Origin of the sequence: Thermopolyspora sp. NPDC052614, from assembly GCF_040678635.1 — a bacterium.
Lineage (GTDB): Bacteria > Actinomycetota > Actinomycetes > Streptosporangiales > Streptosporangiaceae > Thermopolyspora.
In genome coordinates this window covers 174353-224016 of record NZ_JBFATZ010000006.1, presented here as the reverse complement: position 1 = coordinate 224016, position 49664 = coordinate 174353, and the positions used below count along the sequence as shown (strand labels likewise).

The 49664-nt window shown below is 72.4% G+C and carries 51 protein-coding genes (1 of these 51 cut by a window edge); 28 read left to right on the top strand and 23 right to left on the bottom strand.

The genetic code is table 11. The features are described from left to right. The coding region (locus tag AB0K60_RS15580) for a hypothetical protein (protein ID WP_364054109.1) at positions 1-185 on the top strand (185 nt) is incomplete at its 5' end. Here the strand turns inward: AB0K60_RS15580 and AB0K60_RS15575 are convergent. Continuing rightward, a complete protein-coding gene (locus tag AB0K60_RS15575) occupies positions 163-918 on the bottom strand; it encodes an SDR family oxidoreductase (RefSeq protein WP_364054106.1) in 756 nt (251 codons plus the stop codon). The two genes, AB0K60_RS15580 and AB0K60_RS15575, sit on opposite strands and share 23 nt — an antisense overlap. 163 nt (positions 919-1081) lie before the next feature. Here AB0K60_RS15575 and AB0K60_RS15570 point away from each other — a divergent pair, with 163 nt between their 5' ends. Then, on the top strand, positions 1082-1936 hold the full coding sequence (locus AB0K60_RS15570; protein WP_364054103.1) for a helix-turn-helix domain-containing protein: 855 nt from the start codon (positions 1082-1084) through the stop codon (positions 1934-1936). 264 nt (positions 1937-2200) lie between these two features. Here the strand turns inward: AB0K60_RS15570 and AB0K60_RS15565 are convergent, their stop codons facing one another. Both AB0K60_RS15565 and AB0K60_RS15560 read right to left on the bottom strand, forming a co-directional pair. Beyond that, positions 2201-2557 carry an MmcQ/YjbR family DNA-binding protein gene (locus tag AB0K60_RS15565; protein WP_364054100.1) on the bottom strand — a complete coding sequence of 119 codons (357 nt, stop codon included), beginning with the start codon at positions 2555-2557 and terminating at the stop codon, positions 2201-2203. A gap of 59 nt (positions 2558-2616) precedes the next feature. Beyond that, positions 2617-3210 (bottom strand): NUDIX domain-containing protein, encoded by a 594-nt coding sequence (locus AB0K60_RS15560; RefSeq protein WP_364054097.1) that lies wholly within the window; start codon positions 3208-3210, stop codon positions 2617-2619. Positions 3211-3586: 376 nt separating this feature from the next. Between AB0K60_RS15560 and AB0K60_RS15555 the strand changes: the two genes are divergently transcribed. The 5 genes from AB0K60_RS15555 to AB0K60_RS15535 all read left to right on the top strand — a co-directional run bounded on the left by AB0K60_RS15555 (position 3587) and on the right by AB0K60_RS15535 (position 10238). Then, positions 3587-5851, top strand: a complete 2265-nt coding sequence (locus tag AB0K60_RS15555; protein ID WP_364054095.1) for a xanthine dehydrogenase family protein molybdopterin-binding subunit — start codon at positions 3587-3589, stop codon at positions 5849-5851. Continuing rightward, positions 5848-6312, top strand: a complete 465-nt coding sequence (locus AB0K60_RS15550; protein ID WP_364054092.1) for a (2Fe-2S)-binding protein — start codon at positions 5848-5850, stop codon at positions 6310-6312. The genes AB0K60_RS15555 and AB0K60_RS15550 overlap by 4 nt, the downstream gene beginning before the upstream one ends. A gap of 61 nt (positions 6313-6373) precedes the next feature. After that, positions 6374-7192, top strand: coding sequence for a xanthine dehydrogenase family protein subunit M (locus AB0K60_RS15545; RefSeq protein ID WP_364054089.1), 819 nt, complete (start codon positions 6374-6376; stop codon positions 7190-7192). A 132-nt stretch (positions 7193-7324) separates the two neighbouring features. After that, positions 7325-9394: a phosphate acetyltransferase gene (gene pta, locus AB0K60_RS15540; RefSeq protein ID WP_364054086.1), complete on the top strand. Its 2070-nt coding sequence runs from the start codon at positions 7325-7327 to the stop codon at positions 9392-9394. A 178-nt stretch (positions 9395-9572) separates the two neighbouring features. Further along, positions 9573-10238, top strand: a complete 666-nt coding sequence (locus AB0K60_RS15535) for a phosphoribosyltransferase (protein ID WP_364054083.1) — start codon at positions 9573-9575, stop codon at positions 10236-10238. Between the two features lie 72 nt (positions 10239-10310). Here AB0K60_RS15535 and AB0K60_RS15530 read toward each other — a convergent pair whose 3' ends face one another. After that, the gene (locus tag AB0K60_RS15530) at positions 10311-11633 is read right to left on the bottom strand and encodes a PLP-dependent aminotransferase family protein (protein ID WP_364054080.1); all 1323 of its coding nucleotides are present in this window, start codon (positions 11631-11633) and stop codon (positions 10311-10313) included. A gap of 103 nt (positions 11634-11736) precedes the next feature. Here AB0K60_RS15530 and AB0K60_RS15525 point away from each other — a divergent pair, with 103 nt between their 5' ends. From AB0K60_RS15525 to AB0K60_RS15510, 4 genes are all read left to right on the top strand, one after another. Next, the gene (locus AB0K60_RS15525; protein WP_364054077.1) at positions 11737-12555 is read left to right on the top strand and encodes an alpha/beta fold hydrolase; all 819 of its coding nucleotides are present in this window, start codon (positions 11737-11739) and stop codon (positions 12553-12555) included. 119 nt (positions 12556-12674) lie between these two features. Further along, positions 12675-13601, top strand: coding sequence for a lytic transglycosylase domain-containing protein (locus tag AB0K60_RS15520; RefSeq protein ID WP_364054073.1), 927 nt, complete (start codon positions 12675-12677; stop codon positions 13599-13601). Positions 13602-13819: 218 nt separating this feature from the next. Beyond that, positions 13820-14182, top strand: a complete 363-nt coding sequence (locus tag AB0K60_RS15515) for a spore germination protein GerW family protein (protein WP_364054070.1) — start codon at positions 13820-13822, stop codon at positions 14180-14182. Positions 14183-14216: 34 nt separating this feature from the next. Further along, the gene (locus AB0K60_RS15510) at positions 14217-14480 is read left to right on the top strand and encodes a PLD nuclease N-terminal domain-containing protein (RefSeq protein ID WP_364054067.1); all 264 of its coding nucleotides are present in this window, start codon (positions 14217-14219) and stop codon (positions 14478-14480) included. Positions 14481-14595: 115 nt separating this feature from the next. Here AB0K60_RS15510 and egtD read toward each other — a convergent pair whose 3' ends face one another. The 6 genes from egtD to AB0K60_RS15480 all read right to left on the bottom strand — a co-directional run bounded on the left by egtD (position 14596) and on the right by AB0K60_RS15480 (position 19923). Beyond that, positions 14596-15576: an L-histidine N(alpha)-methyltransferase gene (gene egtD / locus AB0K60_RS15505; RefSeq protein ID WP_364054064.1), complete on the bottom strand. Its 981-nt coding sequence runs from the start codon at positions 15574-15576 to the stop codon at positions 14596-14598. Between the two features lie 68 nt (positions 15577-15644). Next, complete coding sequence (gene egtC / locus AB0K60_RS15500) at positions 15645-16349, bottom strand: ergothioneine biosynthesis protein EgtC (protein WP_364054061.1); 705 nt, start codon at positions 16347-16349, stop codon at positions 15645-15647. Then, positions 16350-17675, bottom strand: coding sequence for an ergothioneine biosynthesis protein EgtB (gene egtB, locus AB0K60_RS15495; RefSeq protein WP_364054058.1), 1326 nt, complete (start codon positions 17673-17675; stop codon positions 16350-16352). It abuts the gene before it with no gap. 26 nt (positions 17676-17701) lie between these two features. Then, a complete protein-coding gene (egtA, locus tag AB0K60_RS15490; RefSeq protein ID WP_364054055.1) occupies positions 17702-18910 on the bottom strand; it encodes an ergothioneine biosynthesis glutamate--cysteine ligase EgtA in 1209 nt (402 codons plus the stop codon). A gap of 96 nt (positions 18911-19006) precedes the next feature. Then, complete coding sequence (locus tag AB0K60_RS15485) at positions 19007-19249, bottom strand: zf-HC2 domain-containing protein (RefSeq protein WP_364054052.1); 243 nt, start codon at positions 19247-19249, stop codon at positions 19007-19009. A 38-nt stretch (positions 19250-19287) separates the two neighbouring features. Continuing rightward, positions 19288-19923, bottom strand: a complete 636-nt coding sequence (locus AB0K60_RS15480) for a sigma-70 family RNA polymerase sigma factor (RefSeq protein WP_364054049.1) — start codon at positions 19921-19923, stop codon at positions 19288-19290. A gap of 416 nt (positions 19924-20339) precedes the next feature. Here AB0K60_RS15480 and AB0K60_RS15475 point away from each other — a divergent pair, with 416 nt between their 5' ends. The 4 genes from AB0K60_RS15475 to AB0K60_RS15460 are packed head-to-tail and all read left to right on the top strand — an operon-like array spanning position 20340 to position 23567. Continuing rightward, the gene (locus AB0K60_RS15475; protein ID WP_364054046.1) at positions 20340-20777 is read left to right on the top strand and encodes a phage holin family protein; all 438 of its coding nucleotides are present in this window, start codon (positions 20340-20342) and stop codon (positions 20775-20777) included. After that, entirely contained in the window at positions 20774-22147 is a 1374-nt protein-coding gene (locus tag AB0K60_RS15470) for a DUF3618 domain-containing protein (RefSeq protein WP_364054043.1), read from the top strand. Before AB0K60_RS15475 ends, AB0K60_RS15470 begins: the two co-directional genes overlap by 4 nt. Continuing rightward, positions 22144-22458: a DUF4235 domain-containing protein gene (locus tag AB0K60_RS15465; RefSeq protein ID WP_364054040.1), complete on the top strand. Its 315-nt coding sequence runs from the start codon at positions 22144-22146 to the stop codon at positions 22456-22458. The genes AB0K60_RS15470 and AB0K60_RS15465 overlap by 4 nt, the downstream gene beginning before the upstream one ends. A gap of 11 nt (positions 22459-22469) precedes the next feature. Continuing rightward, positions 22470-23567 carry a YihY/virulence factor BrkB family protein gene (locus AB0K60_RS15460; protein WP_364054037.1) on the top strand — a complete coding sequence of 366 codons (1098 nt, stop codon included), beginning with the start codon at positions 22470-22472 and terminating at the stop codon, positions 23565-23567. 137 nt (positions 23568-23704) lie between these two features. Here AB0K60_RS15460 and AB0K60_RS15455 read toward each other — a convergent pair whose 3' ends face one another. After that, entirely contained in the window at positions 23705-24715 is a 1011-nt protein-coding gene (locus AB0K60_RS15455; RefSeq protein ID WP_364054034.1) for a LacI family DNA-binding transcriptional regulator, read from the bottom strand. A 20-nt stretch (positions 24716-24735) separates the two neighbouring features. Between AB0K60_RS15455 and AB0K60_RS15450 the strand changes: the two genes are divergently transcribed. The 4 genes from AB0K60_RS15450 to AB0K60_RS15435 are packed head-to-tail and all read left to right on the top strand — an operon-like array spanning position 24736 to position 29019. Then, on the top strand, positions 24736-25929 hold the full coding sequence (locus AB0K60_RS15450) for a PLP-dependent aspartate aminotransferase family protein (protein WP_364054031.1): 1194 nt from the start codon (positions 24736-24738) through the stop codon (positions 25927-25929). Positions 25930-25960: 31 nt separating this feature from the next. Beyond that, the gene (locus tag AB0K60_RS15445) at positions 25961-27232 is read left to right on the top strand and encodes a sugar ABC transporter substrate-binding protein (RefSeq protein WP_364054028.1); all 1272 of its coding nucleotides are present in this window, start codon (positions 25961-25963) and stop codon (positions 27230-27232) included. A 51-nt stretch (positions 27233-27283) separates the two neighbouring features. Continuing rightward, complete coding sequence (locus AB0K60_RS15440) at positions 27284-28177, top strand: sugar ABC transporter permease (RefSeq protein ID WP_364054025.1); 894 nt, start codon at positions 27284-27286, stop codon at positions 28175-28177. Further along, positions 28174-29019 (top strand): carbohydrate ABC transporter permease, encoded by an 846-nt coding sequence (locus AB0K60_RS15435; RefSeq protein WP_364054022.1) that lies wholly within the window; start codon positions 28174-28176, stop codon positions 29017-29019. Before AB0K60_RS15440 ends, AB0K60_RS15435 begins: the two co-directional genes overlap by 4 nt. A 43-nt stretch (positions 29020-29062) precedes the next feature. Here the strand turns inward: AB0K60_RS15435 and AB0K60_RS15430 are convergent, their stop codons facing one another. Further along, positions 29063-29992 (bottom strand): ABC transporter substrate-binding protein, encoded by a 930-nt coding sequence (locus AB0K60_RS15430; RefSeq protein WP_364054019.1) that lies wholly within the window; start codon positions 29990-29992, stop codon positions 29063-29065. 517 nt (positions 29993-30509) lie between these two features. Here AB0K60_RS15430 and AB0K60_RS15425 point away from each other — a divergent pair. After that, a complete protein-coding gene (locus AB0K60_RS15425) occupies positions 30510-31166 on the top strand; it encodes a hemolysin III family protein (RefSeq protein WP_364054016.1) in 657 nt (218 codons plus the stop codon). 92 nt (positions 31167-31258) lie between these two features. Here the strand turns inward: AB0K60_RS15425 and AB0K60_RS15420 are convergent, their stop codons facing one another. Genes AB0K60_RS15420 through AB0K60_RS15410 form a run of 3 tightly spaced genes read right to left on the bottom strand, consistent with a single transcriptional unit; the run spans position 31259 to position 34809 of the window. Then, a complete protein-coding gene (locus tag AB0K60_RS15420; RefSeq protein ID WP_364054013.1) occupies positions 31259-32551 on the bottom strand; it encodes an MFS transporter in 1293 nt (430 codons plus the stop codon). Further along, positions 32548-33375 carry a transporter substrate-binding domain-containing protein gene (locus AB0K60_RS15415; protein WP_364054010.1) on the bottom strand — a complete coding sequence of 276 codons (828 nt, stop codon included), beginning with the start codon at positions 33373-33375 and terminating at the stop codon, positions 32548-32550. Before AB0K60_RS15415 ends, AB0K60_RS15420 begins: the two co-directional genes overlap by 4 nt. Before the next feature lie 18 nt (positions 33376-33393). Beyond that, positions 33394-34809 (bottom strand): hypothetical protein, encoded by a 1416-nt coding sequence (locus AB0K60_RS15410; protein ID WP_364054007.1) that lies wholly within the window; start codon positions 34807-34809, stop codon positions 33394-33396. Positions 34810-35213: 404 nt separating this feature from the next. On the opposite strand from AB0K60_RS15410, the gene AB0K60_RS15405 reads away from it, so the two are divergent. From AB0K60_RS15405 to AB0K60_RS15390, 4 genes are read left to right on the top strand one after another with little or no spacing between them, the layout of a single operon-like run. Further along, positions 35214-36014 (top strand): N-acyl homoserine lactonase family protein, encoded by an 801-nt coding sequence (locus AB0K60_RS15405; RefSeq protein ID WP_364054004.1) that lies wholly within the window; start codon positions 35214-35216, stop codon positions 36012-36014. Positions 36015-36025: 11 nt separating this feature from the next. Next, positions 36026-37309, top strand: a complete 1284-nt coding sequence (locus AB0K60_RS15400) for a hydroxyacid-oxoacid transhydrogenase (protein ID WP_364054002.1) — start codon at positions 36026-36028, stop codon at positions 37307-37309. Between the two features lie 10 nt (positions 37310-37319). Next, complete coding sequence (locus AB0K60_RS15395; protein ID WP_364054000.1) at positions 37320-37952, top strand: zinc ribbon domain-containing protein; 633 nt, start codon at positions 37320-37322, stop codon at positions 37950-37952. Positions 37953-38005: 53 nt separating this feature from the next. After that, on the top strand, positions 38006-40993 hold the full coding sequence (locus AB0K60_RS15390) for an FAD-binding and (Fe-S)-binding domain-containing protein (protein WP_364053997.1): 2988 nt from the start codon (positions 38006-38008) through the stop codon (positions 40991-40993). A 105-nt stretch (positions 40994-41098) separates the two neighbouring features. On the opposite strand, the gene AB0K60_RS15385 is transcribed toward AB0K60_RS15390, so the two are convergent. Genes AB0K60_RS15385 through AB0K60_RS15370 form a run of 4 tightly spaced genes read right to left on the bottom strand, consistent with a single transcriptional unit; the run spans position 41099 to position 43483 of the window. Next, the gene (locus AB0K60_RS15385) at positions 41099-41470 is read right to left on the bottom strand and encodes a hypothetical protein (RefSeq protein ID WP_364053994.1); all 372 of its coding nucleotides are present in this window, start codon (positions 41468-41470) and stop codon (positions 41099-41101) included. Then, on the bottom strand, positions 41437-42003 hold the full coding sequence (locus tag AB0K60_RS15380) for a roadblock/LC7 domain-containing protein (RefSeq protein ID WP_364053991.1): 567 nt from the start codon (positions 42001-42003) through the stop codon (positions 41437-41439). The genes AB0K60_RS15385 and AB0K60_RS15380 overlap by 34 nt, the downstream gene beginning before the upstream one ends. A gap of 26 nt (positions 42004-42029) precedes the next feature. After that, the gene (locus AB0K60_RS15375) at positions 42030-43052 is read right to left on the bottom strand and encodes a DUF4388 domain-containing protein (RefSeq protein ID WP_364053988.1); all 1023 of its coding nucleotides are present in this window, start codon (positions 43050-43052) and stop codon (positions 42030-42032) included. Between the two features lie 50 nt (positions 43053-43102). Further along, positions 43103-43483, bottom strand: a complete 381-nt coding sequence (locus AB0K60_RS15370) for a roadblock/LC7 domain-containing protein (RefSeq protein WP_364053985.1) — start codon at positions 43481-43483, stop codon at positions 43103-43105. 248 nt (positions 43484-43731) lie between these two features. Between AB0K60_RS15370 and AB0K60_RS15365 the strand changes: the two genes are divergently transcribed. After that, positions 43732-44496, top strand: coding sequence for an MBL fold metallo-hydrolase (locus AB0K60_RS15365; protein WP_364053982.1), 765 nt, complete (start codon positions 43732-43734; stop codon positions 44494-44496). Positions 44497-44552: 56 nt separating this feature from the next. Beyond that, positions 44553-45323, top strand: a complete 771-nt coding sequence (locus tag AB0K60_RS15360; protein ID WP_364053979.1) for a thioesterase family protein — start codon at positions 44553-44555, stop codon at positions 45321-45323. Positions 45324-45521: 198 nt separating this feature from the next. Here the strand turns inward: AB0K60_RS15360 and AB0K60_RS15355 are convergent, their stop codons facing one another. The 4 genes from AB0K60_RS15355 to AB0K60_RS15340 form a co-directional block, all read right to left on the bottom strand. Next, a complete protein-coding gene (locus tag AB0K60_RS15355) occupies positions 45522-46244 on the bottom strand; it encodes a ribonuclease HII (RefSeq protein WP_364053976.1) in 723 nt (240 codons plus the stop codon). Between the two features lie 293 nt (positions 46245-46537). Beyond that, the gene (locus AB0K60_RS15350; protein WP_364053973.1) at positions 46538-47413 is read right to left on the bottom strand and encodes a hypothetical protein; all 876 of its coding nucleotides are present in this window, start codon (positions 47411-47413) and stop codon (positions 46538-46540) included. Between the two features lie 438 nt (positions 47414-47851). Then, entirely contained in the window at positions 47852-48499 is a 648-nt protein-coding gene (locus tag AB0K60_RS15345; protein WP_364053970.1) for a hypothetical protein, read from the bottom strand. A 110-nt stretch (positions 48500-48609) separates the two neighbouring features. Continuing rightward, positions 48610-48885, bottom strand: coding sequence for a DUF1876 domain-containing protein (locus tag AB0K60_RS15340; protein WP_364053967.1), 276 nt, complete (start codon positions 48883-48885; stop codon positions 48610-48612). 302 nt (positions 48886-49187) lie between these two features. Here AB0K60_RS15340 and AB0K60_RS15335 point away from each other — a divergent pair, with 302 nt between their 5' ends. Further along, positions 49188-49403 (top strand): hypothetical protein, encoded by a 216-nt coding sequence (locus AB0K60_RS15335; protein WP_364053964.1) that lies wholly within the window; start codon positions 49188-49190, stop codon positions 49401-49403. A 60-nt stretch (positions 49404-49463) separates the two neighbouring features. Then, positions 49464-49664 carry the 5' end (the start) of a hypothetical protein gene (locus AB0K60_RS15330; protein ID WP_364053961.1) on the top strand. Its footprint extends 3657 nt past the window's final position, so 201 of the gene's 3858 nt are visible here — the first part of the coding sequence; its start codon is at positions 49464-49466; its stop codon lies beyond the right edge, outside the window.

The window sequence follows — 49664 nt, the reverse complement described above, 5'->3', positions numbered from 1 at the left end:
CGCTGCGCCAGCACGACCTGAAGCTGCGCGCCGACCGCGCCGTACAGGCTGCCGAACACCCGGCCGAGCAGGCCGGGCCGTGCGGTGCGCGGAATGATCGTGTTGACCGCGACGTCGGGGGCGGCGATCCCCAGTCCCTAGGGATTGCCCCGTGGGCGGGGGTCAGGAGCCGCCCGTCACCCTGATCACCTGGCCGGTGATGCCGGTGTTCGCGGCTGAGGCCAGGTAGACGACCGGGGTGGCGATCTCGGGGGCGTCCAGGAGCCGCCCGATGGGGGCCAAGGAGCCGTAATGGTCGCCCTCCGGGCCGATGATGTGGGCGTTGGTGTCGGTGCGGGTGAGGCCCGGCATGACCACGTTGGACAGGATGTCGCCGTCGCGGCCCAGGCTGAAGGCGGCCGAGCGGCTGAATCCGTGCAGGGCGGCCTTGGCGGCGGCGTAGTACTCCGAGCCCGCCATGCCGTCGGTGGCGATGCTCGACGAGATGTGGATCAGACGGCCCCAGCGGCGCTCCCGCATGGCCGGGGCGACCAGGCGGCTGAGCCGTACGGCGCCCTCGAGGTTGGCGCGCACGACGCGTAGCCACGCCTCGTCGGGGACGGCCTCGAAGGAGGCGTCCGGGTCGGGGGCCGTGGCGCCCCAGTGGACGGCGTTGTTGATCAGCACGTCGATCCGGCCGGTCCAGGCCAGGGCGGCGTCGACCAGGGCGTGCGCCGAGTCCGGGTCGTCGAGTGCGTACGCGGTGACCAGGGCGCGGTCGCCGATCTCCTTGGCGACGAGCTCGGCCACGTCGGGGGTGTGGTGGTAGGTGAGGACCACGTGCGCGCCTTCGGCGGCGAACGCCCGTGCTAGGTGGCGGCCGATGCCGCCGGAGGCTCCGGTGACGATGACGGTACGGCCGCGCAGTCCCAGATCCATCGGGTCTCCTTTTCGAGAGGTCGGGCGGGCGAGCGCCCGCGTCGGCCAAGTTGCCGGACCCGGCGCAGGGGAGGGAGACCGCGCGGAGACTGTCCCTGACAGGGCCACCCTGGGGCGCATCGGCGTATACCGCCAGAAAGACGCCGCTTTTAGACTTTGGCGGGTGAGCGACAACGAGCTGGGAGAGTTTCTGCGCGCCTGTCGGGAGTCGGTCACGCCGGCCGAGGTCGGGCTTCCCACGGCGCCACGCCGCCGGACGCCGGGACTGCGCCGGGCCGAACTGGCGACGCTGGCGGGGATCAGCGTGGAGTACCTGACGCGGCTGGAGCAGGGACGCGACCGTCACCCGTCGGGTCAGGTGCTCGGCGCGCTCGCCAACGCGATGCGGCTGTCGTACGAACAGCGCCTCGAACTGCGGCGGCTGAGCAAGAAGACCTCCGGCCTGACGTACTGCATGGAGGCCGAGCCCCCGGCACGCACCGTGCGGCCGACCGTCCGCGCGCTGCTGGACGGCTTCGAGCCCGGACCGGCCATCGTGGTCAACCGGCTCGGCGAGGTGCTCGCCCACACCGCCGGATACGCCCGCCTGGCCGGGCCCGTCGGCCTGCTGGACGGCGACCCGCCCAGCCTGGTGCGGTACCTGTTCACCGACCCCCGGGCGCGCACGACCTTCCCCGACTGGGACCACGTCGCCGACGAGCGGGTCGCCGCGCTGACGGTCGCGGCCTCGCGCGACGATCCGCACGTCGCCGCCCTTGCCGACGAGCTGGCGCTCACTGCGGGACCGGAGTTCAGCGCCCGCCTGAACCGCCCGGCCAGGCTCCCCGCGAGCAACGGCGTGCAGCGGATGACGCATCCCGAGGCGGGGGAGCTGCGCCTGTCCTTTGAGACGCTGGACCTGCCCGAGGCCGACGGCCAGCAGATCGTGGTGTACCTGCCCGCCGACCGCGCCACCGAGGCCGCCCTCGCCGAACTCGGCCGACCCGCCCCCGGCGCCCTGCGCGTGGTCAGGGGCTGACCGCCCGCCGACCACGGGCTCACAGCGGGTGGGTCGTCCGGCGGGAGCGTCGGGCACCCGTCGTCTAGCGAGAGCACCAGGCATCTGTCGTCGGGGTCCCGGCGCACGGCTGACCGCCCGCCACGGGCTCACGGCGGGCGGGTCATCCGGCGGGAGCGCCGGGCACCCGTCGTCGGGGACCGCCGCGCAGATCCGCGGTACGATCTCGTCGCGACGCGCCGGATCGGATAACCCGGATCGGATGGCTCAGTTAACTCGGCTAACTCAGCGGCCGATGCCTATTGCCGCCTCGTGGGCGTCGACGAGGTGTCTGGGTGCGGTCAGGCACCAGGCCTCGGTGACCAGCTCGGTCAGCTCGTCGGCGTCGATGCCGCCCAGGTGGACCACGACCCAGCCGAAGCGGCCCGCGGTGAACTGGATCTCGAACACCTCCGGCCGCTCGGCGACCAGGGCGAGCTGCTCCTCGATGGTCTGCTTCAGGCCGACGGTCTCGGTCTTCTCCCACAGGTAGGCGAAGCCCTTGTCGTGGACCTTGAACGAGATCCAGTCGCCGCCGAAGCCGCGCTCGACCTCGGGCAGCCCTTCCACGATGCGCAGGTACTCCTCGATGCTCACCGCCATGGCACCCACATCTACCAGCCGCGACCGACACTTCCGCACCCCGGTCGGAGGGGAGGCGGTCAGCCCGGCGGGGAGGGGGCGTCGAAGAGCCGGGCGGTACGGCTCAGCAGTTCGCGGACGTTCGGCTCGGTCGTGAGGGCGCGGGCCTCCTCGACCGGCAGCCACCGCAGCGGCGCGTCCGGCTTCTCCGGGACGGCGGCCTCGGGGGTGCGGGTGGCGAGCAGGAAGCGCAGGTCGGCGTGCTCGTGGGCGGGTTCGTGCGGCGCGGCGGGCACCGGCACCACCGCCACCTGGACGAGGCCGGGGTCCGGCCAGGGGGTCAGGTCGCGCAGGCCGGTCTCCTCGGCGCCCTCGCGCAGGGCGACGGCGAGCGGGTCGGTCTCGCCGGGATCGGCGTGCCCGCCGACCTGGATCCAGGCCCGCTGGCGGGCGTGCCAGCGCAGCAGCACGCGTGCCGTCGGGGGATGCACGATCAACGCGGACGCGGTCACGTGCAGCGGCTCCGAGCGCGCCCACGGGTCGGCGCCGGGCGGCAGGGCCCGGACGCGTTCGACGTCGGCGGCCTCGGCCGGGGTCCGCGGCCGGAAGCGGTCCAGGACTCGCGCGAGGTGCGTGCGGGCAGGGTCGGCCGGCCCGCTCATGTGCACGGACATGGCACAACGGTCATGCCGGAAACCCTAGTACCGGACGGCGGGGGGAGTGGTGCGGCCTTCCGCCAGGCGAGAGCGGCGTCGCGGTGGCACCCCTCCCGCCCGGCCCCGCGGCGGGGGGCGTTGTCGCAGGTGGGGAAGCCAAGAAGATTTTTCTCGCGATGCCGATGTCCCCGTTGGCGCAGCGGGGATGTACCCCGGGACCGGGTGTGGCCGGGGCGTGTGGGACTGGCGTGACGCACCTCTGGGCAGGTCAAATTGTGAACGCGATCGCCAACGATGGTTGACGTAAGCGCATATATGCCCTTTTCTTTGACATGCTTTAGATCGTGAGCAGAGTCCGGTTCGGACTACTCCAATGCCTTGGTGCGGAGGCTGAATGAGCGTGCTTGGTACCCGTGTGGTACGCACAGAGGATCCACGGCTGCTGACCGATGGCGCCACCTACGTGGACGACCTACGCGTCCCCGAGCTCGCGGGCGCCGCGTTCGTCACGTACGTGCGCAGCCCGCTGGCCCACGCCCGGATCACGGGCGTCGACGTCTCCGCCGCGGCCGAGGCGCCCGGCGTGCTCGCCGTGTTCACCGCCCGTGACCTCGACGACCTGCCGCCCCCGCCGGACGACAACCCGATGGCCGAGCCGCTGCTCGCCGTCGACGTCGTCCGGTACGTCGGCGAGCCGGTGGCGATGGTCGTCACCGAGACCCGCGCCCAGGGCGAGGACGCCATCGAGCTCGTCACCGTCGACTACGAGCCGCTCGACGCGGTCGTCGACGTCATGGACGCGATCAAGGACGAGACGCTGCTGTTCCCCGCCGCCGGGTCGAACGTGCTCGCCCCCAGCGGCCCGGAGGAGTTCGACGACGCCCCGTTCGAGGCCTGCGAGGTCGTGATCGAGCGCGTCTTCCGCAACCAGCGCGTCGCCCCCGTGCCGATGGAGGTCCGCGGCGCCGCCGCCACCTGGTCCGGCGATCGCCTCACGGTCTGGTCGAGCACCCAGAACGCCCAGATCACCAAGGGCATCCTGCTCGGCGCCCTCGGCCTGGAGCCCGACGCCGTGCGCGTCATCGCCCCCGACGTCGGCGGCGGCTTCGGCGCCAAGATCGGCATCGACCGCGACACCATCGGCGTCGCCTGGGCCGCCCGCAAACTCGGCCGCGGCGTGCGCTGGACGGAGAACCGCAGCGAGAGCCTGTCGGCGGCGCAGCACGGCCGCGCGCAGCGGCACGTGGTCAAGCTCGGCGGCAACCGCGACGGCAAGATCCTCGCCTACCGGATCGACTTCATCCAGGACGCCGGCGCCTTCCCGCGCGTCGGCCCGCTGCTGGCCACGTTCACCGGCCTGATGGCCCCGGCCGTGTACGAGATCCCCGAGGTGCAGGTGCGCTCCAAGGTGGTGCTCACCAACACCACCCCCGTCGGCGCCTACCGCGGCGCGGGCCGCCCCGAGGCCACCACCACGATCGAGCGGCTGATCGACATCTTCGCCGACGAGATCGGCATGGACCCGGCCGAGGTGCGCCGCCGCAACCTCATCCCGCCGGACAAGTTCCCGTACACCACCGCCCGCGGCCTGGTGTACGACAGCGGCGAGTACGTCAAGGCGCTCGACGCCGTCCTGGAGGCCGCCGGGTACGCCGAGCTGCGCGCCGAGCAGGAGCGCCGCCGCGCCGCGGGCGACCCGATGCTGCTCGGCATCGGCCTGTCCACGTACGTCGAGGTCACCGCCCTCGACGCGGCCAACGGCGAGTCCGGCCGCGTCGTCGTCGGCACCGACGGCAGCGCCACCGTCTACACCGGCAGCTCCACCCAGGGGCAGGGCCACGCCACCTCCTGGGCGATGATCGTCCAGGATCAGCTCGGCATCCCCCTGGACAAGATCACCGTCGTGCACGGCGACACCGACCACATCCCGGTCGGCGTCGGCACCTACGCCTCCCGCTCGCTGCAGCTCGGCGGCATGGCCGTGCACGAGTGCGCGATCCAGATCAAGGACCGGGCGCGCGAGCTCGCCGCCCAGGAGCTGGAGGCCGACCCGGCCGACCTGGTGCTCGACACCTCCACCGGCACCTGGCAGGTGGCCGGCGTGCCCGACCGCGGCGTCGGCTGGGCCCGCCTCGCCGAGCTCGCCGGGGAGACCGGCCTCACCGCCGACACGGTCTTCAAGCCCGAGCGCGCCACGTTCCCGTTCGGCGCGCACCTGGCCGTCGTCGAGGTCGACTCCGAGACCGGCCGCGTACGGCTCAAGCGCCACATCAGCGTCGACGACGCCGGCCCGCTGCTCAACCCGATCATCGCCGAGGGCCAGCGGCACGGCGGCATCGCCCAGGGCGTCGCCCAGGCGCTGTACGAGGAGATGGCCTACGACGCCGAGGGCAACCCGATCACCAGCACCCTGGCCGACTACTCCATGATCTCCGCGGCGGAGCTGCCGAGCTTCGAGCTGCTCACCATGGAGACCCCGACCGACGTCAACTCGCTCGGCGTGAAGGGCATCGGCGAGGCCGGCACCATCGGCTCCACCCCGGCCGTGCAGAACGCCGTCGTGGACGCCGTGTCCCACCTGGGCATCGACCACATCGAGATGCCCGCCACCCCGGAGCGGGTCTGGACCGCGATCAACGAAGCGAGGGCTGCGCAGTGAAGCTGACGATCACCGTCAACGGCAACGAGACCTCCGCCGAGGTGGAGGACCGTACGCTTCTGGTGCACTACCTGCGCGACGTCCTCGACCTCACGGCGACGAACATCGGCTGCGACACCACCTCCTGCGGGGCGTGCACCGTCCTGCTCGACGGCGAGTCGGTGAAGTCCTGCACCGTGCTGGCCGCGCAGGCGGACGGGCGCGAGGTCACCACGCTGGAGGGCCTGGCCGGCGAGAACGGCGAGATGCACCCGGTGCAGCGGGCCTTCCACCAGGAGCACGGCCTGCAGTGCGGCTTCTGCACCCCGGGCATGGTGATGGCGTCGATCTCCCTGCTGAAGGAGAACCCGCACCCCACCGAGGAGCAGGTCCGCAACGGCCTGGAGGGCAACCTGTGCCGGTGCACCGGCTACCACAACATCGTCAAGGCGGTGCTCGCCGCCGCCGAGGAGACCGCGTGACACCGGTCGGCTCGATCTCGCTGCTTCACTCACCTTCACCGACAGCCGGAAAGGCGGCATCGTGATCCCCGCATCCTTCTCCTACCGGCGGGCCGAGTCGGCGGACGAGGCCATCGAACTCGCCGGGCAGTACGGCGACGAGGCCAAGTTCCTGGCGGGCGGCCACTCCCTGCTGCCGCTGATGAAGCTGCGCCTCGCCGCGCCCGAGGTGCTCGTCGACGTCAGCAGGCTGCGCGAGCTGTCCTACATCCGCGACGAGGGCGACCACATCGCCGTCGGCGCGCTCACCCGCCACCACGACCTGGAGCACTCCGAGCTGCTCGCCGCCGAGCTGCCGCTGCTCGCGCACGCGGCCGGCACCGTCGGCGACCCCCAGGTACGGCACCGCGGCACCATCGGCGGCTCGCTCGCCCACTCCGACCCGGCCTCCGACCTGCCCGCCGTCGTGCTCGCCCTGGACGGCACGCTGGTGGCGCGCGGCCCGTCCGGCACCCGGGAGATCCCGGCCACCGAGTTCTTCCGCGGCCTGTTCGAGTCCGCGCTGGAGCCCGACGAGCTGCTCACCGAGATCCGGCTGCCGAAGCCGGCCTCGGCCGGGTGGTCGTTCCAGAAGTTCACCAAGCGGGCCATCGACTGGGCGATCGTCGGCGTGGCCGTCCAGGGCGGCAAGGTCGGCCTGGTGAACATGGACCAGAAGCCGGTCCGGGCCACCGCCGTCGAGGAGGCCCTCGCCGGCGGGGCGTCGGCCCGCGACGCCGCCGAGCACGCCGCCGAGGGCCTCAGCCCGGCCTCGGACGTGCACGCGAGCGCCGCCTACCGGGCCCAGCTCGCCCGCGTCCTGGTGCGCCGCGGCCTGGAGGAGGCCGCCTCCCGCGCCTGATCCGCCGGTACGGCCCGCCCCCGCCCGCCCTCGCGCGGACGGTCGGCGGGCCGTCCCATTCGTGGCACGGATCACCACGGCTAACCGGCCCGATACGCCCTGATCGTCCCGGTATCGGTTGACAATTGGGGCATGACACGTGCTGTGTATGTCGCCGCGGGTGAGGCCGGGAGCAACAAGGGCGTCGTCGCCCTGGGCATGGTGGAGGCCCTGTCGCGCAAGGTGGGCAACGTCGGGCTGTTCCGCCCCGTGGTGCGCGCCGGGCGGCAGGACGGCCTGGTGAACACCGTCCGGGCCAGGTTCGGGCTGGACCTGCCGTACGAGATGTGCGTCGGGGCCACCTACGACGACGTGCACGAGGACGGCGAACGGGCCGTCGGCGAGATCATCGCGCGCTACCGGACGCTCGCGGCCCGCTGCGACGCCGTCGTGGTCGTCGGCAGCGACTACACCGACGTGGGCGCCCCGACCGAGTTCGAGTTCAACGCCCGGCTCGCCGCCGACCTCGGCACGCCGGTGCTGAACGTGGTCAGCGGCCTCGCCCGTACGGCCACGCAGATCGCCGCCGCCGTCGAGCTGACGTCCAAGGAGCTGGCCCAGCACCACGCCAAGGCGCTGGCCGTCATCGTCACCCGCACCACCGGCACGATCGCCATCGCGCACGACACGCCGGTGTTCGTGCTGCCCGAGTCGGCCGCGCTGCGCGCCCCCACCGTCGCCGACCTCGCCGACGCCTGCGACGGCGAGCTGTTCCTCGGCGACGAGCACGGGCTGGGCCGGGAGGCGGGCGCGCTCATGGTGGGCGCGATGTCGCTGCCCACCATCCTGGACCGCCTCGTCGAGGGCGCCACCGTGATCATCCCGTCGGACCGGGCCGCCGCCCTGCTGCCCGGCCTGGTCGCCGCGCACACCGCCACCGGCTTCCCCAGCCTGTCGTCGATCGTCATGACCGGCGGTCGGCACCTGGCGCCGCCGGTCGAGCGGCTGCTGCGCAGCATGAGCATCCCCGTCCCGGTGATCTGCACCGAACGGGACACCTTCGAGACCGCGACCCTGCTGTCGGAGGTCGAGGGCCGCTTCACCCCCGAGGCCGGCGGCAAGGTGGACATCGCGCTGCGCCTGTTCGCCGAGCACGTCGACGTCGAGCTGCTGCTGGAGCGGCTCGCCATCACCCGGGCCGTCGCCGTCACCCCGCTGATGTTCGAGTACGAGCTGCTCGACCGGGCGCGGGCCCGCCGCAGGCACATCGTGCTGCCCGAGGGCGAGGAGCCGCGCATCCTGCGCGCCGCCGACGTGCTGCTGCGCCGCGACGTCGCCGACCTGACCCTGCTCGGCGACGAGGAGCGCATCCGCGCCAAGGCCGCCCAGCTCGGCCTGTCCGTCGACCGGGCCGCCGTCCTCGACCCGTTCGACCCCGAACTGCGCGAACGCTTCGCCCGGGAGTACGCGCGGCTGCGCGCCCACCGGGGCATGACCATCGAGCTCGCCCGCGACACGGTGACCGACGTGTCCTACTTCGGCACGCTGATGGTGCAGACCGGCATGGCCGACGGCATGGTCTCCGGCGCGGCCCACACCACCGCCCACACCATCAGGCCCGCGTTCGAGATCCTCCGCCTCGGCCTGGTGTCCAGCGTGTTCTTCATGTGCCTCGCCGACCGGGTGCTCGTGTACGGCGACTGCGCGGTGGTGCCCGACCCGACCGCCGAGCAGCTCGCCCAGATCGCCATCTCCTCGGCGCACACCGCCGAGCAGTTCGGCATCGAACCCAGGATCGCCATGCTGTCGTACTCCACCGGCACCTCCGGCGCCGGCGCCGACGTGGAGAAGGTGCGCGTCGCCACCGAACTCGTCCGCGAACGCCGCCCCGACCTGCCCGTCGCCGGGCCCATCCAGTACGACGCCGCCATCGATCCCACGGTCGCGCGGACCAAGCTCCCCGGCAGCGACGTCGCGGGCCGCGCCACCGTCCTCATCGTGCCCGACCTCAACACCGGCAACATCCTCTACAAGGGCGTCCAGCGCAGCGCGAACGCCGTCGCCGTCGGCCCGGTGCTGCAGGGCCTGCGCAAGCCCGTCAACGACCTGTCCCGCGGCGCCACCGTCAAGGACATCGTCACCACCGTCGCCGTCACCGCCGCCCAGGTCGTCGACGAGCCGAACCACGCCGGGCGGGCCGCGGCGACGGGCCCGCTCGACTGAACCACCACGGCCCCCCACGACGTCGCACGGGCGCGGGCCGGGACCTTCGGCCCTATCGGGTCGCCCGTTCGGCCCTGCCCGTCCGCGGCCCGCCGTGCGGACGATGAAGGGAGGTCGGCGGGGGGAGTATCGGCTGCGACGGCCCGGCCGGGTTCGCCGACCGCACGGGGGTGCAGTGATGTTCGCGGATCGTGTGGACGCCGGGCGGCGGCTGGCCGAGCGGGTGCGATCGGAGGTCGACGCCGAGAACGTCGTCGTGGTGGGCCTGCCGCGCGGCGGAGTGCCGGTCGCCTCCGAGGTCGCGCACGCCCTCGGCGCGCCGCTCGACGTGATCGTGGTGCGCAAGCTGGGCGTGCCGTACCAGCCGGAACTCGGGTACGGCGCCGTCGGCGAGGGCGGCGTACGCGTGCTCAACCCCGACATCGTCCGCCTGTCCGCGCTCACCCAGGCCCAGATGGACGAGGTGGAGCGCCGCGAGCGCGCCGAAGTGGAGGACCGCGCCTCCGGGCTGCGCGGCGACCGCCCCGCGACGCCGCTCGACGGCCGCGTGGTCATCGTCGTCGACGACGGCGTGGCCACCGGCGGCACCGCCCGCGCCGCCTGCCAGGTCGCCCGCGCCCGCGGCGCGGACCGCGTGATCCTCGCCGTTCCGGTGGGCTCCCCGGACATCGTCGCCGAACTGGGCCGCGTCGCCGATCAGGTCATCTGCCTGGAGACCCCGATCGACCTCTACGCCATCGGCGCCTGGTACGAGGACTTCGCCCCGACCACCGACGACGAGGTCAGGCGCCTGCTCCGCCGCACGCCCGCGGGCACGGCCGCCCCCCGCCCCGGTCGCCGTTGACGCGGCCCCCCGCCTGACGCCCACGACCGTCTGACACCCACGACCGCCCGACGCCGTCGATGGGTCAGTGGATCAGTGGATCTCCGTGTCCTCGGGGGCGGTGGCGGCCAGGGCGGCGAGGGTTTCCAGGGCCGGGGCGAGCAGTTCCAGCCGGGGCGCCAGGGCCAGGCGGACGGCGTTGGGGGACTGGCCCGGGGTGGTCGCGAACGCGGCGCCGGGGGTCACGGCGATGCCGCGCCGGGCGGCGGCGGCCACGAAGGTGTCGGCGCGCCAGGGTTTGGGCAGGCGCCACCAGCAGTGGTAGGCGCGCGGATCGGCCTGCAGGGAGAAGCCGTCCAGTCGTTCGCGCAGGATGCGCTGCCGTTCGGCCGCGTCGCGGCGCTTGAGGTCGCCCAGCCTGGCGACGGTGCCGTCGGTGAGCCAGCGGGTGGCCGCGGCGAGCGCGAAGTGCTGGGCGGTCCAGCCGCCCGAGCGCAGGGCGGCGGCGACGCGGTCGGTCAGCGCGGGCGGGGTCACCAGGAAGCCGGCGGTGAGGCCGGGGGCCACGCGTTTGGACAGGCTGTCGGCGTAGATGACGCGGTCGGGGGCGTACGCGGCCAGCGGCGTGGGGTCCTCGTACAGGAACGTGTAGATGCCGTCCTCGACCGCGTGCATGTCCAGATCGTTGAGGATGGCGGCGATCTCGGCGCGCCGCCGGTCGGGCATGGTGACGCCGAGCGGGTTGTGCAGCGTCGGCTGCACGTAGAGGGCGCGCAGCGGCCCGGCGGCGCGGATCGCGGCGGGGATGAGACCGTGCTCGTCCACGGCCAGGGGCACGAGCGTGACGCCGAGGCGGGCGGCGATGCCCTTGACGATCGGGTAGGTGAGCTCCTCGACGCCGATCCGGTCGCCCGGCGAGGTCAGGGCCACGAGCGCGGCGGCGATCGCCTGCCTGCCGTTGCCCGCGAACAGGACGCGGGCGGGGGCGGGCGTCCATCCGGGCCGCGAGAGCAACGCCGCGGCGGCCTCGCGGGCCGCGGTCGTGCCCGACGCGCCGGTCGGGGGCAGCGTCGCCGCCAGCACGTCGGGGCGCAGCATGCCGGCGAGGCTCTCGGCCAGCAGCGCCGCCTGCTCGGGCACGAGCGGGAAGTTGATCTCAAGGTCCACGGGGACGCGCGCCGGCTCGGTGGGAACATGGCCGTCCGCCGTGGCCGCGCGCACGAACGTGCCCCGTCCCACCTCGCCGACGGCGAGGCCGCGCCGGATCAGTTCGCCGTACACGCGGGCGGCGGTCGAGACGGCGATGCCGTGCTCACGGGCGAACCGGCGCTGCGGCGGCAAACGGTCGCCGGGCCGCAGGCGTCCGTCGGCGATCCGCGCCGCCACCTGGTCGGCGATGAGCCGATAGTCGTCCATGAAGCACTCTCCACATTGCACCGAGAGCAATTTAACTATTGCACCGAATTATTGCACTCAATAGCATCGAGAAGTCAAGCGGCTCTTGAAGGGATGTGTGGCTATGAGCGTTTTCGCCAATGGTCAGGTCGCCATCGGCTACGACGACCACGGCACCGGGGAGCCTCCGGTGGTGCTCGTCCACGGCACGCCCTTCGACCGATCCATGTGGCGCCCCCAAATCGACCACCTCCGCCGGTACGGCAGGCGCGTGATCGCCCTCGACCTGCGCGGATACGGCGAGAGCACCGTGGTCCCCGGCATCACCCGGCTGGATGCCTTCGCCCGCGACATCGCCGCCCTGCTCGACCACCTGGCCGTGGACGGCTGCGTCCTCGGCGGCCTGTCCATGGGCGGCCAGATCGTCATGGAGTTCTGCCGCCTGTTCCCCGGCCGCGTGCGCGGCCTGCTCCTCGCCGACACCACGCACCGCGCCGACACCGACGAGGGCAGGCGTGCCCGTGACGCCATGGCCGAGCGCCTGCTCCGCGAGGGCATGAAGCCGTACGCGCACGAGGTCCTGCCCAAGATGATCAGCCCCGCCACCGTCGAACGCCTCCCCGCCGTGGCCGACCACGTGCTCACGATGATGTGCGCGACCGCCCCCGAAGGCGCCGCCGCCGCCCTGCGCGGCCGCGGCCTGCGCCCCGACTACACCGAGACGCTCGCCCGGATCCGCGTGCCCACCTTGATCGTTGTGGGCGCCGACGACGAATACACCCCCGTCGCCGACGCCCGGCTCATGCACGATCTGATCCCCGGCTCCACCCTCACCATCATCGAGAACGCCGCTCACATGCCCAACCTGGAGCGTCCCGCGGAGTTCAACCAGGCCCTCGACGGACTCCTTCGCGCCGTCTCCCCCCGGCCGGGAAACGACTAGACCACCGATTGGTTGTGTCTCCCCGCGCGAAACGCGTGCCGTCGCTAGGTTGGGATGCCATGTGGACTCGGCCTTGGCAACACGGGCGGTCGCGAGGCGACCGTGACGCGCGTGGCATCGTGCGCGACAGGCGGCTCGCCGTGGTGCTCGCCGTCGCCCTCGCCGCCGGCGTGGGGGCGTGTGGCGGTACGGGCTACGCCGAGGGCGCGCGGGCGGGGGAGCGGGGCGCGGCGCCGTCCGCGCAGGCGGCGGGATCGGGTACGCGGGCGGCGGCGGAGGCGCCCCGGCCGGACCAGCCGATTCCCGGCTCGGCCGCCGCGCTGGCGCGCACGCTGGCCCGGAACGAGACGGAGCTGCGCGCGGCCATCGACGCGTGGGTGCGCGACGGGGACCCGGGCAAGGGGAGGCCGCCCGAGCCGGTGGTGCTGCACGCCCTCTACCAGCAGCGGATCTACCGTCATCTCGCCCGCGACCCCGGGCTCTCCGCGCGGGTGACCGACCGGCTGCCGTCCCGGCTCGCCCGCGACGTCCGGGCCGAGGTCGCCGCGTTACGCGACCTGTTCGCCCTGACGCGGCCGATCAGCGGGCCGGTCAGGTTCAAGGTGCGCGAGCCCGAGCCCGCCGACGTGCTGCTGAAGCACTTCCGGCGCGCCGAGCGCAGGTTCGGCGTGGACTGGGAGGTGCTGGCGGCGGTGATGTTCTCCGAGACGAAGTTCGGCCGCGTCCGCTCGCCCAGCCACACCGGCGCGCTGGGGCCGATGCAGTTCATGCCCCGCACCTGGGCCGCGTACGGCATGGGCGGAAACGTGCACGACACCGGCGACGCGATCATGGGGGCGGCGAACTACCTGAAGGCCTCGGGCACGCCGCGCGACTACAAGAAGGCGCTGTTCGCCTACAACCACTCCAACCGGTACGTCAACGCCGTCTGGACGCACGCGCGCCAGATGATGCGCGACCGCCGCAACTTCTACGCCTACTACAACTGGCAGGTCTTCGTCCTGACCACCAAGGGGGACCGCCGCCTCACCGGGCCCGGCCTCTGACGGCCCGCCCGGCAGGCCGTCCACGGCCGCCGGGCGGGGGCCAAAGACTCCCCGTTTCGGGACCTTCTCCCTCGGCCCGGCACGTTGCATCGCGGCACTGTGGGGGAAAAGGCGTTGAAAAGGGCATCGCCGCCCGCGCCCGCGGTCCCGTCCTGGTCGCCGTCCCCGGGAACGGTCGCATGGATGCCCCGGCCGGAACGCACACGGAGGGAATCGCCATGGACACCATCGAGTTGCTTGGCAAAGCGCAGGACGCCGTCACGGTCAAGCGGGTCTTTGGCGAGCCGATCACCCGCGACGGCGTCACGGTGATCCCCGCCGCCCGCGTCGCCGGTGGCGGCGGTGGCGGCACGGGCAAGCAGGAGGGCGAGCGGCCCGGCGAGGGCACCGGAGGCGGCTTCGGGATCGGCGCCACGCCCGCAGGCATGATCATCATCAAGGACGGCAAGGTGCGCTGGCGTCCCGCCATCGACGTCAACAAGATCATCATCGGTGGGCAGATCGTCGCCATCGTGGCCCTGCTGACCGCGCGCGCCGTCACGCGGGCGGCGGCGAAGTCGGGAGCGTTCCGCCGCAAGTGAGTCCCGGCCCCCGACCCTAGCCCAAGGAGCGACCATGAAGGCCAAACGCACCCGCTGGGCCGATCTGTCGCGGTTCGAACGCGGCTCGCTGCTCGTCCTGGTGGCGATCGAGTTCGCGCTCACCTCGGCCGCCGCCGTGGACCTGTCCTTCCGCGCCCGCCGCGACGTCCGCGGCGGCAAGCTTTTTTGGTGGTTGGCCATCGTCGTGCAGCCCATCGGCCCGATCGCCTATCTGCTGCTCGGCCGCCACCGCGCCCGGCCGAACGGCGCGGAAGGGGTCGTACGGGAAGGAACCTGACCGGGTGCCGAGACGCCCGCCCGTCATGAACGGGATCGCCGGCGGGTTCGGCGACGGCGTGTGACGGCCCGGCCCCGGTTCCCCACGGCAGGGCGGGCCGTCGCACGCGCCGTCGTCACGCCTCGGCGAGAACGAGGCTGAAGTCGCCGGTGGGGTCGAGATACCACCGGCGCACGGCGAAGCCCGCGGCGGTGAGCTCGCGGCTCAGGCCCGCCGGGCGGAACTTGGCGCTGATCTCCGTGCGCATCTCCTCCCCGGCGGCGAACGTGGCGGTCAGCCCGAGGGCGGCCACGTGGACGCGCATCGCGCGGCGGGCGCGCAGGCGCATCTCGATCCAGTCGTTGACCTCGTCGTACAGGGCGACGTGGTCGAACGCGGCGGGGTCGAACCCGGCGTCGAGTTCGCGGTTGATGACGTGCAGCACGTTCCGGTTGAAGGCCGCGGTCACCCCGGCTTCGTCGTCGTAGGCGGCGACCAGCCGTCCGACGTCCTTGACCAGGTCGGCGCCGAGCAGCAGCGTGTCGCCCGGGTTCAGCGTGTCGCGCAGGTCCTTGAGGAACACCGCGCGGGCGTCCGGCCCGAGATTGCCGATGGTGCCGCCGAGGAAGGCGACCATCCGGCGGCCGGTCCGGGGCAGCAGCGCCAGGTGGTGCTCGAAGTCGGCGCACACCGCCCGTACGGCGAGCCCGGGATAGCGGGCCGCGAGCCGCCCCGCGGCCTCCCGCAGCGTGACCGCGTCGACGTCCACCGGCATGTAGGCGCGCAGCCTCCCGGCGCCGGCCAGCGCGTCCAGCAGCAGCACGGTCTTCTCGCTGGTCCCCGAGCCCAGCTCGACCAGCGTGTCCGCGCCGCCGCGCGCCACGATGTCGCCGGCGTGCTCCCGCAGGATGGCCAGCTCGCGGCGGGTCGGGTAGTACTCGGGCAGCCGGGTGATCCGCGAGAACAGCTCGCTGCCCGTGGCGTCGTAGAACCACTTGGGCGGCAGCTGCTTGGGCACCGCCTCCAGACCGGCGCGCACGTCGCGTTCGAGCGCCTGCCGCAGGTAGTCGCGGTCCAGATGATTGATCAATTGCACGGTCGACTGGCTGACGGGCACGAATCCTCCTGTGCCGAAGGGTCGATGAATGTGATCGGTCCGGGGCGCACGGCCCACCAGGGCCCGCCTCACAGGGCCTCGACGCGCACCCCGTCGGTCGTGGCCGTCACCACGCTCCGATCCGGTACGGCCCGCCACCCCGGCCGGTCGTCGAGCGGCTCGCTCGCCGCCAGCACCCCCTCGCCCAGGTGCAGGAAGAACGAGTCCCCCCACACCGTGGCCGCGATTGACGCACCGTCGCAGGCGAGCAGGTTGAGCCGGGCCTCGGGATCCTTGCCCGCGGCCAGCATGACGACCTCGGCGAGGCTCTCGGCGAGCGGCGTCCCCGAGCCGGCGCGGGCGAACACGGCGGCGGCGAGCCACGCCGAGTCGCAGGTGCTCTCCGCGTCGTCGGCGAGCGGCCGCACCGCCTCCCGGGCGGCCCGCCCGTTGTGGCTGAGCAGCACCCCGCCGGAGGCGAACGGCGCGGTCGCGGTCTCCTCCACCGGCATGCCGACGGTGGCCGACCGCACGGCGGCCAGCAGGCAGTGCGACCGCGCGGCCCGCGCCAGGCCGGGCAGGTTCGCGTCCGCCCAGATCGGCACGGCACGGCGGTAGCGGACCGGCTCGGCGAGGCCCGGGTCGTACCAGCCCATGCCGAACCCGTCGGCGTTGACCGTGCCGTACCGCTGCCTCCGGGGCGCGTACGACTGGCGCAGCAGGCCGTACTCGGGCTCGTCGATCAGCGAGGCGAGGCTGCGGACGGGCCCGAGCCAGGCGGCGTGGCGGCACATCTAGGCCCGCCCCCGCCCGCCCGCGGCCGCCTCCTCGGGCGTCGCCGTACGGGCGCAGCGGAAGCCGGAGAAGATCTGCCGCCGGATCGGGAAGTCCCAGTTGCGGAACGTGGTGCGCACCGCGGCCGGGTCGGCCGCCCACGAGCCGCCGCGCAGCACGCGGAACCGCTCCCCGAAGAACACCTCGCTGTACTCGGGATAGGGGAAGCTGCGGAACCCCGGGTAGGGCAGGAACCACGACGAGGTCCACTCCCACACGTCGCCGACCATCTGCTCGGCCCCGTACGCGCTCGCCCCCGCCGGATAGGCCCCCAGCGGCGCCGGACGCGCGGCCCGGTGCCCCAGATTCGCCCGCTCCGGGGTGGGCGCCTCGTCGCCCCACGGGTAGCGGCGCGACCGGCCCGCCGACGGATCCCAGCCGCACGCCTTCTCCCACTCGGCCTCCGTGGGCAGCCGCCGCCCCGCCCAGCGGGCGTATGCGTCGGCCTCGTACCAGCACACGTGCTGCACCGGCTCGTCCGGCGGGACCGGCTCGGTCCGGCCGAACCGGGTGCGCCACCAGGTGTCCCCGTCCCGCACCCAGAACAGCGGGGCCGTGGCGTCGTGCTCCCGCCGCCACGCCCACCCCTCCGCAGTCCACCAGCGCGGGTCGTCGTACCCGCCCGCCTCGATGAACGCCATGTAGTCGCGGTTGCCGACGGGGAACCGGTCGATCCAGTACGCCGGAAGGTCCACGGTGTGCGCCCGCCGCTCGTTGTCGTACGCCCACGGCAGCGTGTCGGTGCCCATCCGGAACGGCCCGGCCGGCACGAACACCTCGCGCGGCCCGCCGGAGCGCCCCGGCGGCAGCGCGCCGTCGCGCACCAGCCCCGGCTCGCCGGACAGCTGCAGCGTCGCCAGCATCGTCTCGTCGTGCTGATGCTCGTGCTGGATCACCAGGCCGAACACGAAACCGTCCCGGTGCAGGGGATCCGGCGACTCCAGGTCGATCTTGTCCAGCACGTCGAGCGCGCGCCCCCGCACGCCCGAGATGTACCGGCGGGCCTCGTCCGGCCGCAGCAGCGGCAGCGTCGGCCGGTCCCGGCGCGGCGTCTTGAACGCGTCGTACATCTCGTCGATCTCCGGCCGCAGCGGCGTGATCCCGCCCGCCTCCCGCAGCACCCACAGCTCCTCGTAGTTGCCGACGTGCGCCAGGTCCCACACCAGCGGCGACATCAGCGGGGAATGCTGGCGCACCAGCATGTCGTCGTCGGCGTCGGTGTAGGCCAGCGACCGGTCGCGTACCGCGATGAGCTCGGCCGCGATGAGTTCCTTGCGATCGTTCATGAAATCTCCCTGCGTGCCGGGGAAGGTCATGCGCCGTCCGAGGACCACCGGCCCGCGTCCAGCAGATCGGCGGCCGGGGACCGGCCCGTGCTCACGTGACGGTCGGCGAAGGCGGCCACCCGGGCGCGGAGGCCGTCGGGCGCGCCAAGGCGGGGAAGCGCGCCGAGGGCGGCGGCGAAACAGGCGTCGGCGGCGCGCCGCAGCCCCGGATGGGCCAGGCCGCAGCGGGCCGCGTCCCGCCACAGGTCCCGGTACGGCTCGGCGGCGTCCATGGCGGCGTCGGCGGCCCGGTCGTCGGTCACCAGGGCGTGCGTCACCGCCACGCACACCGGCCAGTGCTCAAGCCGCTGGGCGTCCAGGTAGCGGATCTCCAGCCAGCCGCGCGGCCGTACCGGGGGGAACAGCGTGGTCGCGTGGTAGGCGAGGTCCGCGGCGGTCGGCGGCGGCCCCGGCGCGGCGAGCCGGTCGCGGAACGTCGAGCCGTCGCGCACCGGGCGGCACCCTCCGTCGTCGTCCCGCCGCAGCATCACCCGCGCGTCGAGCAGGTAACGCGCCCAGTCGAGCCCCGGATCGGCGAACGACGACGCCGGCGAGGGCACCGGGGCGGTGCGGCTGGGGTCGAGCCTCTCCCACACCTCCTGGCGTCCGGACATCCACCCGCACGGCCGCCCCTGCCGCAGCGGCGAGTTCGCGAACGCCGCCATCAGCACCGGCCCGAGCACGTGCGCCCGCTCCCATCGCCGCGCCGGACGCCCGCCCAGATCGACGTTGACCTGTATCGAGGCGGTCGAGCACATCATCAGCGGCCCGGCGACCGGATCCAGGAACTGCGCCATCGCCTCATATCGGGGCGTCCGCAACTGCCGGCGCGGCGGCCGCACCGGATCGAGCCCCACCCCGCCGAGGACCAGTCCCGCCTCCGCGAGAGCGCCGCCGATCGCGGCCACGTCGGCTTCGAGCCCGGCGATCGCCTCCGGCAGCCGCGCCGCCGGGCCGGACAGCTCCACCTGCCCGCCCGGCTCGAACGTCACCCGGCTGCCACCCGGCGGCGCGACGAGCGCGTCCCGGATCCGCGCGATGGGAACGTGCCGCCCGGGATCCGCGCGATCGAAGACGAGAAACTCCAGTTCGACGCCGACGCGGTCCCCGGCGTACGGCGCGAAGCACCCCCTGGCGAACTCCTCCACATCCCGAATCCCCCGTACGACCTCGGCGCCGACCGCCACTCCCGTCATCCGCGCCCCTCTCCGCCTGCACGCCTCCAGCACCTACAGACCCGCCAGGCGCCGGAACGTTACGCGGATCCCGCGAGATGAACGGCGGCGGGCCGGTCAGGGGTGGTGGGATCGGCGGAACGCGGCCAGGAGGTGGTCGCGGGCGGCGGGGGAGAGGGGCTTCTCCGGCGGGAGATCGCCGAGGGCGGCGATGACGGCGCGGTGCTGGGCGACGTGGCGGGAGCAGGAGGGGCAGTGGGCGGTGTGGTCGTCGAAGCACCTGCGCTCGGCGGCGTCGAGGGCGTCATCCAGGTAGGCGGTGACGAGTTCGACCAGTTCGGCACAACTGAACCGCTTCACGTTCGCGACCGCCTTGCCTCTGCCATGACTTAACCGTTTCACAAAGCCGAGTGTTGAGTCTCGAAATAATCCTCCAGCCGGGCACGCACGGCCGTGCGCGCCCGGTGCAGCAGAACCCGCTGGTTGGCGGGCGTTATCTCCAGAATGTCGCAGACCTCCTCGGAGGTACATCCCTCGACGTCGCGGAGCACGATCACGCTGCGCTGTCTGACCGGCAGGTCGGCCAGGGCCAGCGCGATCTGCTCGCGCACCTCCGAGGCGAGCACCTCCCCCTCGGGGGCGGCCCGGGCCGTCGCCCGCCCGGCGAGGAAAGGGGCGAAGGCATCGTACGCGCGGGCCGACGCCGCCCGCCCCCCGTCCGGGTCGCCGTCCCGTTCGAAGGCGCTGCTCCACGGCACCGTACGGCTCTCGCGGGCGCCGCGTTTCCTGGCCGTGTTGACCAGGATGCGGAAGATCCACGTCTTGAGCGAGGAGCGGCCCTCGAAGGAATCGATGGCGCCGATGACGGCCAGCCAGGTGTCCTGCACGACCTCCTCGGCCGATTCGGGCGTGGACACGTACGTACGGGCCACCCGCAGCATTCCCCTCGACCAGGTGTCGAGCAGCGCCGCGAACATCGCCTCGTCACCGGCGCGCAGGGCGGCGATGACGTCGTCGTCCGGGGGCAACCTCACAGATCGTCTCCTCCCGGTCGGGCATACGTGGCAATCATGACATCGAACCCGCATCTGGTCGTTTCGCTTTTCGCGTACCTTCACGGAACTTTTCGGACTGATTTGCCCTGGTTTCGTTCCCTCGGTCGAGGCGGCCCGGCCGACCGGCCGGCGTTTCCCACGACACGCCCCTGCGCCCGCCTCGTCGCACGTCATGGCACGTCGTCGCACGTCATCGAATGTCAACGCAGGTCATGGCCGCGTCGTACCGGCCCGCGCCGCGCGGCGGCGGACCTCGCCCATCGCGTTTAGGCCGGTGGCTGGGGGAACGGTAAACGATTCACGCGGCGTGCGGGCGTGGCGACGCAAGGACGCCCCCCGCCCCGGGTGAGCGGAAGAGAAGACAACGGCGAGCCCGTGGAAGGGGATGAACGGCGATGACGACGACACGGCCGGCCTTGGATGGCCGGGCGGAGACGACGCCGCGGGCCTCCGAGCAGGGCGTCGGCGACCTGGTCAAACAGGCCTCGGAACAGATCAGCGGACTGGTACGCGCCGAGCTGCGGCTGGCCGCGGCCGAGATGAAGGGCAAGGGCAAACAGGCGGGCGTCGGCGCCGGTCTGTTCGGCGGCGCCGGGGCGGTCGCACTGCTGGGCGCGGCGGCCCTGGTCGCCTGCGTGATCGCCGCGCTCTCGCTGGCCATGCCGGTGTGGCTCGCGGCGCTCATCGTGGGCGTGGTTCTGCTGGTGGTCGCCGGGGCGATGGCGGCGGCGGGCCGCAAGCGGGTGAACCAGGCGGGGCCGCTCGTGCCCACCCAGGCCCTGGACAGCACCAGGCAGGACATTCAGGAGATCAAGGAAAGGGCGCACCGATGACCAGGCGCGGAGCATCAGGCGGCCGCGGCGCGGGAGCCGTTCCTGCCGACACCACGGAGCAGGCCACCACCGCGGGGACCGCAGGGCACACCACCGGCCGCACCGCGGCGGAGCGCGCCGGCGGGATCGGCGAGGAGACCCGCACGCACACGGGCGCCGCCACAGGCACGACCACCGGGACCGCGACCGGAAGCACAACCGGGACAACGGCCGAACCTGCGACCAGGGCCACAACCGGGCCTGCGACCGGGACAACGCCGGAGACGAGGACCGAGGAGGTGGCCGGACCCACCACAGGACCCACCACAGGGACCACCACCGGAACGGAATCCGCGGTCGCAGCCTCGGCGGGCACCGTGCCCAGCACCGTCGAATCCACCCCGGGCACCCCGGCCACAAGGCCCGGCGCCGACCTCTATCGGCGCGACTATCGAGGCGACTCGACCCAGAGCCTGCGTGAGGAGATCGAGCACACCCGTCACGAGCTCGGCGAGACCGTGGCGGCGCTGGCCGCCAAGACGGACGTTAAGTCGCGGGCGAAGGGCACCGCGCGTGGCATGGTCACCTCCGCGGCCTCGCAGGCGCAGCACCTGCTGCACCCGATGGAGGAGAAGGCCAAGCGCACCGGGCGGGTCGCCAAGGTCAAGTCCCGCCGGATCAAGGACAAGGCCGTGGAGGCCGCCGAGTCGGAGGAGACGCGTACCAAGGCCCGCCGAGGCGGCATGATCACCACCGTGGTGGTCGGGCTGGCGCTGCTGGAACTGCTGCGGCGACGCCGCAACGCCCGCCTGACCGACTGGGAGCGCGCCGTGCGCGCGGCCCGCCGGCGCGGCACGATGGCCCCCTGGCGCGCCCACATGGGCGCCCGCATCGGAGGCGCGGCTAGCCGGGCCCGCCTGGGCGGTCGCCGGGGGCCGTTCATATCCGGCGGTGCTCACCACATCGCGCCGGGGCTGTACGTGCGGAACCCTGGCAGGGGCTTCGGCGGCATGGGCCGCTCGGCTCTCGGCCGGATGGGTACGGGCCGTCGGTCGTTCATGTCCGGTGGTGCTCACCACATCGCGCCGGGGCTGTATGTGCGTAATCCGGGCTCGGGCTTTGGCGGCTCGTTCCTGAGCCGGATGGGCATGGGCCGACGGCCGCACATGCTCAGCGGCAGCCACCGCATCGCCCCGGGGCTGCACGTGCGAAGCCGGCGGATGGGCTTCGGCGGCGGGGGCCTGTTCGGTCTCGGCCGGTACGCCCTGAGCCGGATGGGGATGGGCAGGTCCGGTATCGGCGGCGGCATCCGGGTGCGCCGCAGCGGCCTGTTCGGCCCGCGCCCCGGCATCCGCGTCCGCAGTCGTCGTCGATGGGGGTACCTGTCGTGAATCTGCTCTACAAGGGGTTGTCGCTGCTGGTCAGCCTCGTCGGAGGAATGCTGGCGGTGAAACTGTTCAACCGGGTGTGGACGAAGGCCGTCGGCGAGGAACACGCCCCGGCGGACGCCCGCGACCCGGAGCGCAACTGGCGCGACGTGCTGCTCGCCGCCGCCGCGCAGGGCGCGGTGTACGGGCTGGTGAAGGCCGCCACCCGCCGGGCCGCCGTGCAGAGCGTCCGCAAGGACCTCAGGCGGTTCCCGGAGCGCCGTATCCGGGAGGCCAGGGAGGACAGGGTCCTTGCCGGGCACCGGAGACGGTGAGGTTCGCCGCGATGCGTGACGACATCGAGACGCGTGCGCGGGCGGGCCGCGAGGCCCCGCCGCGAGAGGACCGGCACGGCGGCCCCGGCGCGGACCCGTACCAGGGTCCGCCCGAGGGCCGCCGGGACGGCCCCGGACCGGACGCGGGGGCGGGCGCGGAACCGCCGGGCGCCCCGACCGAACTGCCGCCGCCCTCCTGGCGGGACGCCGTGAAGCGCACCGTCGGCGAGTTCAAGAAGGACAACCTGACGGACTGGGCGGCGGCCCTCACCTACTACGCGGTGCTGTCCATCTTCCCGGGCCTCCTCGTGGTCGTGTCCCTGGTGGGGCTCGGCGGGGCGGCGCTGTCCCAATCGCTGATCACGAGCGTCGGCGAGCTGGTGCCCGGCCAGGTGCGGGAGGTGCTCGTCGCCGCGCTCACCGAGCTGCAGAAGGCGCGATTCGGCGCGGGCATCGCCGCCCTGATCGGTCTCGTCGCGGCCGTCTGGTCGGCCTCTCGGTACGTCGCGGCGTTCATGCGCGCGTCCAACGCCATCTGGGACATCCCCGAGGGCCGCCCGATCTGGAAGACGATGCCGATCCGCGTCGGCGTCACCCTGCTGACCCTGGTGCTGCTCGCCGCGATGGCGATCGTCGTGGTGATCTCCGGCCCGCTGGCGCGGCGCGCCGGCGACCTGCTCGGGCTCGGCCAGGCCGCCGTCACCGCGTGGGACATCGTCAAGTGGCCGATCATCCTGCTGGTGGTGAGCTTCCTGTTCGCGCTGCTGTACTGGGCGGCCCCCAACGCCAGACGAGGCTTCCGCTGGGTGAACCCCGGCGGCCTGCTCGCGCTGGTCCTGTGGCTGGCCGCCTCGGCCGTGTTCGCCCTCTACGTGGCGAACTTCGGCTCCTACAACAAGATCTACGGCAGCCTCGCCGCGGTGATCATCTTCCTGGTCTGGCTGTGGATCAGCAACATCGCGATCCTGCTCGGCGCCGAGTTCAACGCCGAGCTCGAACGCGGCCGCGCCATCGCGGGCGGCCACCCCGCGGCGGCCGAGCCGTACGTCGAGCCCCGCGACACCCGCAAATTCCCCAAGAACCAACAAAGCGGCTCGGGCCTGGCGTAGCTCCTCGCCGCTCCTTCCCAGATCCTCCGCAGATCGTCCTCTTCCCCAGATCCTCCGCGGACGTCCGCCGATCCTCGCCGTACGGACCTTCGCGACGGAGGCGACGGCCACCCCGACCCGGGGGGCCGTCGCCTCCGTCATCTCTCCGGACGCGGCGGGGGCGGGATCTCGCCGGAGCCGCGCGCGACCAGCTCGACCGGCACGCGCACCGTCCGGGGCGCGTCCCGGGACCGGTCGAGCAGCAGGTCCACGGCGCTGCGGCCGAGGCGTGCGGTGTCGTAGCGCACCACGGTCACCCCCGGGTTGAACACGTCGGCCAGCCCGAAGTCGTCGAACCCCACGTACGCCGGCCGTTCGGAACGTTCCCGCAGCGCCTGCAGGATGCCGATCGCCGCCCGGTTGTTCGTGGCGAAGAACGCGGTCGGCGGATCGGCGAGGTCGAGCAGCTTGGCCGCCTCCTGCGCCACCCGCCACGGGTCGAAGACGCCGCGCACGACGAGCCGCTCGTCCACCGGCGCCCCCGCCGCCTCGTACGCCGACCGGAAGCCCGTGGCCCGGTCGTGCACCGAGCTGAGCCCGGCGTCGTCCGACAGCAGCGCGACGCGGCGGTGCCCGCGGGCGAGCAGGTGCTCGGCGGCGATGCGCCCGCCGCGCAGGTCGTCCAGGAGCACCACGTCGGCGGCGGGCAGCCCCGCGGGCGTGCGGTCGACGAAGACGGCGGTGAGCCCGGCGGCCAGGTGCTCGGCGAGCCAGGTGTGGTCGCCCGCCGACGGCACCACGATCAGCGAGCTGACGCCCCTGGCGTACATGGACTCGATCAGCATGCGCTCCCGCTCGGGCAGCTCCTCGTAGGAGCCGAACACCACCAGCGCCTCGTGCTCGGCGGCGGCCGTCTCCACGGCCTTGGCGAGCCGCGAGTAGTACTCGTTGGAGATGTTCTCCATGATCAGCCCGATGGTGAGCATGGACGCCCCGCGCGCCAGCCGGCTGGCCGCCTCGTTGCGGCGGAACCCGAGCGCGGTGATCGCGTCCAGCACGCGCCGCTGCACCGCCGCGCTGACGTGCGGCTCCTGGTTGACGACCCGGGAGACGGTCTTCAAACTTACCCCGGCGTGGCGGGCGACATCCGCCATGGTCGGCCTGCGCACCGGCGTCATAGGCTCGCCCCATGGGTGAAGAACTGCACACGCGTGCCGAACTCGACGACGACTGGATCTGCGGGCGGCTCGGCGAGGACGAGCCGTGGATCATGGGGGCGGTGCATCCGCCGGTGTACGAGAACTCCCTGTTCACCTTCCGCACGGCCGGCGACCTCGCGGAGGCGATCAAGGACGAGGACGAGCGGTACGTCTACTGGCGCGGCACCAACCCCACCGTGGACCTCGTGCAGCGCAAGCTCGCCGCGCTGGAGCGGACGGAGCGGGCCAAGTGCTTCGGCTCGGGCATGGGTGCGATCGCGGCGACGATCTCCTCGCTGGTGTCGGCGGGCGACCACGTGCTCGTGCTGGGCTCGGTGTACGGGCCGACCACCCAGTTTCTGCGCTACCTGGGGAAGTTCGGCGTCACTCATGACCACGTCGGCGACCCCGACGTACTTGACAGCGCTATCAGACCTACCACGCGAGTACTGTACTTCGAGTCACCGTCGTACATGCGCTACGACGTCGTCGACATCGCCGCCGTGGCCTCCTGGGCGCGCTCGCGCGGCCTGGTGTCGGTCATGGACAACACCTGGTCGACCCCGATCTTCCAGAAGCCGCTCACGCTCGGCGTGGACCTGGTGGTGCACTCGCTGTCGAAGTACATCGGCGGCCACGGCGACCTGGTCGGCGGCGTCGTGGCCGGGCCGTCCCGCCTGATCCGCCCGCTCGCGCTCACCGAATACCAGCTCTACGGCGCGGCCATGTCCCCCCACGACGCCGCCAAGGTGGTCAAGGGCCTGCGCACGCTGCCCGTCCGCATGGCCGCCCACCAGGAGCGCGGCCTCGCCGTGGCCCGCTTCCTCGCCGGGCGCCCCCGCGTGCGCGCCGTCCACCATCCGGGCCTGCCCGAGCACCCCGGCCACGCGCAGGCGCTGCGCCAGATGACCGGCTTCTCCAGCGTGTTCGGCATCGAGTTGGACACCGACGACCGCGCCGAGGTGGCCGCGTTCCTCGACCGGCTGCGGCATTTCCGCATCGGCGTGTCCTGGGGCGGCTACGAGAGCCTCGCCAACGCCCCCGCGCTCACCACCGAGGAGTCGGTTCGGGCCACGATGGGGATCCCCGTCGGATTCGTCCGTCTCTCCGTCGGCCTGGAGTCGGCGGACGTGCTGATCGAGGATCTCGCTCTAGCGCTGAGGCGGGTTGACCGCTTAGCGTGATGACAGCGCTGTCAGAGAACGGAGACCTCTGATGAGAAGATCCCCCTTCCTCGCGACCCTGGCCGCGGTCACCCTGACGCTCGCCGCCTGCGGAGGCTCCGGGAGCGGCTCGGACGGCTCGGGCGGCACCGTACGGCTCCGCATGATCGAGAGCCTCACCAGCCCGGACCGGACCAAGCTCATCAAGAGCCTGCTCGCCGACTTCGAGAAGGCGAACCCCGGCGTCGAGGTCGAGCTGGTCTCGCCGCCGCTGGACTCCGCCGACCAGAAGATCACCCAGATCATGCAGACGAAGAAGGACCTCGACGTGGTCGAGGTGCGCGACCACACCGCCAAGTCCTTCTCCAACAACGGCTGGCTGCTGGAGCTGCCCACCACCCAGTGGGCCGGCTGGAACGAGCTCACCGAGCTCACCCGCAAGAAGGCCGTCGAGGTCGGGGGCAAGGCCTACCTGATTCCGTACGGCTTCTACCAGCGCACGCTGTTCTACCGCACCGACAGGGGGATCAGCTCGCCGCCGACCACCTGGCAGGAGCTGTACGAGGCGGCCAAGAAGATGACGACCGGCGGGAAGTACGGATACTCGTTCCGCGGCGGCAAGGGCGGGGCCGACTACGCCGTGCAGATGATCAGCGCGTACAACGGGGAGGCCCTCGACCCGGAGAAGTCCTTCTACCTCAAGGACAAGCGGACGATCTTCTCCACGCCCGAGGCGGCGCAGGCCCTGGAGCTCTTCGTCAAGATCTTCAAGGAGGCGTCGCCGCCGGACTCGGTGTCCTGGGGCTACCCGGAGATGGTGCAGGGCTTCACCTCCGGCGTCACCGGCATGCTCATCCAGGACCCCGAGGTGATCAAGACGGTCGAGGAGAGCGGGCTGCGGAACTGGGCCACGGCCCCGATCCCGAAGGGCCCCACCGGCTACGCCTTCCAGCCGGTCGGCTACGCGGGCTGGGGCGTGACCTCGTTCAGCGCGCACAAGGCCGAGGCGGTCAAGCTGGTGCAGTTCCTGTCGGAGCCCGCGCAGAGCATCCGCTTCGCCAAGGGCAACTCGCTGATCCCGATCGCCGCGTCCGCGCAGCAGGATCCGCAGTTCTCGCAGGGCGCCTGGAAGGCGTACCTGGAGGCGCAGCAGGACCCCAAGCAGGTGATCACCATCAGGCCGGTGGACTACCCGGGCTGGAGCCAGTTCCTCGTCGACTCCGACCGCGACGTGCAGTCCCTGCTCACCGGCGGTACAACGGTCGCGCAGGTGCTCAAGGACTGGGACGCCTTCTGGCAGGACCAGGCGAAGAAGGTCTCCTGAGGACCATCGGCACATGACCCACGGTTTCCTCCCCGACGACGGAGCCGCCCGGTGAGCAAGCGCCCCCCGTTCACCGCGCGCAAGGCCGGGTTCATCGCCCTGTGCCTGCTCCCGGGCGTCGTCTTCGTCGCGCTGTTCACCTACTACCCGATGATTCGCGGGAACGTGATCGCCTTCCAGCGGTACAACCTGTTCGACATCACCGCCACCCCGTTCGTCGGTCTGGAGAACTTCCGCGCCGTCCTGGCCGAGCCCCGGTTCTGGACGGCGCTGCGCAACACCGGCGTCTGGGTGGCGGTCTCGCTGTTCTTCCAGTTCTTCCTCGGCTTCGGCCTGGCCCTGCTGCTGCGCCGCCACTTCCGCGGCCGTGGCCTCTACCAGGCCTGGGTGTTCTTCCCGTGGGCGATGTCGGGCTTCCTCATCGGGCTGCTGTGGCGGTGGATGTGCAACGGCCAGTTCGGCGTGATCAACGACCTGCTGCTGAAGGCCGGGATCATCGACGAGCGCATCGGCTTCCTCGCCTCCCCGGGCTGGGCGATGACCTCGGTGATCATCGCCAACGTCTGGTACGGCGTGACCTTCTTCGCCATCATGATCATCGCGGCGCTGCAGTCGGTGCCGAAGGAGCTCTACGAGGCGGCGGCCGTCGACGGCGCCTCCCGGCTGCGCCGGTTCTGGCACGTCACGCTCCCGCACATCCGCCCCACGCTGGCGCTGATCGTGCTGTTGCGGATCATCTGGATCCTCAACTTCCCCGACCTGATCTACGCCATGACCGGCGGCGGCCCCGCGGGCTCCACCGACATCGTCACCACGTTCCTCATCCAGCAGGTGGCCGGCGGCGACTACGGCCGGGCCGGCGCGGTGGGCCTGCTCGCCCTCGGCCTGCTGCTCGCCTTCAGCGTCTTCTACCTCAACGCCACCCGCTTCGAGAAGGCCCGATGACCCGCCCCGCCCGTCCCGCCGCCCGGCTCGCCAGGGCCGCCAAGGCGGCCGTGCTCACCGTCTGGCTCCTGATCACGCTGTTCCCGCTGTACTGGGTGGTGATCACCTCGCTCAAGCCGAAGAGCGAGATCTTCACCGTGCCGCTGCGCTACTGGCCGGGCAACCCGACCCTGGAGCACTACGAGGAACTGTTCTCCTTCGCCGACTTCGGCGCCTACCTGCTCAACAGCCTGATGGTGTCGCTGGTCTCGGCCGCCGTCGTCACCGTCATCGGCGTGCTCGGCGGCTACGTCCTGGCCCGCTTCGAGTTCCGCGGCCGGGGCGCGCTCATGATGGCCTACCTGGTCACCCAGATGATCCCGCTGTTCATCGCGCTGGGCCCGCTCTACCTGCTCATGTCGGACCTCGGCCTGCTCAACCGGCTGGCCGGGCTCATGCTCGTCTACGTCGCCATGCTCGTGCCGTTCAGCACGATCATCATGCGCGGCTTCTACGAGCGGGTGCCCGTCGCGCTGGAGGAGGCGGCCCAGGTGGACGGCGCCTCGCGGCTCACCGCGATGGCCCGGGTCGTGATCCCGGTCATGCTCCCGGGCATCGCGGCGACGTTCATCTTCGGTTTCGTGCAGTGCTGGAACGAGTTGTTTCTCGCGATCACCTTCATCGACAGCGAGGACGCCAAGACCATCCCGGTGGCGATGAACTCGTTCATCACCCAGTACGACATCGACTGGGGATCCATGTCCGCCGCCACCGTGATCTCGGTGATCCCGACCCTGGTCATGTTCGCCGCGATCCGCCGCTATATCGTCGAAGGGCTGACCGCGGGGGCCGTCAAGGGCTGAGCGTGCCCGGGGCCCATCCCGCCCCGGGCCCGTCTCGCCCGGCTCAGCGGGAGGTTGTCGGGATGGGCGCGACGATCATCTTCGCCACGTCGAGGTCGTCCTTGAGCAGGTCGTACTCGCGCATGGTGTCCGCGACCCGCTGCAGCCGGGTGGCGTTGACCGAGGTGGGGAAGTTGACGATGGCGACGTTGTTCGCGAGCTCCGGCGAGATCTGCGTGAACTGCGGGATGGTGGCGATGAGCGTCGCCCGGTCGGTCGCGAGCGCCTGACCCTTCGCCAGCGCCCGCTGGAACGCCGCGACGGTCTTCGGGTTCTTCGTGACGAAGTCGGTCAGCGCGGCGTATCCGGAGATCGGGAACTCCTTCGTCGCCGCCTGCGAGGTGTCCCAGATCACCCGGGCGCCCGTCGCCTGGGCGATCTGGGTGCCGAACGGCTCGACGACCTGAGCCGCGTCCACCTTCTTCGAGGTCAGCGCGGCCTGCATCTGCGGGAAGGGCGTCTCGACGAAGTTGCGCTCCTCGTCGAGCGTCACGCCGTACGCCTTGGCCGCGACCCGCACCAGCATGGACGCGACGCTGTACTTGGTGTTGACGGCGATCTTCTTGCCCTTCAGGTCCTGCGGCGTCCGGATGGGGCTGTCCGGGGGCACGACGATGAGATGCGTCCCGGGCGCGCTCTGCGACCCCTCGGCGACGATCTTCAGGTCCGCCTGCTTCGTGGCGACCATGTTGAAGTAGGGGACGTAGGCGCCAATGCTGATCTGCAGTTCACCGCTTCTCATCAGGGGGATCGCCTCCGCGCCGCCGGCGACGACCTTCAGCTTCACGTCCAGCCCCTCGGCCTTGAACAGCCCCCGGCGTACGGCGATCTCCAGGGGGGCGGTGTCCACGACCGGAATGGTGCCGACGGTGAGCTGGGTCCGCTCCAGTCCGGCGGAGGGGTTCTCCTTGGCGCCGCTGCATCCGGTCACCATCACGACAAAGGTGACCAATATACACGACAACAAACGGTTGAACGTCACGAGGCCTCCAGAGCCGCGTTCTGTGCAATAACTCACAGCGCCGTGAGTGAAAGGATCGTATCGGACTAAATCGGGTGTTTGAACACTACCGACACAAAAGAGTTGTTTCACCTCAAGATCCACAACAGGATCCATGTGTGCAGCTTGCCGACTTGATGGCATAAACCGGATCTTTGCCACCCTTGATCCCTCGCCTCGCATGAGGGCTGACCTGCGGAGTGCGACGAAGGCCGCCTGGGGAACGGACCGGTCGACCTGGAAAAGTCCAGGCCACCCACGCGACGGCGCGCGGGCGGGTCCCGGGCGGGGCTCGATGAAACTTTCAGCCGACTCGACCGGCTCCGCGAACCGATTGAAGGTTCAACCTGAATGAACGCCGGGGGCTCGGCCGGTTGTGGATCTTCAAGTGGCAGGCATCACAACCTACGAAACCGTAACTTACGCTACCGTAGGTAGAAGGAGGTCTGCGATGACGATGACGGGAGAAATGCCGGTCAAGCCTCGTTTGCGCGGGTGGCTGCACGCGGGCGCGCTGCCCGCCACGCTGGTCGCCGGCCTGGTGCTCGTGGCGCTCGGCCCCACGCTTGAGGCCCGGCTGGCCTCGGCGATCTACGCCTTCACCTCGGCGCTGCTGTTCGGCATCTCGGCGACCTACCACCGGGGAACGCTCTCGCCGCGAATCGCCGACGTGCTCCGGCGTCTCGACCACGCCAACATCTATCTGATCATCGCCGGGACGCACACGCCGTTCGCCCTGCTCGCCCTCGACGGGGCGGCGCGCGTCGCCGTCCTGGTGGTGGTGTGGGCGGGCGCCCTGGCCGGGGCGGTGTTCCGGATGACCTGGCTGAACGCGCCCCGCTGGCTCTACACCGCCCTCTACATCGCCCTGGGCTGGACGGCGGTGTTCGCGCTGCCGCAGTTGCTCGAAGGCGCCGGGGTCGCCGCCGTCACCCTGGTGATCATGGGCGGCGTGCTCTACAGCGCCGGAGGTGTCGTGTACGGCCTGCGCCGCCCGGACCCCTCGCCCCGATGGTTCGGCTACCACGAGGTGTTCCACGCGTTCACCCTCGCCGCCTACGTGCTGCAGTACATCTCCGTGTCGCTGGTCGTCTACTCGGCCGGGTGAGCGGACCTCGTGCCGCAAATCAAGCGAATAACCCAAAAAATCGCATTGATGGCGAAGTCGGACAAAAGGCCTGAGTGCCACCAAAAATCCGGTCAGGGCCCGGCGGCGATCGGAACGGAGGCGGCGGCGACGGTCCAGGGGGCGGGCCTGGGGGCGAGGGCGAGGCCCGCGGCGCTGACCGCGAGGGCGAGCAGGACGTAGAGGGAGATGACGGTGGTGGTGCCGGAGAGGTCCAGCAGGAAGATGGAGATGATCGGGGCCAGGCCGCCGCCGACGACGCCGGCCGCCTGGTAGCCGAGCGAGGCACCGCTGTAGCGCAGGCGGGTGGAGAAGCGCTCGGCGATGAACGCGGCCTGCGGGCCGTACATGGCGGCGTGGGCGATCAGGGCGACGATGACGGCGAGCATGATCGCGAGGGTGGCGGCGGTGTCGAGGAGCGGGAAGAAGGCGAAGATCCAGAGCGCGGCGGCGGCGACGCCGGCCAGGTAGACGCGGCGGCGGCCGAAGCGGTCGGACAGGGAGCCGAACAGCGGGATGAGCGCGAGCTGCACCGCGGAGGCGACGAGAAGGGCGTTCAGGGCGACGCCGGTGGGGGAGCCGGGCATGTCGGCCAGATAGCTGAGCACGTACAAAGTGAAGACGTAGTAGGCGACGTCGACGCCGACGCGCGCGCAGAACGCGGAGATCAGCGCGCGGGGATGCGTGACCAGCACCTCCACCAGGGGCCGCCGGGCCCGGTCGGGGACGGCGGCGAACAGCGGCGACTCGGCGACGTCGGTCAGCACCCACACGCCGACCAGGGCGAGCAGGCCCGACAGCAGGAACGGCAGCCGCCAGCCCCAGGTGAGAAAGGCGTCGCCGGGCAGCAGCCCGGCCGCGCCGAACAGCGCCGCGGACAGCAGGTTCCCGGCGGGCACCCCGGCCTGGGCGAGGCTCGCGTACAGGCCGCGCCGGTCGGCCGGGCCGTGCTCGGTGAGCATGAGCACCGCGCCGCCCCACTGGCCGCCGAGGCTGATGCCCTGCGCGAAGCGCAGCACGCCCAGCAGGATCGGCGCGGCCAGGCCCATGGTCGCGTACGTCGGCAGCAGGCCGATCAGGAACGTCGCCAGGCCCATCACCAGCAGGGTGACGCCGAGCACGTTGCGCCGCCCCACCTGGTCGCCGAAGTGGCCGAACAGCACCGCGCCGATCGGCCGGGCGACGAAGCCGACGCCGAAGGTCGCGAACGACAGCAGGGTGCCGGTCGCCGGGTCGGCCGCGGGGAAGAACAGCGGGCCGAAGACCAGGGCGGCGGCGGTGCCGTACAGGAAGAAGTCGTACCACTCCAGCGAGGTGCCGAGCACGCAGGCGACGACGACCTTGCGCGCCCGGATCGCCGCCCTCACTCGCACCCCTCGAAGCGCGGGACGTGCACGGAGGACAGGTCCAGGCCGGTGCCGCCGAACCACTTGGTCAGCAGTCGGGCGGCCGTGCCGTCCTGGTACATGTCGGTGATGGCGCGGTTGAGCGCCTCGCAACCGTCCACATCGCCCTTCCGCATGCCGACGCCCGTGCGCTGCTCGTTGAACCGCGCGTTCAGCAGTCGCAGGCCGCCGCCGTCGCGCCGGGCGAGCCCGGCGAGGATCACGTCGTCGGTGGTGATCGCGTCGAGCGTGCGCGCCTTCAGCAACGCCAGGCACTCGTCGTAGTCCCGCGCCCGCACCGGTTTCGCGGCGACCTGCCGTTCCTCGACCACCCGCTCGGCCGCGTTCGACCCCTCGACCGCGCAGATCGAGCGCCCGGCCAGGTCGCGTACGCCCGCGATGTCCTTCTCCTCCGGCCGCACCAGAATGTCCTGGTAGGAGATGTGGTACGGCCCCGCGAACGCCACCCGCCGCTTGCGCTCCTGCGTCACCGAGAAGGTGGCGAGCATCAGATCGGCCGACCCGTCGAGCAGCAGCCGCTCACGGTCGGCCGCCGGCGCGGGCACGAACCGCACCCGCGCGCCGAGCCGCCCCGCCAGGTAGGCGGCCACGTCCACGTCGTACCCCTCGAACGTGCCGTCCGCCTTCCGCACGCCCAGCCCCGGCAGGTCGGGCCGGACGCCCACGGTCAGCGTCTCCTTCCCGAGGATCGAGTCGCCCCCGGCGCCCCCGCCGCAGCCCCCGGCCACGGCCGCGACCAGCCCCAGCCCGGCCAGCGTCGCCGCCGCCCTCGTCGCGATGCGCATGACCTCCTCCTCGCGCCCTCAGCGGTACTCGTTGAGCCGCGGCCGTACGCCCGCCACCACCAGCACGGCGATGGAGATCATCGAGGCGGGCAGCAGGAACCACAGGTCGGCCATGCCCGCCTCGCCGTCCGCGATCGCCCGCTGGAACACGGCCCGGCGCTCCTCGGCGAGCCTGCCGAGCAGGTCGTCGTAGGCGGCGGACGCCGCGTCCACCGCGCCCAGCCGGACGGCGACGGCCTCCTCGTCCCGATCGCTGGCCGCCAGGCGGCGCAGCTCGGCGTCGGCGCGCTGGACGCCGTCGTACACGCGCAGCGCCTCGACGGCCCGCTCCGGCGTGCCGCGGGCCAGCGCCGTGCCGAGCAGGCCCGGGTATCCGCCGGGCGGCGGGGCCGTGGCAGCGGCGTTCGCGGCCTGCCCGTGATAGGAGGGGACGTTGACCGCCTCCAGGTAGAGCACCGCCCGGGCGGCGTCCAGGTAGGTGTGCTCGTAGGTGTCGGCGCGCTCCGGATCGATCAGGTAGCGGGTCTGGTCGCCGTGCATGTCGCCGCTGATGGCCCGGGCCCTGGCCAGGGCGAGCACCGAGTCGAACCCGTCGCGTTTGGCCGTCAGCAGCGCGTCCGACTCGCGGCCGAGCACGACCACCCCGGCGTAGGCGTAGATCGCGGTGATCGCGGTGGCCACGACCAGCGCGGGCGCGACGAGCCGCCGGAACCGCCGCGTCAGATATCCCTGGAGCACGACCAGGGATCCCAGCGCGAGCACGCAGCCGACCGCCACCACGAACCGCCCCGCGCCCATCGAGGCGCGGGCCTCGTCGTGCGTACGGCGCACGATCGTGCCGCTCTCCAAGGTGAGGTTGTACGCCTGCGGCAGCAGCTCGGCCCGCATCAGATCGGTGGCCTGCCGGTACACCTCCAGCACGTTCTCGGGCGGCGACCCGGCGGCGTGCCGGGCCTGCTCGTCCAGGAGCATGGCCCGGGAGGCCAGTTGTTCGTAACGCCCCAGCCCGTCCAGCACCGCCTGAATCGTCCGGCCCTCGGCCGCGTCGTCCCCGGCGAGCGCCGACGCCCGCAGCAGCGCCCGCCCCGCCTCGGTACGCCGCGCCGCATAGCGCTCCAGCGCCTGCCGCCGCCGGTCGGCGTGCTCGTTCCCGAGCAGTAGCACGAGCGCGACCTGCCCGTCCATGTCGCTGAGCGCGTGATACAGCCCGGCCGTCGCCAGCACCTGCGGACCGGCGTCGTGCCCGATCACCTGAAGCCCGGTCCGGGCGCTCTGCGTGGTGACGGCGAGCGTGGCGAACAACAGCGCCAGCGCGGCGATCGTGACCCCGGTGAGCAGGCGGATCCGCCCCGGCACGCCGCTGCCCCGGCGCGAGCCCCCGGGCAGGGCGCGGGCACGTGCCGCGATCGCCGACGACGCGGCCGGGTCCGGCATCGCGACGGAAGAAGCGGACGACGCAGCCGCGGACTGGGCCCCGGACTGGGACGCGGCGGGACGAGAAGCGACCGGCGGCGTCGCCGACCGGGTCATGGCCCCGCCTTGCCCGAATAAATAAGCATCGCTAAGTGGTCATTTAGCGTCCTGCACATAATCCTGTCAAGGAACTTCACGGCCTCGCCCACAACCATCGTTTCCATCTGCCGGTTCCGTGCGGCGGTGGGCGATTCGCGGGCAGCGGTTTCGATGGCACGCCACGTCTGCGGTGTGCGGCGCGAGGCCGCGGGCGCGGTGAGCGGGCGGGATCGGCCGGCGGTGGACGGGTGAGGGTCGGCGTGACACGTTCGGGATAAGGACCCTCATAAGGGACAGTCCTGTTTTGCCGATCGCCGGAGGTGCGCATGAAACTGCATGTGCTCGACTGCGGAGCGATGAGCTGCGATCTGACGTGGCTGTTACTCAAGCCCGGACGGAGCATCCGGTCCAGGGCCGACAAGGACCGGCCGGTCGAGTGGTATCCGTGCACCACGCACGCCGTGCTCGTGGAGACCGCGGAGGGGACGCTGCTGTGGGACACGAGCTGTCCCCGGGACTGGGAGACGCGGTGGGTTCCCACCGGATTGCAGGAGTTCTTCCCGTACGACCAGGTCACCGAGGAGCAGTACCTCGACGCGCAATTGGGGCGGCTCGGCGTACGGCCGGAGGATCTTGACTATGTGGTGCTGTCGCACCTGCACTTCGATCATGCTGGCAATGCGCGGATGTTCGCCGGGACCGGGGCGAAGCTGATCTGCAACGACAAGGAGAAGGAGTTCGCCTTCGGGTTTCCGGGCGCCTTCTCCGGAGCACATCTCAAGGCCGACTACGAGGGGCTGGAGTTCGAGACCGTGTCCGGCGACACCGAGCCGCTGCCGGGCGTCACGCTCATCGAGGCCCCGGGCCACACGCCCGGCACGATGGCGATGCGGGTGGACCTGCCCGAGACCGGCACCATGATCTTCACGTCGGACGCCGTGTACATGGGGGACTCCTACGGCCCGCCCGCGACCCCGGCCGCGATCGTCAACGACCTGGCCGCCTGGTACGCCTCGGTGGAGAAGATCCGATCGATCGCCGAGCGAAGCGACGCCACCGTGGTCTTCGGACACGACGCCGAGCAACTCCGGGCCATGCGGCGTGCGCCCGACGGCTTCTATCAGTGAGGAGGCCGCACATGTCCAGCGAATTCAACGGCGAGTCCGTCTTCACCTACGGCGCGCCCGCCCTGAAGTTCGGCTCCGGCGCCTCCGCCGAGGTCGGGTACGACCTCGCCCAGTACGGCGTGCGCCGCGCCCTCGTCGTCACCGACCCCGGGGTCGCCGCCACCGGGCACCCGGCGCGGATCGCCGAGCAGATGGCCGCCTTCGGCATCGAGGCCGCCGTGTACGACGGCGTGCACGTCGAGCCCACCGACGACAGCATGCGCGAGGCGATCGAGCACGCCCGCGCCACCGGGCCGTGGGACGCGTTCGTCGCCGTCGGCGGCGGCTCCAGCATCGACACGGCCAAGGCCGTCAACCTGCTCACCACCAACCCCGGCGAGCTGATGGACTACGTCAACGTGCCGGTCGGCGGGGGACGCGCGCCGTCGCAGCCGCTCAAGCCGCTCGTCGCGGTGCCCACGACCACCGGCACCGGGGCGGAGAGCACCACCGTGTGCGTGCTCGACGTGCTGTCGCTCAAGGTCAAGACCGGCATCAGCCACGTACGGCTGCGCCCGGTGCTGGCCGTCGTCGATCCCGACCTCACGCTCACGCAGCCCGCCGGGGTGACCGCGTCGGCCGGGATGGACATCCTGTGCCACGCGCTGGAGAGCTACACGGCACGGCCGTACACGGCCTTCGACCGCAAGCGGGCCGAGCAGCGGGTGCCCTACTGCGGGGCGAACCCGGTGTCGGACATGTGGGCCGAGCGTGCGATGGCGCTGCTGGCCACGTCCTTCCGCGCCGCCGTGCGCAACGGCGACGACGCGCGGGCGCGGGGCGACATGGCGCTGGCGGCGACGTTCGCCGGGCTCGGGTTCGGCAACGCCGGGGTGCACATCCCGCACGCCAACGCGTACCCGATCGCCGGGCGGGTGAAGGACTTCCACCCCGACGGCTATCCGGACGACGAGCCGCTGGTGCCGCACGGCATGTCGGTGGCGTTGACCGCGCCCGAGGCGTTCCGGTTCACGTTCGAGGCCGCGCCGGAGCGGCATCTGCGGGCCGCCGAGCTGCTCGAACCCGGCGCGGACCGGCCCGACGACCCGCGCGAGCATCTGCCGGGGGTGCTCACCCGGCTGATGCGGGACATCGGCATCCCCAACGGCATCGGCGGGGTCGGCTACACCGAGGCCGACGTGCCCGACCTCGTCGAGGGCACGATGAAGCAGCAGCGGCTGCTCGCCACCTCGCCCCGGCCCGTCGACGAGGACACCGCCGCGGGCATCCTGACCCGGTCCGTGCAGAATTGGTGAGGTGACCTGCGTGCCCATCTATGACCTGCGTTGTGCCGGGGGACATCGGTTCGAGGTGATCCAGTCGTTCACCGCGCCGCTGCCCGCCTGCCCGCAGTGCGGCGCGGACACGACGAAGATCCCGAGCCGGTTCGGGATCGGCGGGCGGGCGTCCGTCCCGCCGCCGCCGGAGGCGATGCCGCAGACCTGGCGCGGCACCTACCACGCCGACCGCGAGTACGTCGCGGAGCTGCGCCGTACCGTCGACGAGCGCCGCAGGCTGGAGGAACGGCATCCCGAGCTGGCGGGGGACCGCCGTCCGATCCTCGCCCACGAGGGCCGGTACGAGGGCGCGCCGCTGCGCGCGGGTGATCCCCTGCCGGGCGGTTCTGCGGCGGATCGCGCCGCGTCCGGCGGGCCTGCCGAGTCCAGTTCCGCGTCCGGTGGTTCGGGGGCGGGGGGTCGGATGTCAGGCCGTTCCGCGTCCGGTGGTTCGGGGGCGGGGGGTCGGATGTCGGGCCGTACCACGGCCGGTGGGTCGGCGGTGGACGCCCTCGGGGCGAGCGGGTCCGCCTCCGCGCCCGGGGACGCAGGAGCCGACAGGCCCACGGGCACCGGTTACCGGCTGGGCGAGGTCCGGCACGGGGGAGAGGGGACGAGCTGAAGGCCGACGAGCTGGCGCGGGCGCTGCGGGAGGCCGGCGTCCGGGAGGTGGACGTGTCGGCTCGGCGGCGGGCCGAGTACTCCACCGATGCCTCGCTCTATCGGGTGCCGCCCGCCGCCGTGGCCTTTCCCCGGGACGCCGGGGAGGTCGCGGCGGCGCTGGAGGTGTGCCGTGCGGCGGGGGTGCCGCTGACGGCTCGGGGGGCGGGGACCTCGATCGCGGGGAACGCCGTCGGGCCGGGGCTCGTACTGGACTTCTCCCGGCACATGGGCGCGGTGCGGGAGGTGGATCCGGAGCGGCGGACGGCGCTGGTCGAGCCGGGGGCGATCCTCGACGCGCTGCAACGTGCCGCAGCGCCGTACGGGCTGCGGTTCGGGCCCGATCCGTCCACGCACGGGCGGTGCACGATCGGCGGGATGATCGGCAACAACGCGTGCGGGTCGCGGGCGCTCGCCTATGGGCGCACCGCCGACAACGTGCTCGAACTGGACGTTCTCGCGGGGAACGGCGAGCGCCTCACGCTGGCCGGGGCGGGATCGGGTGCGGGCACCGGTCCCGGGGGATTCCCTGCGCGGAGTTCCGCCAGAGCGTCCGGAGGCGACCTCGGCGGGCTCACCACGGTTTCCGGCGGCGGCGCGGATGCCCCCGCTGGAGGGCTCGCCGCGGTTTCCGGCGGCGCGGGCGCCCCCGCTGGAGGGCTCGCCGCGGCCTTCGGCGGCGCGGATGCCTCCGCCGGGGGCCGGGACGTCGGAGCCGGGGGAACGCTGGCCGAGGTGCGGCGGGTGATGGCCGGGGGGCTCGCGGTGGCGCGCACCGAGTTCGGGCGGTTCACCCGGCAGATCTCCGGCTATTCGCTGGAGCACCTGCTGCCCGAGCGGTACGACCCGGCCAAGGCGTTCGTCGGCAGCGAGGGCACCTGGGGGATTCTGCTGGGGGCGCGGGTGCGGCTGGTGGAGTCGCCGCCGCATCGGGTGCTGCTGGTGCTCGGGTACCCGGACATGCCGTCGGCGGCCGACGCGGTGCCCGCGCTGCTGGCGTACCGGCCGATCGCGCTGGAGGGCATCGACGCACGGCTGGTCGAGGTGGTGCGCACCCGGCGCGGCGGCTCGGCGGTGCCGCCGCTGCCGCGCGGCGCGGGGTGGCTGCTGGCCGAGTTCGGCGGGGACACGCCCGAGGAGGCGAAGGCGGCGGCCACCGCCGTGCGCGGCGTGGGGGCGCTGGAGACGCTCGTGCTCGACGATCCGGCGCAGGCCGCGAAGATCTGGCGGATCCGTGAGGACGGGGCCGGGCTCGCCGGGCGCACCCCCGAGGGCCGGCCCGCCCACGCCGGGTGGGAGGACGCGGCCGTGCCGCCCGAGCGGCTCGGGGCCTACCTGCGCGAGTTCGACGCCCTGCTCGCCGGGTACGGGCTGGGTGGCGTGCCGTACGGGCACTTCGGCGACGGCTGCCTGCACATGCGCATCGACTTCCCGTTCGACCGCGGCGACGGGCCGAAGGTGTTCCGCGCGTTCCTGCTGGACGCCGCCCGGCTGGTGGCCGCGCACGGCGGATCCATGTCCGGCGAGCACGGGGACGGGCGGGCGCGCGGCGAGCTGCTGCCGCTGATGTACTCGCCCGAGGCGATCGGCCTGTTCGCCGCCGTCAAACACGCCTTCGACCCCGACGACGTGCTCAACCCCGGCGTGATCGTACGGCCTGCCCCCCTCGACCGCGACCTGCGCCTGAGCCCGCCACCGGCGATCGGCCACCCGACCGCGTTCCGCTACCACCACGACGGCGGCGACCTGGCGGCGGCCGTGCACCGCTGTACCGGCGTCGGCAAGTGCCGGGTCCCGGTCGGCGGGAGCGGCGTGGTCATGTGCCCGTCGTACGTGGCCACCCGCGACGAGAAGGACTCCACCCGGGGCCGGGCCCGCGTGCTGCAGGAGGCGGTCAACGGTGCGCTGAAGGGCGGGCTGCGCGCCCCCGAGGTGCGCGAGGTGCTGGACCTGTGCCTGGCGTGCAAAGGCTGCGCCTCCGACTGCCCCACCGGCGTGGACATGGCCACCTACAAGGCCGAGGTGCTGCAGCGGACCTACCGCCGCCGGCTCCGGCCGCTGTCGCACTACAGCCTCGGCAGGCTGCCCCGCTGGACCCGGCTCGCCGGGCTCGCCCCGCGCGCCGTCAACCGGCTGCTCGGCCTGCGGCCGGTGGCGGCGGCCGTGCGGCGGCTCGGCGGCATGGACGCGCGCCGGCCGCTGCCCGCGTTCGCCGAGCGGCCCTTCCGCCGCTCGCTCGGCCGCTCGCCCGGGGTCCTGGCGGGGGAGGGGCCGCCGGTGCTGCTGTGGGTGGACTCCTTCACCGACGGATTCGCCCCGCGCGTGGCCTGGGCGGCGGTCCGGGTGCTGGCCGCGGCGGGCTTCGCCGTGCGGGTCCTGGACCGGCCGGTCTGCTGCGGCCTGACGTGGATCTCCACCGGCCAGCTCGACGCCGCCCGCCGGATCCTCGGCCACGCCGTCGCCGCCCTCGCCCCGTACGCCGAGGCGGGCACCCCGATCGTCGCCCTCGAACCGTCCTGCGCCGCCGTGCTGCGTTCCGACGCCGCCGACCTGCTCGACCCGTCGGCGGCGATCCCGCGGGTGGCGACGCTCGCCGAGTTCCTGACCGGCCTGCCGGACTGGACGCCGCCCGACCTCGGCGGCCTGGAGGTCGTGGCGCAGCCGCACTGCCACCACCACGCCGTACTGGGCTGGGACACCGACCGAGAGCTGCTCGCCCGCGCCGGGGCCCGCGTCCGCGCCGTCGGCGGCTGCTGCGGCCTCGCGGGCAACTTCGGGGTCGAACGCGGCCACTACGACGTCTCGGTCGCCGTCGCCGAATCGCAGCTCCTGCCCGCCATCCGCGAAGCCGGCGCCGACGCGGTCGTCCTCGCCGACGGCTTCTCCTGCCGCACTCAGATCGACCAGCTCGCCGGCGTCCGGGCCCTCCACCTGGCCGAACTCCTGGCCGAACTCCTCGCCGGCGACCGTCCCGGCGCTGATCGGCCGGTCGATTCGCGATGACGGCCGACCGCGAGCGGTCAGGCCCGGCACCCGGTGGATGCCGGGCCGTACCCGGGGTGGGGCGGCGGCGTGTCCGGGGAGGACTTCGCTCGCCGGGAGTGGGCGTCAGATGTCGAGCTTCTCCTCGATCTGCTTGAGGCGGTGGCGGGCCAGGGCCAGGTTGGCCCGGTTGCGGTCGAGGGCCACGTAGAGGAACAGGCCCTGGCCGCTGCGGCCCGACAGGGGGCGGATCACGTGGTACTGGGTGCCGAGCGTGATGAGGACGTCCTCGATGATGTCCTTGAGCTGCAGGGAGTCCATCGTGCGCATCTTGGCCTTCACCACCTCGGTGTTGCCCGCGGCGGCGATCTGCAGGTCCAGGTCCTTGCCGCCGCCGAGGGCGCCCAGCGCCATGCCGCTGTTGTAGTCGACGACGACGGCGCCGAGCGCGCCGTCGATCGCCATCATCTCTTTGAGCGAGACGTCCAGGCTGGCCATGGTTTTCTCCAGTTCTCCGGTTGATGGTTCTCCGGCTCGGGGGGTTCCGGCCGGTGGTCCAGTTGGCGTTTGGGCAGGTGCCCGGGTTGGTTGTCCGATTCGGGCGTCGCGACCGGCTCGCCCCGGTACGTCGTGACGTGCGGCACCGACCGGTCGCGGACCGGGACGCGTTCGGCGACGGCGGCGAGCTTCGCCGCGGTCTTGCGCCCTTCCAGGCGCAGCAGGCCGAGGTTGGTCCCCGGCCCGGCCAGCACCGTGAGGACGAGCGTGGCGCCCGCGGTGTAGCAGGCCGCGAAGCCGGTGGTGCCCGAGATCAGGGTCTCCTCGAAGCGGCCCAGGCGGGCCAGGTCGGCCATGCGGCGGGTGAGCGAGAGGACGGCCGAGGACAGCGCCGCGGTCTGCTCGGCGTCGTCGGCGAGATCGGCGGTGACGAGGATGCCGTCCACGGTGCAGACGACCGAGCCGGTGACGTCCCGGGTCCGCCTCCGCAGCAGAAGAATCTCCTCGCGCACCTCCTTCCGCAGTTCCAGCACGGTCGACTTCCTCCTTCCGTAGCGCCTCACAGCAACTCCTCCAGCGCCTTCCGCAACCTCATGAGCAGACTCACGTCGGTGGGGTCGCCGTTGACCGCCGGCGCGAGCCGCGGCGGCGGGTCGGCCGTCGGCCGGGGGACGGCCGACGGCCCGGGCAGGGCCGCCGCCCCCGGGATGCGGCGAGGCAGCCCGACGGCGTTCGCCGCGAGCAGGTCGCCTGCCGTGTCCTCCGGTACGGCCCGTGCCGCCCCGGCCTCCGCCGGCAGGGCCGTTGCGGTCGTGGCCTGGGCCGTCGTGTCCTCCGCCCGGGGCGCGTCGGTGTGCGCGCCAGGAGCGGTTCCCGCGCGCGCCGAGGCGGCAGCGGGCGCGGGAACCGCCGGTTCCGGGCGGCGCAGCAGGCCGGCGGCGGCCAGGTGGCGTACGGCGGCCAGGGTCGCGTAGACCGGGCGGCCGAGCCTGCGCGCCAGCTCGGCCGGCGTCGCGGATCGGTCGGCGTGCACCAGCAGCTCCCACTGCAGGGCGGTCAGCACCACCCGCTGGCCGGGCGGCCGGGCGACGGGAACGACCGGTTCGGCGTCCAGTTCGTCGGACGGCCAGATGTTGTCCAACTGCGTCCTCCTGCGCTCGCACTCGCGGATGAGGCCCGTCACGTCGGCGTGCCAGTGCACCCCGAGCCAGTGCCGGTCGCCCGCGCGGAACCGCTGCCGGGTCCCGGTGGCGGCGAGCACGAAGTACGCCGCGTCGGCGATCGCGCGGAACACGCAGAACTGCAGTTCGCCGCGGGTCAGCACGCCCTGCCGTACGAGCGCCTCCCCGCCGTCGGCGGTCCCGGCCGCCGACCGCCGGGCCCTGCGTACGGCGGACGCGGGGACGCGGGAGGAGGCGGTGAGGATCTCCTCGATCCGGGGGGCCACGGCGCTTTCGACATAGGTGACGCATCCGTCGGTGAGGTAGATGGTCCCGGCTCCGCCGACGCGGAGGGCGCCGGTCGCGCGGTCCTCTGCGAGACCGGCGAGCAGGATGGGGAGACGCTGCCCGGAAGAGGCCATACGTCACGTGACCTCCTCGGTCGGACGGGACGATCGGGTGAGCGGGCCGGTCATGCGGTGACGAGGCGGCCGGAGATGGCGGTCAGGCGGTGGCGGGCCAGCGCGATGTTCGCCCGCTCCCCGTCCAGCCGCAGGTAGATGAGCAGCGGCCCCTCGAACACGGTCTCGACCGGTTTGAGCAGGTGGTGGCCCTTGTCGGTGGTCACGATCACGTCGTTGACGCGGATCGTGCCGCCCGGGGTGGCCAGGGCGACGCCGTCCATCGTCGCGCGGAGGGTCTCGCTGAGCGCGGCGGCGGACTGCTCGACCCCGGCGGCGGCGCCGACGCCGGCGGTGGTGACGGCCATGCCCGTCGTCGGATCCACCAGGATCACGTCCACGGCGCCGGGGATCGCCATGACCTCGGAAAGACAGTCTTCTATAGCGAGCACGGATTCGCTCCTCGTGAGATGAACCCGCCCCACCTTAGTGAGCCGTCACATTAACAACAGATGTGACAATCAGTAGCATATAAGAAATGACTACCTGGTGGAGTAATTTGCACTCCTGTCAGGCAGGATTGCAGAACCGCACATGCAAGCATGAATGTAATTCACAACAACCGGGAAAGGATGGTGGATGCGTTTTTGCCTGAATTGTAGAAGTGAGTGGCAGTGGCGAAGTATGGCAGAATAGCCCGATGAGTCATGGCGAGTCCCGTACGGTGGCGGGTGTCGAAGTCATGCCGATCTGTGATGCGGTGGGGGCGATGGGGGAGTCCCTCCGTCTCCCGGTCGAGGAGACGTTCCCGGGCGCCTCCCCCGACGACTGGACAGGGCTGACCACCGACGCATGGATCCTGCACTTCCACTGCCACCTGCTGCGCGCCGACGGACGCCTCGCCCTCGTCGACACCGGCGTCGGCGGCCGCACCTCGCCCGCGTCGAGCTGGGCCCCGGTCCCCGGCACCCTCGTCGCCCAACTGGCCCGGCTCGGCGTCGCCCCCGCCGACATCGAGGCCGTGGTGCTGACCCACCTGCACAGCGACCACTACAGCGGCGCGCTGGGCGAGCACGGCCCCGCCTTCCCCAACGCCCGGCACATCCTGCAGCGCGCCGAGGCCGACGCCGCCGACGATCGGGTCAAGGACGTTCTTCTCCGCCCGCTCGCCGACCTGCTGGAGATCGTGGACGGCACGGCCGAGGTGATTCCCGGCGTACTGGCGCATCTGGCGCCCGGTCACACCCCCGGCCACCAGATCGTGGAGATCGGCGACCTGGTCCTCACCGCGGACCTTCTCCACCACCCGGTTCAGCTCGCCAACCCCAGGGTGACCTACGTCTACGACGACGACCCCGAGCGGGCCGTGCGCACCCGGATCGAGATACTCGACCGCGTACGCTGCCGGGGCGGCACGATCGCCCCCGCCCACTTCGCCGAGCCCTTCGTCGACCTGACACGTTGACGGACGCCCGCCCCCCGGTGTGCCGAACCCCGTACGGGCCGGGTGAATAATGTCCCATGGCGATGTACCTCCCTCTCGGCGCCGGCCGTTACGAAGCCACCCAGCACACCCAAGGCCCCTGGGATCCGGGGCAGCAGCATCTCGGCCCGGTCACCGCGCTGCTCGTACACGAGATCGAGCGCACCCCCGGGCTGCCGCTGGCCAAACTCGCCGTCGACGTGTTCGCCCCCGTGCCCGTCGGCGAGGTCACCGTGCGCACCGAGGTCATCAGGGACGGCAAACGCGTCCAGTGCGTCGCCGCCTCGCTCTCCGCCGGCGGCAGGGAACTGGTCAGGGGCACCGCATGGCGGATCCGCCACGGCCAGTCCCCGGCGACGCCCGCGGCGGACGCCCCCGCCCCGGTCCCGCCGCGCACGCCGGTCCACTCCTCCTCCTGGCTCGCCCAGGGCTTCGGGTACGGCAAGGCGATGGACTGGCGGTTCGTCAAGGGCTCGGCGTCGGAGGCCGGGCCCGCCACCGCCTGGGGCAGGGTCACGGTCCCGCTCGTGGAGGGCGAGGAGATCACGCCGATGGAGCGGCTCGCCGTCTTCGCCGACAGCGGCAACGGCATCAGCTCCACGCTGGACTTCGGCTCCTACCTGTTCGTCAACGTGGATCTGACGATCTCGCTGTTCCGCGCGCCCGTGGGGGAGTGGATCTGCCTCGACGCGGCCACCACGATCGGCCCGTCCGGCCGCGGCCTCACCCGCAGCACCATCTTCGACGAGATCGGCGAGGTGGGCTCCGCCACGCAGACCCTCTTTGTCGCCCCTCGCTCCACGCCCTGAGCCCGCCGCTCGCGACGGGGCGCCGCGGATCGCGTGCCGGGCGTACCGGACGGTCGTGGCCGCACTGGCACGCCCCGGCGTGTCCGGTACGTCCGACTTATCCGGTCTTAAGAGGCGGTTCGGGACGAAGGCCGAAAGGGGGCGCTCGTGGCGGGGCCCTGCGGAGAGCCGGTCGCCTCCGGGGGCCGGACCGGGCGGTCACAGCAGCGACATCTGCCCGGTTCCGGCCAAGGGGTCGCGATGCCTTCTCAGGTGACGCCATTGCGGCAGGTCGTCCAGATAGGACCAGGAGAGCCTGTGGTACGGGGTGGGGCCGAGCGCGGCGAGGGCCCGCTGATGCTCCGGAGCGGGGTAGCCCGCATTGTCGTCGAACGCGAACTCCGGATGCCGTGCGGCGAGCCCGGCCATCAGCCCGTCCCGGTACACCTTGGCCAGCACCGACGCCGCGGCGACCGTGACCGAGCGGCGGTCCGCCTTCACCTCGCACCGGACCCGCCAGGGGCCGCGCAGGAAGTCGTGCCCGCCGTCCAGGATGATCGCGTCGGGCCGGTGCGGCAGGGCGTCCAGGGCGCGCCGCGCGGCCCGGCGGAGCGCCTCGGTCATGCCCACCTCGTCGATCTCGGCCGCGCTCGACTCGCCGATCGCGTGACCCGCCAGCCAGTCCGGCAACGCCTCGGCGAACGCGGCCCGGTGCGCCTCGGAAAGCAGTTTGGAGTCGGTCAGCCGCACCGGCCGCCCGCCCCGGCCCGGCAGCACGGGCGGCGGCGGGCAGCCCGGAGCGGCGAGGGCCGCGCACACGACCACCGGCCCGGCCCACGCGCCGCGCCCCACCTCGTCCACCCCCGCGACCCACACCGCGCCCGAGCCGTACAACTCCCGCTCGATGCGGTCATCCGCCGCACGTCCGTCATCGGCACGCACGCCGTCGCCCTGCCCATGCGCCCGCCCGCTCGTACGCCCGTCATCGGCGGAATCCCGGCCGGATGCCGCCGCGGCCACACCGCTCGGGTCGATCAGACCGGGCAGTGCGTCGGCAGCCGTGCCGCGCCGATCACCGCCCCCTTGGCGCCTACCGCGCGTCATATCCCCTCGCCTCTCACATCGCCTCTCACATCGCCTCAGCGCCGGAACCTCGTCGCATCCATCCCGAAGCGTAGGGCGATTGCTTACCGGGCATCCGCTCGGCGGCGCGTCGGTGACCACATTGTGGCCGGTCAGCCTCGTGGGCGGACGGCGGTGATCGCGAAGCGCTCAACGTCGGCGACGTGGCCGCCGGTCGAGGCGACGACGGTGAGCACCTGACCGCCGGCGGCCGGGACGCGGAAGGAGACCTTGGCCGACCAGTAGCGGTTCTCGCCCCCGGCGGGCAGACAGCAGTACTCGCCCACCGGCTGCGACGACGCGCGGCCGAAGACCTGGACGCGGATGCTCTCGTCGACACCGGTGATGCGCCCGCCGACGGTCACGGGGGAGGTGACGGAAGCGCCGTAGCGGGGGACGGTCAGGGAGAACGTGGTGTCGTCGGTGCCGACGACCTCCCAGGGGGCCAAGGGGCCGGTGCCGTACCGGACCAGGTGGATGATGGCGGCGGTGCTGGGGACGGTGCCGGGCTCCGGGCGCAGGCCGACGCCGATCCGGGCGTGGATGCCGGAGACCTTACGGCTGGTGATCAGCTTGAGGTCGCGGAAGCCCAGGTGGTTACGGGTGAAGGCGAGTGCGGTCTGCGCGGCGTCCAGGTGCCATGCCTGGCGGTTGCTCCTGCGGAATTCGTTCTGCCACGCCCGCACCTGGGCGGGGGAGCCGAACGGCCACACCGGCTGGTATCGCCCGGCGACCAGGGACGACTCGCCCGTGGGGGCGGTACGGGAGGCGGAGGGGCGAGCCGTCCCAGGGGTCGGCGTGGACTCCGCCGGGATGGGGGAGGGCGAAGCGGGGGTGGAGAGCGCGGGTGTCGGGGACGGCGAGGGGGCGGCAGGCGCGGGCCGGGCGGGGGACCGGGAGCAACCCGGCAGGGCCGCCGCGCAGACGACGGCCACGATGACGGCGCCGATTCCGGTCAGCGGTGCACGGGTCCTGAGCGACGCTTTCATCGGCCCCTCCTGACGGGTCTACGTCCTTCTAAAATCCCCGGCTGAGGACGGCGTACAAGCGTCGGGCCTAACCGACCCCGCAGCAGGCGGCGATGCTCAGCCGCACGAGTTCCGGTGCCAGCCGGCATACAAGTGCGAGTGGTACGGCCGCCTGATCGTGATCGACCGCTGGCACCCCTCACGCAAGACGTGCTCGGCGTGCGGGCACCTGCTCGCCGGGCGCTCGCACGGCACCCGGACGTGACGGTCCCGTCCTGCGGCACCCGGCACGACCGGGACGTCAACGCCGCCAAGAACACCCTGGCCGCTGGTCGAGCGGTGTCGGCCTGTGGAGCTGACGTAAGACACTCCGGGTCTGCCTGGGTGCGGTCGGCTGTGAAGCAGGAAACCCAGCCCGTCAGGGTTGGGCTCCCCCCGGCTCTAGCAGTGGGGAGGAAGTCAAACCCGGGTGATCGTCACTTGTGGCCGCGCCTCGGCGTCTCGTTTGATCGACCGCAGGGCCGCGCGCAGGACGGCGCCGACGAACGGCGAGACGGCAGCCCAATACCAGCGGAAACGCGTGCGCGAGCGCGGGTCGGTGAGCCTGGTCCTGGCCTCGTAGACGAGCAGGGTACGGCCCGCCCCGTACGGCCGGACGGAGAAGTTGGCCGCGATCTTGCCCCAGCCCGGCTCGGCGAACGACGCGAAGTCGGCCGCCTCGACCCGCCGCCACACGATGTCCGGACGCCAGAAGGTGCCCACGACGCCGAACACGACCTCGGAACCGGGCCGTTCGCCCAGCAGCACCCAGTCGGTGCCGGAGTCGAGGTCGTCCAGCGTCGCCCGCTCGGGCCGGGGCGGGGCGGGCCTCCGGCCGAGCCGGCCGGGGAGCCGGTGGGGGAGTTCGCGGGCCCACATCAACGCCTTCACCAGCGGCCCGCCGACCGACATCAGGTCCAGTTCGCGTGCGGCCCGGTACGTGGCGTCCGTGGGGGCCTCCACGACGATGTGCTCAAGGCGGGAGAAGTCGTATTGGCCCATGAAGGAGTCGATGAGCAACTCCTCCTGCTCGGAGGTTTCCCGTACGGTGGGGGTCTTCTCGGTCATGTGCCGCCTCCTAGCGGTCACGCCCCGGCCCGCCCCCCGCGCCGCCGCGATGACGCCATTGTGACGCAACCATGACGCCGCCATGCCGCGGAGGGCGGCGGGGGACGGGATCAGATGAGTGACAGGTGGACGGGTTCGCGTGCCCCGGTTGCCTGGGCGACGTCGCCCGAGGCGGTGGTGAGCAGCTTGCTCGCGAGGTCGGCGAGCGCGCGGGCGACGGCGATCTCGTCTCCGATCACGTGCACCATCGGGTCGGTCGGGTTGCGCCGGGACTGTCCCACGCCGATCAGATGCTTCTCGTCCCGGCTGAACAACACCGCCCGCGCCGACGTCTGGTCGCCCTCCTCGGTGATATCGATTTCGATGGTCCATCGCTTGGCTTCCATGACGGGCCCCCTCCCGAATACGACTTGTCCTCCGTTTCCATAAGATCGCGGGGGCGCGGCGGACGCCAGGGCCGGACGTCGTCATCCGATGGGACCTTCGACCACCCGCGCGGACACGACGGCCGGTAGCGAAAGATATTCCCAAGCCGAAGTTTAGCGGTCATCCTTCGGCCGGATATCGAACCTTCTTTTTCGCGAGTGACAGGGCCGGTTTCCTTTTCTATCGGAATGACGTGCTGCGGACGGTTTGTGGTGTTTTCCGAGTAATGACGCGTCTATTTGCCGTATTGAGAAAGTCGATCATGTCGATCAAGACGCCACCCAATCCCGTCGCCTGCGACGGCGGCCCGGCGGACAGGTTCGTCGTCACGATGGGCTCCCGGATGCTCGCCATCACGCAGAGCGGAGACGTCTGGGGCCATCAAGGCACGGGCGACACGGTCGGGTCGGCGGGTGCCGATCCGTTCGGGCGTGGCCCCCGGCCGTCGCTCGTGCCGATATGGGACCGAGTCTGGTAATCGTGCGGGCTGAACCGAGAGCATGGCATTGCGATCCCCTGCAAGCGCGTGGGAGGCGTGATGCCGCAGCGGTTAGGGCCCCTGCCCGGCTTCCAACCGGGGCCGTTGGACGCGGCCGGCGGTCGGCGTGATCAACGCTTCGAGGTGTTCTTCGACATCGCGGAGCCGGGTGACCGGATCCTGGTGTTGCGCTTCGGAGCCACCCACGGGCCCTGCCCCGACATAGAGCTCGAAATCGACGGCGAACGGCGCGGTCTTTTC

Coding starts and splice junctions, on each gene's coding strand:
- AB0K60_RS15575 (WP_364054106.1), bottom strand. CDS start 918: ATGGATCTGGGACTGCGCGGCCGTACCGTCATCGTCACCGGAGCCTCC.
- pta (WP_364054086.1), top strand. CDS start 7,325: ATGACACGTGCTGTGTATGTCGCCGCGGGTGAGGCCGGGAGCAACAAG.
- AB0K60_RS15340 (WP_364053967.1), bottom strand. CDS start 48,885: ATGGAAGCCAAGCGATGGACCATCGAAATCGATATCACCGAGGAGGGC.
- AB0K60_RS15470 (WP_364054043.1), top strand. CDS start 20,774: ATGACCAGGCGCGGAGCATCAGGCGGCCGCGGCGCGGGAGCCGTTCCT.
- AB0K60_RS15445 (WP_364054028.1), top strand. CDS start 25,961: ATGAGAAGATCCCCCTTCCTCGCGACCCTGGCCGCGGTCACCCTGACG.
- AB0K60_RS15535 (WP_364054083.1), top strand. CDS start 9,573: ATGTTCGCGGATCGTGTGGACGCCGGGCGGCGGCTGGCCGAGCGGGTG.
- AB0K60_RS15525 (WP_364054077.1), top strand. CDS start 11,737: ATGAGCGTTTTCGCCAATGGTCAGGTCGCCATCGGCTACGACGACCAC.
- AB0K60_RS15510 (WP_364054067.1), top strand. CDS start 14,217: ATGAAGGCCAAACGCACCCGCTGGGCCGATCTGTCGCGGTTCGAACGC.
- AB0K60_RS15530 (WP_364054080.1), bottom strand. CDS start 11,633: ATGGACGACTATCGGCTCATCGCCGACCAGGTGGCGGCGCGGATCGCC.
- egtB (WP_364054058.1), bottom strand. CDS start 17,675: ATGAACGATCGCAAGGAACTCATCGCGGCCGAGCTCATCGCGGTACGC.
- AB0K60_RS15335 (WP_364053964.1), top strand. CDS start 49,188: ATGTCGATCAAGACGCCACCCAATCCCGTCGCCTGCGACGGCGGCCCG.
- AB0K60_RS15565 (WP_364054100.1), bottom strand. CDS start 2,557: ATGGCGGTGAGCATCGAGGAGTACCTGCGCATCGTGGAAGGGCTGCCC.
- AB0K60_RS15385 (WP_364053994.1), bottom strand. CDS start 41,470: ATGGCCAGCCTGGACGTCTCGCTCAAAGAGATGATGGCGATCGACGGC.
- AB0K60_RS15365 (WP_364053982.1), top strand. CDS start 43,732: ATGAGTCATGGCGAGTCCCGTACGGTGGCGGGTGTCGAAGTCATGCCG.
- AB0K60_RS15450 (WP_364054031.1), top strand. CDS start 24,736: ATGGGTGAAGAACTGCACACGCGTGCCGAACTCGACGACGACTGGATC.
- AB0K60_RS15405 (WP_364054004.1), top strand. CDS start 35,214: ATGAAACTGCATGTGCTCGACTGCGGAGCGATGAGCTGCGATCTGACG.
- AB0K60_RS15560 (WP_364054097.1), bottom strand. CDS start 3,210: ATGTCCGTGCACATGAGCGGGCCGGCCGACCCTGCCCGCACGCACCTC.
- AB0K60_RS15415 (WP_364054010.1), bottom strand. CDS start 33,375: ATGCGCATCGCGACGAGGGCGGCGGCGACGCTGGCCGGGCTGGGGCTG.
- egtA (WP_364054055.1), bottom strand. CDS start 18,910: ATGACGGGAGTGGCGGTCGGCGCCGAGGTCGTACGGGGGATTCGGGAT.
- AB0K60_RS15425 (WP_364054016.1), top strand. CDS start 30,510: ATGACGATGACGGGAGAAATGCCGGTCAAGCCTCGTTTGCGCGGGTGG.
- AB0K60_RS15475 (WP_364054046.1), top strand. CDS start 20,340: ATGACGACGACACGGCCGGCCTTGGATGGCCGGGCGGAGACGACGCCG.
- egtC (WP_364054061.1), bottom strand. CDS start 16,349: ATGTGCCGCCACGCCGCCTGGCTCGGGCCCGTCCGCAGCCTCGCCTCG.
- AB0K60_RS15350 (WP_364053973.1), bottom strand. CDS start 47,413: ATGAAAGCGTCGCTCAGGACCCGTGCACCGCTGACCGGAATCGGCGCC.
- AB0K60_RS15435 (WP_364054022.1), top strand. CDS start 28,174: ATGACCCGCCCCGCCCGTCCCGCCGCCCGGCTCGCCAGGGCCGCCAAG.
- AB0K60_RS15400 (WP_364054002.1), top strand. CDS start 36,026: ATGTCCAGCGAATTCAACGGCGAGTCCGTCTTCACCTACGGCGCGCCC.
- AB0K60_RS15555 (WP_364054095.1), top strand. CDS start 3,587: ATGAGCGTGCTTGGTACCCGTGTGGTACGCACAGAGGATCCACGGCTG.
- AB0K60_RS15375 (WP_364053988.1), bottom strand. CDS start 43,052: ATGGCCTCTTCCGGGCAGCGTCTCCCCATCCTGCTCGCCGGTCTCGCA.
- AB0K60_RS15345 (WP_364053970.1), bottom strand. CDS start 48,499: ATGACCGAGAAGACCCCCACCGTACGGGAAACCTCCGAGCAGGAGGAG.
- AB0K60_RS15410 (WP_364054007.1), bottom strand. CDS start 34,809: ATGCCGGACCCGGCCGCGTCGTCGGCGATCGCGGCACGTGCCCGCGCC.
- AB0K60_RS15515 (WP_364054070.1), top strand. CDS start 13,820: ATGGACACCATCGAGTTGCTTGGCAAAGCGCAGGACGCCGTCACGGTC.
- AB0K60_RS15360 (WP_364053979.1), top strand. CDS start 44,553: ATGGCGATGTACCTCCCTCTCGGCGCCGGCCGTTACGAAGCCACCCAG.
- AB0K60_RS15430 (WP_364054019.1), bottom strand. CDS start 29,992: ATGGTGACCGGATGCAGCGGCGCCAAGGAGAACCCCTCCGCCGGACTG.
- AB0K60_RS15460 (WP_364054037.1), top strand. CDS start 22,470: ATGCGTGACGACATCGAGACGCGTGCGCGGGCGGGCCGCGAGGCCCCG.